The sequence below is a fragment of the Mesorhizobium sp. M1217 genome (genome assembly GCF_040318275.1).
Taxonomy (GTDB): Bacteria; Pseudomonadota; Alphaproteobacteria; order Rhizobiales; family Rhizobiaceae; genus Mesorhizobium.
On sequence record NZ_JAMYMA010000005.1, the window covers coordinates 334300 to 390724 of the forward strand.

Sequence of the window (56425 nt, forward strand, 5' to 3'; positions counted from 1 at the left end):
CGCCTATGCCAGAAATCCGTCGCTGTTCGGCGTGCAGACGGCGGGGCGGCGCTGGCGGGTCTAGGACACAAGCTGCGCCGCGACGAAGTTTCGCCGTCCCCGGCCATAGGCAAGCCGCCATTGGGGCGTTAAGAGGTTGCCGAATTGCAGCCCGGCCGAACCGAAACCACAAAGCGCTCCAACTTGACACTTCCAGCACCAACCAAAGGGAAAGTCCGTCCCAGCGAGATCGTGGCGGTGATCCGCCGCATCATCGCCGAGAACAGCCGCGACTATCGCTGGTACTATGCTCTTGCCGTGCTGTGCCTGGTGACGATCGCGGCGACGACCGCCTTCACAGCCTGGATCATGAAGGATGTCATCGATCAGATCTTCTACCAACAGCGCGGCGATCTTATCGCGCTGATCAGCGTGTCGATCCTGGCCGCCTTCATGCTGCGCGGGCTGGCCAGCTACGGCCAGGCAGTGACGCTGGCCAAAATCGGCAACAATCTGGTGGCGCGTTATCAGCGCCGCATCTTCGACCATCTGATGAAGCTCGGCGTCAGCTTCTTCAACGACACCCGCTCGGGCCGGCTCGCCGCGCAGATCAACGAGAACGTCAACGGCATCCGCGATCTCCTGTCGATGACGCTGACATCGCTGGCGCGCGATGCCGTGTCGCTTGTCGCGCTGGTCGGCGTCATGATCTGGCAGGACCCGATGCTCTCGGCGATGTCGCTGCTGATCGGCCCGCCTTTGATCTACAGTGTCACCTATCTGATGCGCCGGGTGCGTCGCATCACCCGTGAATCGGTGCAGATCAACTCGCGGCTGATCGGCGCGATGCAGGAAGCGACGCAAGGCATCGCTATCGTCAAGGCCTTCACTCTGGAAGACGAGCTGTCGCGCCGCATCGGCGGCCTCGTCGCGGGCGCCGAGCAGCGGGCAAACAAGATCGCCCGCGTCTCGGAACGGCTGACGCCGATCTCCGAAATGCTGGCCGGCTTCGCCGTCGCCGGCGTCATCGCCTATTCCGGCTACCGGGCGACTGTCGGCGGCCAACCGCCGGGCGCGGTGTTTGCCTTCATCACCGCCCTGCTGCTTGCCTATGACCCCGCCAGGCGGCTGGCGCGTATGCAGGTCGGCATGGAAAAGTCGCTGGTCAATGCGCGCATGATCTACGAGCTTCTCGACCTCGAGCCGCAGCAGGGTGACGTGCCGGGAGCCGCCGAGGCGAAATTCACCTCTGGCGAAGTGCGCTTCAACAATGTGTCCTTCCGCTATGTCGAAGAGGCGCCGGTCCTGCAGGATCTGAGCTTTGTCGCCGCTGCCGGCAAGGTGACTGCCATCGTCGGAGCTTCGGGCGCCGGCAAGACGACGCTGGTTGCGCTGCTGCAGCGCTTCTACGACGTCGAATCGGGCAGCATCGATATCGATGGCCAGGACATTTCAAAGGTCACCAAGCATTCGCTGCGCGGCTCGATCGCCTATGTTTCGCAGCAGCCTTATCTGTTCGAAGGCACCATCCGCGACAACATCCGCTACGGCAGGCTGAGCGCCACCGACGCCGAGATTGAACGCGCTGCCCAACAGGCCGCGGCCGACGATTTCATTCGCCAGCAGCCGCAAGGCTACGACACGCCCGTCGGCGAGAACGGCGTGACGCTGTCGGGCGGCCAGCGCCAGCGCGTATCGATTGCCCGCGCCATCGTTCGGCAGGCGCCGATCCTGCTGCTCGACGAAGCCACCTCGGCGCTCGACAACGAGGCCGAGGCCCGCGTCCAGGAAGCGCTGACCCATGTCATGGAAGGGCGCACCACCATTGTCATCGCGCACCGGCTGTCGACGGTGGTCAATGCCGACCATATCATCGTGCTGGAGCAGGGCCGGCTGGTCGAACAGGGCACGCACGCCTCGCTGATGGCCGACCCGCACAGCGTCTATGCGCGGTTTCACCGGGTGCAAGGCAGGAAAGGGCTGGGGCTTGTCGATGACGGCAAGCCAATCCAGAGTGCGGCGCAAAATGCCCGCGCGAAAAAGGTGGTCGGGAGACATTCATGAGTGACATGCCGACCGCGAGTGAAATGGGCCTGGTGGTGGTCGGCGCTGCCGGCCGCATGGGCCAGGCGCTGATCCGCGCCATCCACACCATACCGGGCGCGCGTGTCGCCGGCGCCATCGCGCCGGCCGGATCGCCCCATATCGGCAAGGATGCCGGCGAGCTGGCCGGCGTCGGCCGGCTCGGCGTGGCGATCGGGGACGATCCGCTGCCGGTCTTCGCCAAGGCCGACGGCGTACTCGATTTCACCACCCCGGAAGCGACCGTCGAATTCGCCGGCTACGCGGCGCAGGCGCGCATCGCCCACATCATCGGCACCACCGGCTGTTCGGCCGAAGACAACGCCAGGATCGCGGCCGCCGCGCGGCACGCGACGATCGTCAAGTCAGGCAATATGAGCCTCGGCGTCAATCTGCTGGCGGTGCTGGTGGAGCAGGCGGCGCGCGCGCTCGATGCCGACGATTTCGACATCGAGATCCTGGAAATGCATCACCGGCACAAGGTCGACGCGCCGTCGGGAACGGCGCTGCTGCTCGGCGAAGCCGCCGCTAATGGGCGCGGCATCGACCTTGACGGGAACAGCGTGCGGTCGCGCGACGGTCATACCGGCGTGCGCAAGGCAGGCTCGATCGGTTTCGCCAGCTTGCGCGGCGGCTCGGTCGTCGGCGACCACAGTGTGGTGCTGGCCGGTACCGGCGAGCGCATCACGCTCGCCCACCATGCCGAGGACCGGGCGATCTTTGCCCGCGGCGCAGTCAAGGCAGCCCTGTGGGCGCGCGGCCGCAAGCCGGGCCTCTATTCGATGCGGGACGTGCTCGGCCTGACCAGTTGATCCATAAAAATTTGAAGGAGCAAATATGTCGAGAACTCTCGTGCTCGTGCGCCACGGCCAGAGCGAGTGGAACCTGAAGAACCTTTTTACCGGCTGGCGCGACGTCGACCTGACCGAACTAGGCCATACCGAAGCCAAGGCGGCCGGCGCCAAGCTCAGGGCGCGCGGCATGAAATTCGACATCGCCTTCACGTCGTCGCTGATCCGGGCGCAGAAGACCTGTCAGCACATTCTAGACGCTGTCGGCCAGAGCGGGCTCGAGACCATCCGCGACCAGGCGCTGAACGAGCGCGACTATGGCGATCTCTCCGGCCTCAACAAGGATGATGCGCGCAAGAAATGGGGCGAGGAGCAGGTGCATGTCTGGCGCCGCTCCTATGACGTGCCGCCGCCCGGCGGGGAAAGCCTGAAGGATACCGGCGCGCGCGTCTGGCCCTATTACCTGCACGATCTGCAGCCGCATGTGCTGCGCGGCGGCACCGTGCTGGTGGCGGCGCACGGCAATTCGCTGCGCGCGCTGATCATGGCGCTGGACGGCAAGTCGGGCGAGGAGATCGTCAAGCTCGAGCTCGGCACCGGTGTGCCGATCATCTATACGCTCAACGCCGATTCCACGGTAGCGTCGAAGGAAGTGCTGGAGCATTGAGCCGGAGAAGGAACGCGGCTTTCAAAAAAGCGCGTTGACACTCATCCTTTGCCCGCTTAATGAGCGCGCACCAGCCCAGATGGCGGAATTGGTAGACGCGCACGGTTCAGGTCCGTGTTCCGCAAGGAGTGGAGGTTCGAGTCCTCTTCTGGGCACCATCAACCCTTTAAGTGGTTGATTTTCCGCAAGGTAGCGATTTCAAAGGGTTTTCTCCCCCACACTATCACACAGACTGTCACACAGGCGGTCCATCTTAGGGGTTGAAGACATGGCCATTCCAAAGCATCTGATTCTGATCCGAGACACCTATTACGCCAACGTCCGCGTGCCTTCCGAGATCGCCGAGAGCTACGGCAAGGAGAACGTCCGAAGGTCGCTAAAGACCAAGGATGAACGCGAGGCGGGGCGGCGGGTCCATGATAAGGTCGCCACAATCGAGCGCGAGTTCGAACAGCACCGCGCCACGATCAAGGCACAGGAGGTCGAGTTGGTGAAGCCTGCACATGTGCCGGCAACGCCACAATCCTTTGCCGATCTCGGCCGGCAATATGGCCGTGAGATTGCAGAACGCGAACTGACGATCCGCGCCGATCTGTACGAGGCAGCGATAGCGAAGCCGAAAGAGTTCTGGCGCGGCGCATCGCAGAAGTTTTCCGAGCCCGATCAATTCACATATATCGACAACCTCATGGCGGATGGCGATCTCGACAGGGTCGTCGGCTACATCATCCGCAAGCGGTCGGAAGATCGCATCGCCGATCTTAAGCGCATGGTCGACACTGGGGACATGGGCGAACTCTTAGCACTCGGCGAAGAGCGTTCGCCCGGCCTTGATCGCAAGGCCCATGTGGCGCTTGCGTTGACGCTGGCACGTGCTGAGATAGCGGCCCTGCAAAACAGTCTGTCCGGCGATCTGGAGGGGCACAGGATCACGCCAGCGCAGACTCCGGCATCTGCGCACATTCCTGCCTCAACCTCTCCTGCATTAGCTCCCGTGTCGCTGGACGCCTTATTCGACAAATGGAAGGCCGAGACGAATCCGAGTGCCAGCACCTTGTCGACGTGGCGCGGCATCATCAAATCATTGAAGGCCGCATCCCCCGACAAGGCGGATGACGCGGGATCGATCACGCCGGAAGACATGATCAAATGGAAAGACGGTCTGGTCGAGGCCGGACTGTCGCCAAAGACGATCAACGCCAGCTATCTCGCCTGTGTTCGCACGATCTTCGCCTATGGCGTGAACAACAAGATTGTGACGGTCAATCCCGGCAGCGGCGTCAAGTCGGCGGGAAGTAAGAAGGCCGGCACAATCATGCTGCCGTACAACAATGATGAAGTCGGAAGGTTGCTGGAACTGGCGCGGAAGGAAACCAGCCCGGCGAAGCGTTGGTTGCCATGGCTGGCGGCACAGACCGGCTCACGCATCAGCGAGGTCGCGCAGCTATGGGGCAGCTTTATCAAGGAAGAGAACGGCATCCATTATCTGGATATCAAGCCCGCACCGGACGCTGGCAGCATTAAGGAAGAGGTCTCGGAAAGGACCGTCCCGCTGCATCCGCAGTTGATCGAAGACGGCTTTCTTGATTTTGTGCGGGCGAAAGGTGAGGGGCCGCTATTTTATGGCAAGTCATCCGGTGATCCGACGAAGAAACATGCATCCAAGGGCGTCTCGAATCATCTCGGAACGTGGATACGTGAAAACGGATTCACGGACCCTCGCAAGGCTCCGAACCATGCCCTGCGGCACTGGTTCAAGACCGAGGCGTCAAGGGTTGGAATCGATTCCCGCGACGTGGACAAATTGCAAGGCCACGCGCCGCGAAATGAGGCGGATAAATACTACCATCCCGATCTGGCGATGAAGTTGGCGGCTTTGAAAAAGATCAAGCTGCCGCCTGTCAAAGCCGGAGGCGCCAAGGGCGATTCAGACGAACGGCCAACCGACTGACGAAAAAGAGGGTCGCGCCGGTGCGAGACGGCGCGGCCCAAAAGCTCCGGTTCAACGTGCAGCGCTACCCTCTTTTGTATTCCTTGATCATGATGTTTCCGGCGAAGATAAACCACCGCGCGGTTTCACCTTCGCGCACTAAATGCCCTTTCGAGGCCGGGTCGAATTCCGACGCATTGGCATGCATCCCGATCTCAACGAAGGCATCACCTTCAAGGGCTGTTACCAGCACGACATGACCGCCATGCCACTCAGCCAACTGGGCGGGTTCGACGGTGTCGCCGTCGATATGGATTGCTGGGGCGACGGGCTGTCGAAGGACGCTCCGGTCGTCGCGGAGTGAGCGCCATTGCTCGATACGTACTTGGATTGCCACGGTGTCTCTCCCGGCGCTCTGAGGCGCATGACGGTCTGATGATCTGTCGTCGGGAGTGGTGACGGTGCGCGGCACCGGAAGCTTACTAGTGGTGCCGCCAGTCTGCCAGGAGGGTATCGGCAGACTGGCGGCTACCTCGAAACGAGCCTGACATCGTTTTCGAGGATCGGTGATAGGTGCCTAGCCGACCCGGTGAGTTTGTCTGCTGTCGGAACTGGCTAGGCTAAACCTCAAAAACGGATATACGCTTTCGAGGGTTTTCGGTGATGCCCCAAGCCTGGAAAGGACAAATCAGGCTTGGGGCATCCGAGTAAAGCCGCGCGCATCAACGCGGGGTGTCGTAAATGCGCGCGGCCACTCGATAGGCGATCTACTTTTTAGTCTCGCGTTTGGTGCGAGGTGGACCGATCGTGGTCCGCGTCGGGTGCGGACATTCGATCAATCTGGGTAGGCGATGGACCATTGTCATTTAGGCTTTGACAAATGGAGCTAGGTTTCGGCGCGCAAGCTGAACGGACGCAAGATCGTTGAGTGAAGGATGCGGCGGCAGGGGGGTCTGAACAACGCGGATCATATCCGCAAGAGAGTTGCGACGCTCAGCGCTGAGCGCCGAAATCTTGTCGATATCGAATTCGGTCTGTGGGCCGATCTCTACAGGAGCGGCCGGCGCACGCTTGGCTTCGACAGGCACTTCCGGCTCGGCCTTCGTGCGGAAGATATCGCCGCCAAGGGCATCATAATTCTCGCGATCAACGGCAGAGGTAATCTGCTCTAGCGGCCGGCCGGCACGATAGGCCTTCTGGGCGGCGGTCTCTTCGATCGTGGCGGTTTCGGGCTCTTCCTTGGCCGGTTCGGCCTTCGCAGCTCCCATGTTGGCTATCTGCAACCGGTGTTCGGGCGGAGCGGAGCCGGAGGTGATTTGCTCTTCCGTCAATCCATAGGTGCGGAGGTAAGCTGTCTGTTGTTCGTTCATGTCGATGGTCCTTTGTTATCATCTTTCGAGATCGCGCTTTGGCGGTTCAAAGCCGCTACGATTGCTTGTCTCAGCCACGTCACGCGCTCCTCTCCCGCTGCCTTAGCCGCCGCATCGATGCGATCGACAACGACGGTATTCAGTGGGATCACGACCTTGCGTCGTTCAATCTGGTCGATATCCATTCAAGACTCCCTCTGACTGTTCCAGCACTTCGTTCAGGGACTTCTGGAGGTATTCGGCGCGCGTCAGTCCTGCTAACTCGGCTGCATCGTCCACACGGTCGAGGGTCCCTGCTACGGCCGGGAATCGTATCCATTCGACGGCCTGCGAATATCGGGTCATTGCGCAGCCTCTTGCTCTTCGAGAGCTTTGGTGATCACGGAGAGCAACCATTCCGGCCTCGATTTCAGGCCGGCCCGTTTTACGGCTTGGTGGATGCGGTAGCTTAGCTCCGGCTGGATTTTGACTGACAAAATCGGCCAGTCGAGTTTGTCTGCATAGGTCGACATTTCAGCACGCCGACTCGTTGGCGGCCAAATCGCGCTCGATAACCGACTGACGTTTTGCCCGGCGAAGTGCTGCGATACCTTGGCGAATGATCATGGACTCGGACGTATCGCCCCGGCGCGCTTCTTCGCGTACGAAGTCGGCTAGACCGTCATCAAGGCGCACTCGAAAAAGTTCAACATACCGCTGGGTCATGAGGCCGCCCCTGTGTTGCCCGATCGCATCGCGTCGGCGAATACGCGGCGCGCTTCAACGGACATGTTGCTGAAATTTTCCATCGAACAGGCCATCAACCAAGCGATCTGCTCAACCGGCAATCGCAATGTGATACTGCCATGCGGCGGCAGTGTGTGCGGTCGGCCACGCTTGAATGGAGTCTGGGCCATTTTTAAAGTCTCTTTGATCTGGTGATTGAGGTTTCCGGCGACGCGCTACCAGCGCATCAAGTAGCTATGATCCCAGCACGGCTACAAATGACCTCTGAAATCGCATTATGTGGCCTTTTATTAGGTCGCGCAAGAAATTATTAAAACGGCTCATTCTGTAAGACAAAACTCTGCAATCAACAGACCAATCTATACCCACGAGTCACCCAGCCGGCTCTGCTGCCAACCCATCCCTACCGCGCATTTGGTCGGCCGGATGCCGGCTAAATTGCTTGCGATCGGTTGCAAGTCTTTAAGGTTGAGAGAAGAGAAGGTTAGAGGGTTGAGAGAAGTTCGCAGACTAAATCTAAAGTCTAAAATGTAGTATTTAGTGGCTTGCGCCGTAAGGGTCGCAATATAAAGTCGGCAAAATACCCCCTTGGGACCCCGACCTCAGCACCTGGGAGGTGCACGTGCTGGAATACCGCGACGAAACAAAGACCCCCCGCCCCCGCCCCTATCGGGTCGCGTCGGGCGCTGCGCCTAGGTGCTGGCGATGTACTCGGCTCGATAGCCAAAACGAGAAAGGCCGGGGTGATGGTCCCGGCCTTTGCCCCATTGGTATTCGAGTGGTGAGCTATCCGATCTTAAAGAGCAGGAACAGGATGCAAACCCAAAACACGACAGCCGCCGCAGATGTTAGCAGCCGGATCATGCAGCAACGGCCACGGCCGTAGCCGCCTTGACCCGGTGGACCGTCCCGATGCTGGTGCTGCACGACGCCGCAACCTGCCGAACGCTTCCGCCAGCCGCCAGAGCCTCACGGATTGCGGTCGTCTTGCCATCGACCATCCTTGGTCTGCCAAGCCTCTTGCCCTTGGCGCGAGCCGTGGCGAGACCAGCGTTGACGCGAGCAACGATCATGGCGCGTTCGAACTCGGCGAAGACTCCAGACATCTGAAACATGGCCTTCCCCGCCGGGGTGGATGTGTCGAGTCCTTGCTGATGCAGGAACAGGTCCACGCCAGCGCCCTGCAACTCGCCAAGGAAGCCCACGAGATGCTGGAGGCTGCGGCCGAGGCGATCGACGGCCCACGCCATCACCATGTCGAAGCGCCGACGTGTGGCGTCCTTTAGCATACGATCGAAGGCCGGACGCTTGTCCCTGCCCTTGGCACCGCTGATACCGTGGTCGCAGTAGACTTCGACCACTTCCCAGCCCGCGCGTTCCGCGATCTGGCGAAGCTCACGCTCTTGGTTCTCGGTCGCCTGCCGATCGGTGGAAACACGGGTATAAATTGCAACTCGACGCATGGAAACACTCCCTCAACACATGGATTTTCCTAGCATATCGGTGTTCCAAAATCAAATGATTCCGCGACTCTGGAATTCAGAAATAATAGCATTGATTCTATAGTGTTTTCTGGGTCGGATTCCGAGGGGATTTTGGAACACCTGATTGTCCTCTGGAGGGCCGGCAGGGCATTTACCTTACAGGGCAAGATTAATGATAGCTAAGTGCAGATGTAATACTATTACGTCACCTGATCTGTCAGGTACAAATTTCGTCGTCTGGTCTGAGCTGTCGCCGCAGCCGGTGCTCGGCAGATCAGATTTCGCGCCGAAAAAACTGGAGAATTTTCTCGAAAAAGCGGCTCAATTTGACGGTTGCCTACGCCACCTTCGCCGGGCCGGTTGAGTTCCACCGGACGAACGGTGCTGGCTTACCAGTGACCTCCTCGACTGCCTTTAGCAGCGCCTGGTTCAACTTTACCGACGCGCGGTAATGATCGCTGCTCGGCGATATGAGCGGCCTTACGAGCGTCTTGTGCAACCGCTCAGCGTCGTTAACGAACCGTTCGATCTCGGCGGGTGAAAGCTGTTTGGATTTTTTGTGTCTAGTCATGGCGACCTCCGTTAAGGGAATCGCCGCACCGGGGAGATTATACTTCAATACCGATTTCTGAGTATTGGCAATCTGAGGTCGCATCGACAAGCTCATGGCGAGGAGTGACCCGCCATGACTACCTTTACACACCGCCTAGCCGAGGGCACCAACGGAGACTGGGTAATCGTCTTCGAACCCGACGAGCTGCACCTCTACATCGCATTTGTTGCACCCGGCGCGACGGCAGAGCCTGCGGACTCGATGACAATTGACGATTTCCTTGCCCGGCGTCCACAGGGTCCAACGCATAGGGTCGCGATCGACAAGCTGGTTGGGCTACTGGAAACGGCGCTCGGTCGGACATCTCCGCGCAACTTCATTTGAGACCAGATTAGGTGTATGTCGGGAATGGCAACTACCGGTGCGATGATTCGAATTTTGCCGCGTTAGTGGTCCGCACGAGGGGGGAAATAAATGACAGCGCAATTTGACGGCGTCTATTCGGTCATAGCCAGCGCGATCGGCGGTTCATCCATTGCAACGGTGAAGATCGAGAATGGGCATCTGATTGGCAACGATATATCGGGATCAAGATACGCTGCCGATCTGTCCGATACCGGCGACGGAAATGTCACATTCGACCTACAGGTGCAAATGCCGCCGAACGTCTTCGGCATCTGGGGAACGTCGCCGAGTGAAACCGTCCAAACGAGATCGATGGCAATTCCACTACCGGCTACAGTGTTTGAAGGAAAACCCTTCACGATCCCAAGCTATGATCTGCATCTTGTTTTTCGCCGAATATCTGACGATTTCGAAGGTTTGGCAGGACCGAACGGATTGCAGCAGATGATTGATCACCTGACCCAGGTTCAGCAGATTTGGAAAAACTCGGATGGCGGTTGAATAGCCGCGCCGATATGTAACGCCAATAGGTGACCTTGGTCAGATACTCGACAGGCCGACCCAGAGCGTGAGCTACCTTGCGAGCACGTGATGAGCGACGACAGCAATCGATTTGACTATCTACTCAATGAGGCCAACAAATTTTGCAGCTTTGTCGGGCTCTCGGACAGGCTGATCATTGACATTTTCAAGGCACCGTCCGACTGGGAGTTTATCCTCAAGGTCGACGCCCTTCTTGAAGCCGCTGCGAAGCACGCAGTGAAGGCGAGCATGCGCCTCAAAATCGGCCCTGATTTCATTCCAGTCGATGACTTCGTCGACACACTTCCTATCAACGGCCGTACCTCGCTGGTATCCTTGCTTCGTGTTTCAGGCATGGGTGACGAATTTTGCGATGCCATTCAATCCGTGCGGATGCTTAGAAATGCATTTGCGCATGATATCCGCCAAATCGACGAGTCCCTTGTCAGCGTTCTTCTAAAACGGAACGATGCCTTATCGCTCTTGCGCAAGCTGATGCCCATCGAGAAGTACGACAACGATGAGGTCCTCGAACACATCAAAAAGGACGGAAGTTACTTCAGATTCTGTATCCTCGATTTTGTGCTCCGCATTCTGCTCTTAGTCTATCACGTCACGTTGGTGCCAAAGCAGCCGGCAGACGAGAGCACAGCAACGTAGGGTCGACAATCTCGTTGCCTGCTGGAAACAGATTAGCTTCGGCAACGAAATCGTCATGCCGGCGTTGGGCGAGCGGCCTCTCTCTCTCTCTCTCTCTCTCTCTCTCTCTCTCTCTCACATGTCCCTGTCGAGGCCGGCGCATTGGTTTCGGAGTAATTTGATCTCGCGGTCTACAACGGCAAGTTCTTCTTCGGTGAGGACCAGATCACCGTTTGAACCAGCCTTATACCGTGCCTGATCACGCGCATTAGAGGCCTTGTTGAAGATCGCAGTGAACGCCTCAGGCACGTTTCCGAGCTTACCCCACCGATTGATTCCAGAGGCCACACTGGAGTGACCCTTCACGCCCTTTTTTATGCTTGCATGAATCTCCAGATGGACCCGTGACAACAATTCAGTCGCGCTAAATAGGTTGTCGAACGCAACCGCCGTATGCCCGCGACCGTTGGCTTCCTTTGAGGCTATGAAGAATTCTTCAGCGCGGTCGATCTTCTTCCGAGCGGTCGATCGTCCGTATAGAAAACTGAAACCGATACGAATTTTGCTGCCAATGCGCAGAAACGTAAAATGCCCGTGGTCCATCTCTTCGTCGATGAGGTCCATACGCTCCACTCCGTCGAGAGTGGATAGATTGCCCGATTCGGTGTCTGTCATTTGTGCGATGGGCATGCTCGTTCGAACTGCTATCCGGACCTCTTCATCCAACCTGACGATGGGCGTCCCACCTTCTGGGAACACGACCTGACCCATCGCGATATCGGCCGGCAGTGTGATCCTGCCCTCTGCAACTCGACGGTCGAGTTCAGGCTGAAAATACAGCTTGAAGAAGTTGTCGAATACGCGCCCGCCGAAATCGTCTTCGGAAAGTGGTTCCTCTGGTTCCCGTTCAAGTTCCATCGATGCACCGATACCGCAACGGTAGCCCTCCGGATAGATGCGGTGGTGTCCCGTCTTCTCTCAACCCGTGGCGCACTCTTCTCTCAACCCTCGGTGGGGGCAGTCCGCGCGGGCATTTCTGCGAACGTGCAACCTCTAGGTCGATCGCTCCAAGGATGGACGCAGACGGGAGGTCGCGGGAGGGTAAACGGGAGGTCAGAATCCAGCGTTTCCAAAGGTCCGGGAGGTCGGGAGGTCATTTTCCAACCCAATCCCCTGAATGAAAAAGAAATTGAATCAGACTCCCCGATTTCGTGGTTTAACCAGCCCTTTCATTATTATTTTCCGGACTGCCGGACTCGCGGTCGAAAATGACCTCCCGACCTCCCGAAACCGCACAACTGCTGGCTTCTGACCTCCCGTATGACCTCCCGTCTGACCTTACTCAAGCTCCCGGTCACTCGACCGGGACGAATTTCCACCTAGCTCGCTTGGTCGTCGGCTGTGGTCTTGCCTTGACGAACCGCATCATCTTTTCTGCCCCGTCCACTTTGAGGCGATAGGTCTTCAACGTCGTTCCTTTGCTAAGCCAGGTTTTGAGCGCCCCTTCCTTATCGGTCGCGAGCGCAGAAATCTTGAAACAGCCAAACTGAGCCTGATCACCCGGAAAACCGATGCCGTAGGCGACATCGCCAGTGAAGCCGGTTTCCAGAAGCTTGCGGTTCGACGCCTCGTCATACAACTTCTGCATGAACTCGGCAGCATCATCGGTGCTGTCGCTATCAGTCTGAGAGTCACGGAAGCGTTTCAGATTCGACAGGAACCCCGTACTGCCCGCAGCTTCGAGGATACCGCCCATGACGCGGCAATAGTTTTCAAACGTCGCCATAGAAACGGAACCAGGAGGTTGTCCTTTGGCGAACCAGTTCTGCACGATCGTCAGGCAAGCCCATACGAGATCGCCCCGATTTTCGAACATGTACCTATGAAGCTCGGGCTGCTTGAATTTCATCGCATCACGATCTTCGGGACGGTCAACTCCGGCATCCATGAAAATCGGAACGAAACGACGCCGCTCATCCTTGTCGAGTTCCAGCCCGTTGCCGGTGACAATCACCATGCATCGAATTTTGAGTTCCAGAATTTCTGATCGACCTAAACGTCTGCCGGAAAAGGCATCACCCGCTGTAATGAACGAAGACAAAGACGGCGACGAAATCTTGCCGGTCGCATTGTCTAGAAGAAAGATGGGGCGTCCCTCAATCAGCACGGAAACAATCCGCTTCTCCATTTCGTCTTCCTGATCTGGAATGACAAAAGGGGACGCACGACGACCTGTGCTGATTACAGAGACCGTATCGACCGCATATCCCGACCCTGTACCCGCCGCTGGCTTGTCGACCAGATATGCCGGTGTCGCCCCGCTATAGAGACCACGTATGAACGGCTGTAAGATCGCCGCGAGTGCGTTTGCTCGCGAACCTTTGCCTTCATCCTCGATCGGATTTTCCTTGTCATCGACCATCTCTCGGCCAAACGCGTCAGAAAACGGAAAATCGTGCAACACGTTTCCAAGGAGCAGGTCGAGTGCCTTCGTCATGTCTTCGTCAGTCGGTTTGTCCGGCACATCCGGCACGACAAGGTCGCCTAGATGAATGTAGAGACCTGTTTCATGGTCGTACCCATTTTCCTGCCGAAGGCTCCCGTTTCGAGAGTGTATAGGCGTCCGAACGATCCGGTCCAAAGGAAGCAAGTATGGAAATTCGGCAGCGCCATAAATGTGACTGCAAACGTCGTCCGGGAGGGATGCTTTTCTAGGCCTTTTCTTATCGTCGTCGCCACCTTCGTCGATGCAGATCGTCGATTCATTCATGGCATTTTTGAATTTTGTGAACGACAGTTCTTCCAGTGTCACATTGCCGTCCGAACCTTTTTTGAGACGCTTTGGAACACCATCGGTGTCGAAAAGATTTGGTTCCCGTTCGTTGGCGAGCTTCAATCCGGTTTCGACCGCCTGACATTGAACATCGAAGTCATCGCTCCGGTATATGACCGGCTTTTTTCCGCTTGACTGCTTGCGTTTTTCCTTGGCTTTTTCCCGACGTTTTGTTCTGGCTCCAGCTTCGACCGGTTTGTTGACAGTGTCGAAAGCGGCGGCGGATATCTTGCCAACTCCCTTTTCGGTCAGCTTCCCCCGGACATGGATGGTCAACGAAGCCCTACCGATATCGGCAAGCTCTTCGCAGATCGCTTCGAGCTTCTTCGGCTCCGCCACCTTGCGATAGTCGGCGACCAGAGCATCCATGTGCTCCTTATCAGCCTTCTCTTCCTCCTCCCTCGCTGCGACCCGATCTCGAATGAACTTGCGGGCGTTCTCAACCTCGGCTGAGAGGTACTCGTCCGACACGTAACGATCGATGTCACTCTGCGCTCGACCTGGACCTTTCACCGCCTTCTCAATTGCAGACCGAAGCCGTAGCACGATCGGACCAGCTTCCGCGTCCGGTCGCTCGTTCGACGGCGAGAAATAAGAACAGAGGACGCGGTAAATCGGGTCGTGGAATCCAAGCTGGTCCGGACCATCGCCGATCAAAGAGAGGAAGAATTCGACGCCGTTACCCTCGGCAACATACGCCTCGCCGTTGCTGTCATAGGCAAGCGTGACGCCTCCCTTCTTAGCGAGCTTGGCAATCGGGCGATCCTCGGGCAGCGCGACTTCAATCTTGTAGAGCGGTCCCAGGTGAAGCCGGGAGAAGTACGTCCCGCCTTCCGGGTGCCTTGGGCTGTTCATGAAGCGGGTCACGTCCCGTGCGTTGCGGTCGAGTTCCAAACCGTGCTTTTCGCAGAAGGCGTCCAGAGAGGAGCGCCAGACAGCAGCGGCGCGATTCTCGCGATCTCCGTATTGATCGGGAACGAAAGGCTTCTCGAAAGGCAGTATGACCCGGAGCTTGTGAACTCCCTCGGTCTTCAAATGGTTGTAGGACGAATACGCTCCGAAGGTGGCATTCAATGCCTCAAACCTGCCGAGAATTTCGTCGGTGGTCTGCCCGCCGTCGAAGTCGAACATGAAAGCCCCGTTCTTCTCGACATTGCGCTTCTTGCGACGTGGCTTCCCAGTTTCCTTGTCCTTCGCGAGGTGGCAAGCGGTGATGCCCGGTCCCTTCTTGTCGTCACTCACCTTATGTTCGGCGACATGGCGATAGAGACTGCGAACGTCTGCAAAAACGTTCTCCGCCTTCCAATCCGTCTGACTGTGCAGCTTCGAACCAACAAAGTGGTGTTCCAAAACGCCGGGCACAAACTCGCCCGTGATCTTTGCATCGAAGAACGGCTTCCCGGCAGCAATGGCGTCTTCGATTGAGGTGGTCACTCTGTCGGTTTGAGTCTCGTCTTCGCTCAACCCTCCAGTCGGATCATCGTTACCACCGTCTCCAAGGATGAACGCATTCAAGACCTCTTCGACGGTGTAGATTTCAAACGGCTCTCCAGCTTCAAGGATGGCTTCCGACATCGGGTGCAGCCGGTATTCGCCATACATCAGGGGGACATCGAGCGCGGCGTAAGCATCGGGATCATCGAGTTCGCCCAGATATCCGGTATCAAAGGCATTGCGGATATCGCCCAGTCCGTGATCGCCACGCGTGAGGTAAACGATGTGGATGGCTCCCTCGGGCCCGTTGATGGCATACGAAGGCAAGAGGTCGGCTGAATCCTTGCGGGCGTCAGCCTCGTAGCGGTAGGCAAAACGAATGCCGGTGATCTCGGCAAACACGTGGTTGTCGCCGGCCAAGTTGCGAGCCTCATGGATCGCGGCTGCAATGTCAGCGATGGGCCTGGTAACCAGACCGTCGCGCTTACCCTCATCGTTGTGATGAAAGAGCGTCGCAGTCGAAGCGTCCGGCAGCATCACGCTCAATTGCCGTGCGGCTTGCGAGGGCTCGAATGAATGGATGGAAGCGGATGGCTGGGTACTGGAGGCCGTGTTCTTGGCCGAAGGGGACTTGGTCATTATGTGGTCTTCCCAGATCGACAGACATGCGTCTGCATTGCCCGAGCGCTCATGCGCGCGGGTGGTTTCACTTTGAACCGACGATCTGGATTTTGCTTCCGGTCTAGATCGCGGCGACGGATTGCGTTTCGAAGCGAACCCCCGGCCCGCGAACTCTGGACGCTAACTGCTTGGTGGTTTAGTGCCGCCAGTCCCGAAAGACTGACGGCACGATCTAAACCAAGAAGCACCCACCATTAACCAAGTAATGGGCGCTCGTCAAGATACGGCTCACTTCGAGTTAGACACGCTTCCAACATTCCCAAGCTGCAATCGAAATATACAAAGCTTTCTGAGAGGCGTTGTTTTTAAATTTATTCTGCTCTCATTCTGAGAGGCGATGCAATTCTTCAATATCGTCCCGTCCTATACGGGGGCACTTTGCATTTCGCGGGGACGCTGGGAATTTAGCGATCCGATAAACGTTATCTTGAATGTAATCCGCGAATATATCGTCCGACCATAGAATTGAGAGGCGGGCAAATGGCAAAGGACGACACACAAACGTTCGGCACAAAAAGTCAACGCAGCAATGATATTGCCGATGTGCGATCGAGGTTGCGGACGGCGGTCGAGCCCGCCCATATTAAGGCCAAACGCGCGAAGACATGGAAGGACTACTTGTTCTACGGCTTCGTCGGCCTTCTGTTCCTGTCGGCTGTCGGCAACATCGGCAGAATCCTTGAGGACCCTGAGGTCCGCAACGCTCGTTTAGCGGCAGAGGCGCAAGCGGCCGCAGAGGCTAAAAGAACGGAGGCTGCTCAGAAAGCAATTGAGGATGCTAATCAGAGGAAGCTTGACGCTGCCGCCAAAGAAGCCGCTCGGATCGCGTCACTACCTAAGTTGAAGGTCGAATCCTGGCAGTGCACAAATGAATACGGCTTCGCGAAGGTGACCGGAGAAGTAACTAACCGGAGTAGCGAGCCGATCGAGAGCTTGATGGTCATCGGCATTTTCCGCACCAGCAACGATGAATTCGTGAAAAGCGCAGAGGCTATGGTTGACTATCAGCCGCTTATGCCCGGCCAGACCAGCCCATTCTCTGCGATGACGACAGACAATCCCATTATGAGAAACTGTAATGTGGCCTTCAAGACGATGTTCGGAGGCCTCGTCAGTTCCGGCCGCTAGGCCGATTGGAGTCGCACGGCACTCGGCCGACTGATAGGGAGTTCAACTATGTCAACCGACGAGTCGAGCGAAGCCGAAGATCAAGAGCCCACCAAGAGCGCACCTGCTCCCGGCGTAGCATTTGTCGTTCCTATCGAGACTTTCCGATTGAAGTCGGTGACGGCCTCGATCGATAATCTCAATGAGGTCGATATTCAGGGGACGCATACTCGGCTTGCAGCAGCAGCGACGGCTGCACGTGAGGTAGGTGATCCCGCCGCAGATGCCTTGCAGGTCCTTTCCGGTATCGCCTCATACCACTTCGTGCCGGAGAACCGCGTCGAGCCTTTCCAGCCCATGGCGACGTTCAGTGGTCGGCGTACGCTCATTCCCGGCGATCTCCTCGCAGAGCAAATAGAGGTGTTGGCAGCATTCTCGCCTGATATCCCGAGTCCGGCCCTGCGAGCCCGTGTGAGCGACGTTTGCCGGTTACGGGTGCCGAAGAACGCCAACGCTGGGATGCGCGCCGTTGGCGCCTACGTCGATTGCGTGGCGATGGTCCTTCGCGGCGAAGCCGAGTTCGCCTTTGAAAAAAAGAGCGCGGCATGCGTCACGGGATGCGAACTTCTGAGAAGGGCAACTATCATCGCGCGCCGCATGGGCTGGGATCGAGCCGAGTTCGATCCACTGCGCAACGTCATATCCGATGTTTCCCAGATGGCGGCAGGCTCGAATGACTCGTGGGGATTTGTCCATATCGCGCCCGTCAACCTCGACAATGGCATCTGGGAGCCGAAGGCCGTGGCGGACGCCGCCGAACAACTGGCAACGCACGACAAGATTGCAGGGGATCATTTCTGTCAGCGTGAGCTATGGCAACTCGCGGCCCGCGCATACCATCGGGCGAAGGATAACGAGAACGAGAGCCGTTGCTTGGTCGCTGCGGGCGAGACGTATGTCGGCAACGCCGATGCGCGTCCCGAGTCTGCCATGGTGCAGGTCAGTTTCCTCGACAGCGCGATTGAAGCGTTGCGTCCGATACCGGGCACCGCGCAACGCCGCCGTGAGCTACAGGATCGTCTCAACGCTATCCAACCGAACATCCGAGATGAGATGTCGAGCTTCTCGCATGAGCAGGATATCACCGAACTTGTCGGCGCGATCGAAACTGCTGTTAGTGGGAAGCCGCTCCCGGATGTGCTTAAGGCGCTCTTTACTTGCGAACGCTCGCCTGAGCCCGACGCACTCCGAAAGCAGGTTCTCGAAAACGGCTATGGCAGCATATCGGCTATGATGCCGATGACGCTGAGCGACCATCAAGGCCGGACACGGTTCAAGGCTCCCGGCCTAAGCTTCGCTGGCCCTCCTGATGAGGATCAAGTGCGCTTCCTGATCAACCAGCAGGAACAGTTTCGACGACAAATGGCCGTGGCTGGTAAGATCAACACCATCCGCCGTGTGATCATGAACGAGCATTACGTCTCCCTCGCCATGTTTATGCCGGTCATGCAGGCAAGCGCATTCGTGCCGCCTGACCATGAACTGATCTTCGCCAAGGGCGCGTTCCGGTTCCTCGCAGGCGATGACATCGAGGCTGCACACTTGGTCCTCCCGCAACTGGAGAACTCGTTAAGGCATATGCTCGCCTTGAACGGCATCGAGACGAACCGGATCAATCCTGACGGCACTCAGGAAGAGGCAATGCTGAGCCGCCTGCTAGAAGAGCACCGCGAGCCCCTGTTAACAATGATCCCGGCGGCGATGTTGCAAGAGGTCGATCTTCTCTTCAACTTTCGGGGCGGCGCATCGGTGCGCAATGAGCTTGCGCATGGGAAAATGGGGGATGGCGACTTCTGGAGCCCAGACGTGGTTTATGCGACATGGCTAGTCCTACGTATGGCGTGTGCGCCGGCATTTAGAGTGTGGCCAGACGTTGCCGCCGCGATAGCACGCATGGGCGGCTTGCAAAGCGGTCCAGTTTAACAGTCAGTCTTGCATTCGTCCGCGCGGGGGCACAGGGGAGCCTTCGCCCATTGCCCGGGACATCTCGCACGCGCTGCGCACCCCTAGGAGCCCGCATGGAGTTCCGCTACTACGGGAGGCGACGGCGTCGGGGAAGTTTGGAGGGCCTATGTCGATATTCCAACCTGTGCTGGAAGACGTTGCCGAAGTCGATGTTGCGGAACTTGTTGCGGACGCCCAACACGAGGGGCTTAGCCTCGAATTCAAACGAGACATGTACGGAAACTCGGACGCCGACCGAAAAGAATTTTTGAAGGACCTGTCGTCTTTCGCTAACTCCGCTGGCGGATATCTTGTGATCGGTATCGATGAAGACCAAGGAGCGGCCATCGCAACAACGCCGATTGCAGGCGATTCTGATGCCGCGCTTCAACGGCTGGAGCAGATCGCCAGAACTGGAATAGAACCCCGCATCGTTGGCATTCGAATGCGCGCTGTGCCGATGGCCGCAGGCGGGTTCGTTTACGTCATTCGAACTCCCAAAAGTTGGAATCCCCCCCATCGCGTCTCGTATCAGAACTCCAATCGCTTCTATCTCCGGTCGTCAGCCGGTGCCCATGAAGCCAGCGTTGAAGAGCTACGAGCAACATTCGCAAACGGAGCGGCCATGCATGACCGGATGAGTGAGTATGTTCGTAACCGTATCCAAAGGATTGCCGACAACGAGGGGATTGTTCCGCTTGCACGTGAGGACGGAACAGAGGGGCGGCTAATCATTCACATCTTGCCCTTTGCAGCGTTCAGCGGCGGCTCACAGATCGATGTTGCGGCTGCCCGAGAAGTTGCGAATCTGCTCCAGCCGCTTGGCGCAACCGGACGCTCTCGGATTAACTTTGAAGGCTTCATGGTGGTGCGGACGGCCGAAGTGGCGCGTGGCTACACTCAGGTTTTCCGCAATGGCGTGATCGAGGCAACCAAGGTACGAGTGATCTCCTTGCATCAACAACAGGTCAATCAACAGGTCTTAAGAGTACCGACGCGTGCGTTTGTAGAGCCAATCTATGCCCGACTGCCGTCATACATGCGCGCTTTGCAGGCATTGGGTGTACCACCGCCCTTCGGAATATCCATATCGCTTATCGAGGTGGCGAACGCGTTTCTGGGAATAGGCAACTTTTGGGATGAGGAAAATCAACAGCCGATCGACAGGCCGAACCTAGTCCTGCCTATGCAGATCATTGCCGACTTCGGCGACGATGCATCATATCGGAGCGCCGTGACGCCAGCACTGGATGCACTATGGAACGCGGTTGGACTTCCGAGTGCTGCCCCTTTCGTGGCGAACTTCAACGAACGCGGCGAGTGGATCGGGCGAAACTAACCCTTGGACTTTTCCAGAATGAGAAAAAAGACTTGCCAACTATCACACAGGCTGTCACACATAGGGGGTAATCGGGAAGGAAATAACCTAATAAAATCAATACCTAGGGCTCGGTAAAGCGCGAGTCCTCTTCTGGGCACCAAATTCCCGTTTCGAACTTTTGATAAGGTTCAGGAACCCCAAGAAAAAGCCCCGGTTTTGCCGGGCCTTTTTCTTGGCCGGATGTCCTCTGTCGCCCATGGTACCCCATAAGTATCCAATAATTATCCGTCCGGGTTAGGCAGCGATCTGTCGTTGCGGCAGCGCACCAGCGGAAGGATTTCGCCGGAGATCACTCTGGTGATCTTTTGCTGCTTGGCGTTGGTTACGACGTTCATGCACGCGCATCCGTAGCCGTGGCCGGAACCAGGCACATTGGTCTCGACGAATTGCCGCTCATCAAAGGCCGGCACATTGTCGATGCCTTTGGGATCCGGTCGCCCCTGCATCTGCATCCACCAATCCCCGTCACTGTCGGTCAGGACGAGGTTGCCGGGTGTCGGGCTGGAGTACCAGCCACAACGGCGCTCGGCGTAGGCGGCGGCAGGCAAGGACATGATGGCCAGGCAGAAACAGGTAGCGAATAATGGGCGCATGAGAACCTTTACCTCCTTAAGTAAAGCAGGTCATGCCGCCGATAATCTGCGTTGACGCAGGTAACGACGCGGCATGATTTTGTAGGCCTTATGGCCTCAACTTCGTGTCCACATTTTCTTCGATCAATCCGCAATGAAGCGTCACAGGCTTCCTTTGGACATCGCTTAGTGGACCGTCGATGAAATCGCAGCTGAGCAGATTGTCCGGACTGCTCTTGCGTGCGGATGCAACGTTGACGTTGACCTCGGGAGGGCCGGCGAGCCAGTCGAGACGCTTCGTGTCGACCTTTGTGCCGCTGATGTGGGCGTGGCCCGCTGTGCCCGCTATCTCGACCTCTTCGTCCTGCGGCGTGAGATCGATCTGGCCGACTTCGTTGGCGTGCTTCTCGGCGCTCCGCTTCGGGTCACCGTAATAGGAAGCGAGGACAACGATCCCTTCCTTTTTAGCCGCGAGCCTGGCGGCTGCCTTTTTGGACAGCGGGACGTTGACGTCGAAGCCGAGGTCGCCATGGGCTGTTGCCGACGCAACACATGCCAACAGCGCAGATGCTGCAATCGTCACTGCGGGCAGTGATCTATAGCGTTTCACAATCCACCTCCTTTAAGGCCCCTCACGCAATGCCGATACCCCCGCATCCTTTCGTGTCTGGCGCCGGCATCGCGCTCGCCGCCGGCTTCACCGTGAAACAACATTCAGACCAACGCGCGACAGTTGAGGATCTGCTGGAGGCAGATTCAAACGCTTCAATCTGTCGGCGGTTTCCTGCTCTATGTGCATCCCCCAATCGGAGAAGAACCGGGTCAGGTCCTGATTTGCGACCGTACTGGCACGCAGGATGAAGGTTCGTACCTTGACCGCATCTTGCTTATTGGCATCGTCCAGTGGATGCTCGCGGTAATATCGGTGAAGCTTCGGATAGAAGTCCTCGCCGAGACCCCGGCGCAATTGATCGAACATGACCAGCCGCACCCAAAGCTCATCGTCGTCATCCGCGCTGGCACGTATTTGTTTTTCATTGTCGAAATCGCGCGTCTTCCGCGCCAGATATCGCGCCGCCAGATCCAGCGGCGTCTTGCCGGTAGAGTCATCGCGCTCTTTCAAGCGGGACGGATGGCCAAAATGTGCCTGGGCATTGAGGGAATAGATATTGACCGTAGTTTCTACGATCTCGCCCCAGGTCCAATCCTCCTGCTGGTACATATGGCCGGTTTCATGCCAGATCGACCACGCTTGCCGCAGCTTATTCACGTCCAGCAAATCACCCATGTTGCTGCCGGGGACACCCATAAAATAGTTGCCTGCGTACATGTATATGCCGTCGTCGAAGACCTTCGCCGGTGTCACCGTGTCCTGCTGATAGTGCATGCGCAAACGGGATGCCCGATGAAGTTTGGGGGAACCGTCGAGACCGGATAGTGCATCGTACCAGCCTAGAATTTGCTCGAGGGTGTCGAGAATTTCCGCAGGGTCGCCCTGAGGCGCCCTCATATAGACTTTGCGGGTCGCGGTAATGGCAACACGCTCGCTTATCATCTCGACGAATGGCGCACCGGGCATGTCGGTGAGCATTTTACGCCAGTCTTCGAAGCTTGTTTTTCCCTTGACGTAGAGGGGGATCGAACTGCCGCCGCGCACGATTGCCACGTCGATCGGAGGCAGAGCCGCACTGAAGCCGCTGTAGGCGTAGCGGAAATGGATCAGCCCGTCGCGCTTCGCCGTGAAGTCGGTGCGCCCTTCCTTGGCAATGACCAATTGCGGGTCATCCTGGGGTCTTTCGTCATAGAAGCTGTTCATCGGGCCGATCATGATCATCAAGCCGTCGGGGGAAGGCGGCAGGCCTTCGGCCGTAACCGATACTGCCTCTCCCTTTCTCACGAACACACCGCTTGGCTGATCGTCCATCAGCTTCGTGCGTCTCAGCCTATTGGCCTCGGGTGTGGCTGCAGGCATCGGAGCGAGGCGATAGCGCTTGTTCAGATTGTCGAATTCCGACACCGCTGCCGACGCCGCTGCCGGTCGGTCGCCATTGCCGGCCGGATAAAGCAACCACTGGGCGTTATCGTCCAGGCTGGCGTCATAGACGATGATCTGAGCGTCGTCCGCACGTTCATCGGCCCTGACGTTGAGCGTCGTGCCGCTGTCATCCAGCTCGATGCCATAGCTGTTCAGATGCGGCTTGAAGCGCCATGCCTGCCCCTCAGCGGACTGCTCGTCCTTGAGGACGACACTCGTATTCCCGTTTTCGTCTTCGTCGCCCCCAGCAAGATACGTTCCGTATCGTCGAGACCGGATCTGATAGGTTGCGCCGTTCGTTTCCCCGGTCGCCCTGGTGATGGTCCACAGCTGCGCGGGACCATCCTTGGGTTTGCGAGCGGACTGACCAAGCACGATCTCGCCATGCCTGCCTTCAAAGGCGGTGAGCGCTTTGTAGGAATGCTTCGCGACGATGTAATAGTCCCCTTCGGGGATCTCAGCGGCACTTGCGACCGTAACAACTGCCGCCAGCAACAGCCCAGCTATCAAGTGCACTGCAGATACGATGAAGGTCTTCATCCCGGCACCGAGGTGTCAATTCGCGGCCGGAACGGGACAACTCATCGGATCGCCCTGCTTGCCGCATTTCAGGTAACCCTCGAAGGCTTTGACCCGGGATTGCGCCAGGCTGTCCATGCACTGCGCGGTGAGCATCGGCATTACGCTTCCTCCGGCCGCTCCTGAAGTCTGGAAACTGCACTCGGCGTCGCGAAATTTGTCCCAATCCCGTTGAGCTTGGACAAGAAGCTTCCTGGTATCCGCATCGTCCTTCAGGCGGGCTTCGATCTGCTTGTAAAGCTCATTGAGCTTCTTGTCGGATTTCTTGAACGCCGCATCGGCGCACGCATTCAGCGAGGCCTGATCCTTGGCGGCGGCGTAGCACTTGTCCTGGGCAAAGGTGAACGTCGGCATGGCCAGAACCATGGCAGCAGTCAGAATTGCGGTTTTCATCGATTTCCCTTTCCTATTATCTGGTTTTCATTGGATCCGCTTTGCCACCTTCGGCGACCGTGACGCTGCCGACCTTTCCCGAACCGGTTAGCCTGCCGCCTTCCTTGACCGTGACTTTGCCGGAGACTTCCCCGTCAACGGCAAGGAGTCCCGAGACGGAAACGTCGCCGGTCAAGGACCCGGTCACGCGCAACTGCGCCCCTGACGCGACTTCCGTCACGCCTGAATAGGTGTTCTTGCCGCTCAGCGTCAGCTTGCCGCCGGCGACAACGAGGCCGCCGCTCATGCCGCCGGCGTCATCAAAGTCCGCTATGGTTCCATCAAATTGCCCGTTGGCTTCTGTCACGATCAGTCTGCCCGCACCCAGATAGACCTCGCCTTTTCCGTTCAGGTTGCGAATGGCCGTATCGTTCAGGGAGTGCGCCACTCCCCAGGACTTCAGGTGGTTTCCTTTCTGGTCGAGGTTGAGCACACCGTCGACCGTGACGCGCGAGGAATGCTCGACGCTGCCCGGCCCGGCCAGAGTAAGGTACCCATCGGCCGCGACATGGGTTGTGCCGGTGTAGGTATTGCCCCCGGTCATGCGCACGTCCGCGTCCTTCTCGATCGTGAAGTCGCCGGTGCCGGAGACGATGCCGGCCAGTCCGAGCCATCCTTTGCTTCCAGCATCGCTGGTCGCGCGATTCAGCTGAACTTGATCCTTGGCAGCCGCGTCAGTCGTAAAGTTGCCAGCGCTGACAAAATAGGGTGAATATGCGGTCGTCTTGTTTTCCAGATCATACATTACGGAATTGGACTGAAAGAAGGGTAAGCCGATAGTAATTCCATTGCCGTCAACCTCATCACTTTGGCGATCGATAACGACATCGCTGTATTCCTTGTTGTTAAAGCTATCGTCAAATCCAAAAAACTTTAAGTCCATTATATCAGAACTATATTCCTTGAGTTGAAATCCTCTCGATCGAAGCTTATTTAAAACACCCTCTGAGGTTATGGAGACAAAAGTCGCCGTTCCTGTATCCAACAACACGGGCCCATTGAAATCAACCGAACGTTTCTTTCCCATATAGTCAAAAGAAATTGTATAACGGTAAGAGCCTTCGTTCACATTGGATGCGTTCGCGCCTGTTTGCGGGAATCTCTTCTGGTAATGTTCGTAAAGCTGAGAACCCAGTTCGCCCCAAGGCATCAGGGCCGTAAACTGGGATCTCAAACTGGGGGACAAATTCAGCGCCAGGCAGGGACCGCAACCCGGTGTGGTCTTCTTTTTTCCAAGATTTGCATTGGCAGAGACCACATAGCCGCTTTGGGTTTGACTGCCGGGGGCAGTGGTCTGATCTCCCGCAAAGATAAAATCGGCGGCTCCAAAGACGCCGTAAAACGTCGTCGAATCACCGGGTTCGCCGTTCTGCATGCTCTTGCGCGCATTAAGATCCGCATAGACCGGCGTATCGCCGTGGTGGCCCACGGGCTTTTGCGTCAATTTCACATCCTCGAGGTCGCCGAAACCCTTTGTGTAGACGTAATCCACCACCCGACCAGCGGCGAAGTCGCCATCGAGGGTTACGACAGGCTTTGAGCGATCATCCGGATCGTAATAGGACAGGCTGTCGAAACGGACCTGTTGTACCCAATCTCCATAGGTGCCGTCTCCATACGGGTACATTTCAGGCTTGCTGCCGGGCACCGGCTTTATGCCGGGGACACTCGAATCGATCTCCGCGTTGAACTCATCCGACCCGGTGTCGAATTCGTACAAACGAGGCTTGGCACCATTGATGCCCACCACGATCCCGAGTTTGTGATAGATGACTTCATCACTGTCGAGTCCGTATTCCCTGACATGTTGCAATGGAATGGATATCGGGCCGGTAGCCTGGGCAAGGCCGGTCCGGCCGTTCTCATCGGCCACAGGGGATACGGCAGGTGATGTGTTCGCTGCCGGAACGCGGCAGCTCGGATCGCCTTCCTGGCACTTCAGGTAACCCTCGAAGTCCTTGACCCGGGATTGCGTCAGGCTGTCCATGCACTGCGCGATGAGCATTGGCGTCATGCTTCCTTCGACCGATCCTGCGGTCTGGAAACTGCACTCCGCGTCGCGAAATTTGACCCAACCCCGCTGTGCTTGAACAAGAAGCGTCTTGGTATCCGCATCGTCGTTCAGGCGGGCTTCGATCTGCTTGTAAAGCTCGTTCAGCTTCTTGTCGGATTCCTTGAATGCAGCGTCGGCGCATTCGTTCGTGGTGGCCTGGTTCTTGGCGGCGTCATAGCACTTGTCCTGGGCAAATACGGACGCTGGCGTGGCCAAGATCATGGCAGAGGTCAGGATCGAGGTTTTCATCGACTGTGCTCTGTTTAGAACCGCAGGCCCGGACGACCGCTAGTTGGAATCGTCATCGTCCGATCCATTACTGTCGTCGCTACTGTCATCCGACGCATCGCCATCCGTGCTGTCATCGTCGGTGTCAGTGCTGTTTTGGTCATCGTCACCGCCCGCTGAGTCTTCATCGTCGTTCTGATCGCCAGAATTGTCCTGGTCATCGGAACTATTGTTGTCGGTATTGTCATCCGAGCTATCGTCGTCGGTGTTGTCGTCATCACTATCGTCCGACTGCTGTTCATCGTCATTCTGATCGCTTGAATCGTCCTGATCATTGGAACTGTCATCGGTGCTCTCGTCCGAGGTATCGCCATCGGTGTCTGCGCTGCTATCGTTGGAATCGTCGTCAGCATCGGCAGAAGTCGCGTTAGCGTCTGGACTGGCGTCGCCGGGCAGGGAGTCGTCTTCGCGATAGCTTGTGTCTTCGAGGCTTGTCTCCATCTCGTCGTCGTACTGATCGACGATCTGCGTCCACTCCTCATGGTTATCGACGCTCGTCCATTGCGAGATATTGTTGACCGAGATGTCGGTATTGAAGTTGTTGACGGTGATGTTGGTATTGACCTCGACGACATCTGCGACTTCTGTTCCGCGGTTCACGCCAAACAGAAAACTGGTAGCGCTCACGGCAAGAGCGGCCCATACGAGTCGGTCGACATCGGTCGGCGTCGAAATCGGTTGATGCCGCACTGTGGCAAGCACGTCACCCGGCCGGATGCCTTGCCGCGCGGCAACGCCATGGGGTGCAACGGCCAAGACATACACCCCGCGAAGCTTGGGCGGGATCTGGTAGCGGTGCCGAGAGGCGTGGTTGATGGGTATCAAAACCGCGTTAAGAGCCCGGGAAACATAGGGTTTCGGCAGATCATATTTGCTGGCATACGCAACATTGATCGTGTGCGGGACGGCTACACTCACAACAGCCGTCATTTTCACTGAAGTTGCCAATGCACGGGCGAACTGCATTATCAGTCTGGACTTTCGAACAGTTTGCATTTTGCACATCCTGCAGCTGATCATTGGAACCGATCTCAGAGGCCCGGCGCCCCGGAGCGCTCACCAATCATTCTCCCCCTGCACCAACGGTCAGCGGCAATTTCCAGCGATCATCACCGTCATTCCGTAACTTCCTCGGCAAAACACTTTGCCAGATCTTGCGGCGCTCCGAGCTTCTTCGCCCAGGATACCAGTTCAGGTTTTTCCGACGGGTCGGCATAGCCGCCCCACACGTCGCGAAATTGCTTTTTTCCGTCGACCGTCTGGAAGAACATCACGCCGTCGTCGCTCACCGGCGTGGAGACGTAGGCGGCGCTCCAGTTGCCGTTCTCCATGATCGTGATGAACTTCACCCGAGCAGGCTTGACCTTGTTGTCCAACGCCGAGGCAACGAGGGGGGCATATTCCTGCTTGCGCGCCTTCGTCACATCGACCTTTACGCCGTCGCAGGCACCATTCGCGGCGAAAGCGAAGGTCAGCGTCATTCCCAACCCCATGAGACCGATCATCACGATTTTGGCACATCGCAGGATAAGACCGTTGGATTCAAACATGAGGGCATCCTCTTCGTTCGTATTGGAGGGTCCACTAATCGGAATCGTCGTCGTCCGATGAGTTGTCATCGTCCGGTGTATCGACCTCGCAGCCGATGCCGCGGCAGCCTTGGTAGTTGCCTTGCGTATCGAAGTTCGGATTGCCTTCCTTGTCGTACTGCGGCCTGTCGTCGATGCTTTGATCCCCGTCATCAGGATCGTCGACTTTACATCCGAGCCCATGGCAGCCGATGTAACGGCCCCTGGTATCGAAGTTGGGATTGCCGTTCCTGTCGAACTGCGGCCGGTCGTCTATCTTCCGGCTCCCTTTATGGGACCGATCAACCAGGCAGCCCTTTCCGCGACAACCATCGTAGTCGTCGGTGGTACAACCGGAGATCGCCATCAAAGCAGTGGCCAAGGCCGCATAGATTACGAATTTCATGATTCATTCCTCCGACTGGCTGGCGGCTCGGATCGTCCGCATCGGAAGGCTATCGCAGGCGGCGATCCCCGCTTTTGTCGCGAAGTCTGGCGCCAATCGGAGGAGGGCAAAGCTTCGCCGGCCATCGAACGAGAGCCCGGCTGTGGACGATGCATTCGACGAGTTAGCCGACGGTTGCGGTAATCTCTTACGTGGGAGGGAACGCTCCCGGCGGGGGCCGCCGCATTAGAGAATGTCAATATTCCTCTCCATGCTTAGTGCCCCGTCCGCCCAAGCATGTTTCAACGATCCGCTGACGCGGCTGTGCTTCTAAAAAGTTGCATCCGATTCGGCCTGCGGCAAGGAAAAACCACAATATTGCGGCGATGAATTTTGCAAATGCTTAATAATTCGGAACCAGCGCCGGCTATCTTAGCAGATGCTGAAATATGATCGGAAGCAAGTTTGCGGAATACGCTTTTAGCTTCATTCTCTTTATCTCGCGTTATTGCAAGTAGTTTCATATGTTATTGTGAATTCTCGCCCAGCCTTGTAAAATGGCGCGACGGCATCGCTTCTTATATGATCGCTATAATCCGAATCTATTGTGGTATTTTTTTCGAATCCAGCCAAGCCGTTGCGCAGGCCGAAAGAAACGCCGCTCAATCATTCGACTTTTTCAACGCTGCGGCGGGCCGCATAGAGGCGCAGTGGGGGCGCCGCGGCCGCGTTGTGAGCATCTTCCCAGTCGGATTGTCATCGGGTAGCGTGCAGGGGCGGCACGTGAAGGCGCTCTCTTTGGCGAACGCACTGCCGCACCTTCAGCAGTTGCCCGTCAGACATGGGGCTGGTGTCACAATCCGGTGCTTGCCGCGACAGATTGTTCCCGTCCCGGTTCATTTCAGTACCGAAGCGAGGGGGAAGAGATGCACAACCGATTTCGGCAGTGCCTGCGGAAAGTATCGCTGGCGGCATTGACGATGCTGGCGCTAAACATCCCGGTCCACGCGGCTGATCTCGTCATTGCAATGCCGAACTGGCCGTCCGGCCAGGCGACGGCAAATATCCTCAAGGTCAGCCTGAAGGAAAATTTCGGGCTCGATGCCGATGTGCGCGAGATGGGGACGCTTATTGCCTTTGCCGGCCTCAATTCTGGTGAGGTGGATATTCATCCCGAAATCTGGCTGTCCAATCTGGATAATCTAGTGAAGAAGTATGTGGACGGGGCCGGCACGGTGGCCATCAGCCCCATTGGAGTGCCGGCCTGGCAAGGCATATGCGCGACGCGTGAAGCAGCCGACAAATTTGGAATTCACGACGTTTCGGATCTCAGCGACCCGAAGAAAACCGCCGCGCTGGATACCGACGGTGACGGGCGTGGCGAACTCCGGATAGGCGCTGAGGGTTGGTCCTCAACCGCTATCGAGCGCGTCCGCGCCAACAGCTATGGCTATGCCAAGACAATGACCTTGCTGGAGACGCCCGAGGATGCCGGAATGGCGGCTGTCGATGCCGCGGTCGCCACGGATCATCCAATGGTGTTTGCCTGCTACGCGCCGCACTACGTCTTTGAGCTGCACGACATTGTCCGGCTTACCGAGCCGCCCTTCGATCCGGCAAGGTGGAAGATCGTACTGCCGTCAGAGGACCCGCTCTGGGTCTCGAAGTCCAGTGCGCCGGTGTCATGGGATACCGCCCATTTCCATATCGCCTACGCCACCTCGCTGCGCAAAAAATATCCGAAGGTGGTGGCGTTCCTGGAACGGGTCGAGCTGAAGCCCGAGGAAATCACCAAGATGAGTTATGCGCTCCAGGTGGAGCGTCAGGATCCTTACGAATACGCCAAACAATGGGTTGCCGCACAAGGCGCCCGGGTGCAGGGGTGGGCAAATCCATGACCCGAAATCTGATGACCGTGGGGCGCGCCACTCTCCAGCGGAGCTCCCTTGCAACAATTGTCGCGGTAGCGTTCGGTCTTGTCGCCGTGGCGGCGGTGGCTGCGGGAACACAGGTTTTTGACCCGAAAACCCACAAATGGGTGGACTACGATCGCACCAAGGCGCGCAAATACTATGCCGCGCATAATGAAGTGCCCGAGGCATTTCGTCCGCAGATGGTCAAGTTCCGCACCGCGGAAGTGCCGGGCACGATCATCATCGATGGCAACCAGCACTTTCTCTACCTTGTGCAGCCGGGTCAGCAGGCCATGCGCTATGGTATCGGCGTGGGCCGGGAGGGGTTTGGCTGGGCCGGCATCGTGCGCGTCGGCCGCATGGCGGAGTGGCCGACCTGGACGCCTCCGGCCGAAATGGTCGCTCGCGATCCAAAGGCGGTGAAATATGCCGGAGGCATGAAGGGGGGGCCGGACAACCCGCTCGGCGCAAGGGCGCTCTACCTCTATGAGCGCGACCAGGACACGATCTACCGGATACACGGCACCCGGAGCCCTGGACGATCGGGCTCGACGTGTCGTCGGGATGTATCCGGATGAGGAACGACGACATCGTCGATCTTGCATCGCGCGTCAAGGTTGGGGCCAAGGTCATCGTCCTCATGCAGGGGGCGGCACTTTACAAAGGTGTGTGAGCGGCATTCGGAGAGGGACAAGCAATGTCGGCAAAAAATGCAGTGAGAACTTCGATTCGGGCGACAGCAATTGGATTGCTGGCTGGAGCCCTTGGCGCTTGCGTCAGCGCGCCATCGCCGCCGCCGCAGGACCAGATGTCCAGGACCAAGGTCGAAACGGCGCCGGCGGACCTTCAGCTGCTTTGCGCCAATGCGGTCGCCAAGGCCAGCGGCGTCGACAGCACCAAGATACTTCCGGTTTCATCAAGCAAGCTCGATTCCAAGACCTATCAGGTCGAACTCGATGCCAGCGGCAAGAAGACAAGCTGCCTCGTGGATACCGACGGCAATGTCAAATCCGTTGAGCCCGTCTGATCCGCTCCGGTCGACGAATTTTGCGACCGATCTGACCATTGGCGCCTTGGGCTGCGGACATGACGATGTTGGGGGCGGCCAGCCGCGATGAGCGGTTTAGAGAACCCGGGCTAACCGCGCCTGCTTCACCTCAGCCCGATCCGCTTGGCGCCTTGCCGGAACAGCGCCTCGGCGTCCGGCTCGAAGCGGAAGGTGCCGATGAAATCATCGGCGCAGTAGTTCGGCAGCGTCTTGCGCAACGCGGCGGCGAAACCTTGAGCCTCGTCCAGCCGTCCCGCCAGCGCAAGGCAATGCGCGGCGATTGCCAGGATGATGGCATGGGCGTTGGGACGCGCGGCTGCTTTCAGCGCCCATTCGGCGGCTTCGTCAAACTGGCCGAGCCGGACATGCGACATCGCCCTGGCGCCCAGCATGCCGAACAGCAGCGGATCGAAGGGGCTCAGATGCCTGGAATGGTCGGATGAGCCGATCGCGGCCTTCGGGTCGCCGGACTGCGAGTGGACGAAAGACAGGGCATAGTGGCCAAGCGCGAAATTAGGGCTGAGGTCGACGGCGCGTTCCAGCTCGATGAGGGAGCCGTCCTGCTCGCCGCGCAGCCACAGCGCCCGCCCCATGGCCCAATGCGCGGCCGGATTGTGATCGTCGACGAGAAGGCTCTGGCCGGCTGCCTCGAAGGCCATGGCGCTCTCCTGATCGCGGTCGCCCCAGCGCTGGAAGGCATTTTGCCAATGAGTGAAGGAGAGCCCGGCATAAGCGCGGGCGAAGGTAGGATCGAGCTTCAAGGCCAGGTCGAAGAAATGCCGGGCCTGCTCGTTTTCCGCGCGGGTGAAGCGGTACATGTGCCACAGGCCGCGGTGATAGGCCTCCCAGGCGTTCAGCGAATTGGGCGCCTTCAGCATGGCGCGGTTGCGCTCGACCGTCTCGATCTCGGCCGAGATCGACGAGACGATGCTGTTGCCGATATCATCGAGCACGGCAAAGATGTCGTCCGGCTTGCGCTCGAACGTCTCGGCCCAGACTATCCTGGCGGTGCGCACTTCGACCAGCTCGACCGCAACGGTGACGCGGCCCACCTGGCAGCGCACCATGCCCGTGGCGACATAGTCGACGTTGAGCCGCCGCCCGGCATCTTCGGGCGCGATGTTTTTCTCCGCCAAGGCAAACACCGAGCCGCGCGCGATGACGAAGAAATCCCTGAGCTTGGCCAGGCGGGTGATGATGTCGTGGGTCAGGCCGTCGGCAATCCCTCCGCGAGGGCCACCAGGAACGCCGCCGATGCCGGCCTGTTCAATAAACGGCATCACCGCAAGCGAAGCCTTGCGCGACGTTCCGGCGTTGGGATCGGCAAGCATGATAGGAGGTACCGAGAGCGGAACGGCCGGCTGCACCCATGATGACGCGCCGTGCTGACAGCGGATTGTCCGCCATGCGTCGCGAACGGGTCCGAAATCCAGATCTTCGGACTGGAAGTGCCGTGCGGCGGCCGCAATATGCTCCTCGGCCGCGCCGAACTGGCCGCGCTGGGCGAGCCTCGTCAGCAAGGCCAGATGCACACGGCCGTCGAACGGAGCGAGCTCCAGCCATTTTTCGAGGTGCGCGGACACGTCATCGGAATCGCTGGGGAGACGCTCGACAAGCTGTTGCAGCACCGCCGCGTGGCATGAGCTGAAGCGGCGGCGCTGAGCGGTCAACCAGCTGTTGAAATGCGGGCTGCGGTCGATCTCCAGCCCGTCGAGGAAATCGCCGGGGAACAGCCGGGAAAGCGCCAGCAGGCGTTCGAGCTCGAGCGTCTCTATTCCCTTCGTCGCGGCGGAGGCAATCTCCACGGCATCCACGGATACACCGTTCAGGTCGACCGCAACCGTGTCACCTTGCGTCTCAATCCGGGGCCGATCGGGTTCATCGAGCATGCCTCTAAGCTTGCTGAGACACCAGCGAAGCTCGCCGCGCGGGTCGTTCGGCACATCCCACAAAAGCTCGCAGAGGCGGCTGCGCCCGACAGGATGCGGCGCCAGCGCCAGATAGGCGAACAGCGCGCGCAGCTTGCGCGACTTCGGAAGCGCGATGATGGTACCATTGCGTGCGATGGTCAGCGGGCCGAGCAGGCGCACGGAAAGGCCGGTCACCTCGCCGTCGAGGCTCGATCGGGTGGATTCCACGTGCGTTTCCACGCCTGCTCCCACGCTGGCCAGTCGGCCTTTGTTTTATCACCAAACGCGACACGGTGCATCCGGCGGCGAATTTCCGCGCCGGATGCCGCCATGGCCACATTGCCGGGAGGCAAATGTAGCGCGGCAAGGTCTCGAAACCTCGCCGCCCAAGCCACCGGTCTGTAACCGGCCCGTGACGACAAGAGACAACGAGGAAGCGAGGAGATCGACATGTTGCATCAACAGAAAATCAGAACCACGGCCGGGCGCGGCCGCCTGTTCGACAGCATTCTCGACACGGTCGGCGATACGCCGGTGATCCGCATCAACAATCTCGGGCCGGATCATGCGACGATCTATGTGAAGGCCGAGTTCTTCAATCCCGCCGCCTCGGTGAAGGACCGGCTGGCGCTCAACATCATCGAGGAAGGCGAGCGCAGCGGCGCCCTGAAGCCGGGCCAGACCGTAGTCGAGGCGACCAGCGGCAACACCGGAATCGGCCTTGCCATGGTCTGCGCCCAGAAGGGTTATCCGCTGGTGGTGACGATGGCCGACAGTTTTTCCATCGAACGCCGCAAGCTGATGCGCATGCTGGGCGCCAAGGTGGTGCTGACGCCACGCGCCCAGAAGGGTTTTGGCATGTACAAGAAGGCGGTGGAGCTGGCCGAAGCCAATGGCTGGTTTTTGGCCCGCCAGTTCGAAACCAAGGCCAACGCCGCCATTCACGAGGCGACGACGGCGCGCGAGATCATCAACGATTTCGCCGGCTCGCGGCTCGACTGCTTCGTCACCGGCTATGGCACGGGCGGCACCGTCGTCGGCGTCGGGCGCGTGCTGCGGCAGGAGCGTCCGGAGACCCGGATCGTGCTCGCCGAACCGGCCAACGCGCAGCTGATCGGCAGCGGCAAGCCGCAGCAGCGCGGCGCCGGTGGCGCGCCTGCCGCCAGCCATCCGGCCTTCGAGCCGCATCCGATCCAGGGCTGGACGCCCGACTTCATTCCGGACGTGCTGCAAGAGGCGATCGACGCCAGCCTCTATGACGAGGTGGTGCCGATTGCCGGGCCCGAGGGCATGAAATGGGCCAAGGCGCTGGCGCAGAAGGAAGGGATTTTCACCGGCATCTCCGGCGGAGCGACCTTCGCTGTGGCGCGGCAGATCGCGGAAAAGGCGGCGCCCGGCTCGGTGATCCTGTGCATGCTGCCCGATACTGGCGAACGCTACATGACGACACCGCTGTTCGACGGCATCGAAGCCGAGATGGACGCCGAGGAGACTGCGCTTTCGCAGTCGACGCCCGGCTGCCAGTTTCCGGCGTGACGGCGGCACATCGGGAGCGGCCTGTATGGACACGAGGCCTGGATTGGCCATCACGGCCACCGAGGAAACGCTTGACCCCTCGAACTGGGCCGACGTGCAGGTCCTGTCGCATCGGATCGTCGACGATGCCGTCGCTTACCTGCGCGATGTCAGAGAGCGTCCGGTGTGGCAGGAGATGCCGGTTGATGTGAGGACTTTCTTCACGGCGCCGCTGCCGCGTTCGCCGGCTCCGCTGGCCGAAATCTACGGCGACGTCACAGGGAAGCTGATGCCCTATCCGATGGGCAACATCCATCCGCGCTTCTGGTCCTGGTATATGGGCTCTAGCAATTTCACCGGCGCGCTCGGCGATTTCCTGGCGGCGATCCAGGGCTCCAATCTCGGCGGCGGCAACCATGCCGCCGCGTTGATGGACAACCAGGTCGTCGACTGGTGCAAGGAAATGATGGGCTTTCCGCAATCGGCCAGCGGCACGCTGGTCAGCGGCGGCTCGATGGCCAACATCATCGGGCTGACCGTGGCGCGCAACGCCAAGGCGGGCATCGACATACGCGAGCACGGGGTTGCCGGCATCGACAAGCCACTGCGTTTCTATGGCTCCGACCAGCTTCACTCCTGCCATCGCAAGGCGATGGAGGCGCTCGGCCTCGGCAACCGGGCACTGCGTCGCATCCCGAGCGATGCGGGGCTGCGCATCGACATCGCTGCGTTGCGGGCGGCGATTGTCGAGGACCGTAACGCGGGCTTCAAGCCGGCCTGCGTGATCGGCACGGCCGGCACGGTGAACACCGGCGCGATCGACGATCTGCAAGCGCTGGCAGACCTGGCGTCACAAGAGGATCTGTGGTTCCATGTCGACGGGTGCATCGGCGCCCTGCTTGCGATTGCGCCGGACAATTCGCATCGCGTTGCCGGCATTGAACGCGCCCACTCAATCGCGCTCGATCCGCACAAATGGCTGCACGCGCCATTCGAGGTCGGCTGCGCGCTGATCAGGGATGCCTCCGCGCATCGCGGCACGTTCGCGGTGACGCCGGAATATCTGGAATCGACCCCGCGCGGACTCGCCTCCGGCCACTGGCTGCACGATTTCGGCTTGCAGACGTCACGCGGTTTCCGCGCGCTGAAGGTGTGGATGGCGCTGAGAGAGCACGGCATCGAAAAGTTCGGCCGGCTGATCGATCAGAACATTGCGCAGGGACATCATCTCAGCGCGCTGATCGAGGCGGAACCGGCTCTCGAACTGGTGGCACCGGTGAACATTAACATCGTTTGTTTTCGCCACCGCGGCGACGGGCAGACGGGAGAGAGGCAGAAGGCGCTCAACACCGAGATCATGCTGAGGCTGCAGGAAGAAGGCATCGCCGCCATTTCCGACACGACAGTGCATGGCCAGCATTGCCTCAGGGTGGCGATCAACAACCACCGCACCCGTCGCGACGATCTTGACCTGCTGATCCGGGAAACGGTGCGGCTCGGGCAGGAGATTTCAGCGACGGGCGCGACGGGCTAACGCCGGCCTTTCTTTCGAGCGGCGAGACTAGGCATCGAGCCAGACCTTCTCGAAATGCTGCTCGAGCGACTGGTGCTGCTCGCAGCCATGGACGCCCTTGCGGTAGGTGCGGTAAACCGAGCGCCAGTAGGGCTGGATGATAACGCCGGAATCGCGCAGATTCTGTTCGATCTTGGCCATGAGCTCCTTGCGGGCGCCGGGATCAGGCATCGCTAGGGCCTTGTCGAGCAGAGTGTCGAACTCCGGATTGGCATAGGCGCTCTCGTTCCACGCGGCGCCAGACTTATAAGCGAGCGCCAGCACCTGGACGCCGAGCGGCCGGCCGAGCCATTCCGTGCAGGAGAAGGGATATTTGCTCCAATCGTTCCAGAACGTCGCGGCCGGCAGCACAGTGCGCTTGATCTTCAGCCCGGCCTCGCGCATCTGCGCGGCGATGGCGTCGCCGGTGCTCTTCTGCCAGTCGACGTCGACCGAGATGAGTTCATATTCGTGGTCGGCCTTGCCGGCCTCGGCGAGCAGGGCCTTGGCTTGATCGGTGTTGCGGACGGCCGGGCCGATATCGGCATATTCGGGATGCATCGGCCCGACGTGATGGTTCTCGGCAGGCTTACCGCGATTGTCCATGCCGATCTTCAGCACGGCGGCGTTGTCGACCGCGAGCTGGGCGGCGCGGCGCACCTTGATGTCGTCATAGGGCGGATTGCCGATGTTGAAACGCGCGACGATGGTCGAGCCGGTGGCGATTTCCGAATTGCTCAGGCCCATGGAGTCGGTCTGCGCAACCGTGTCGGAGGCGGTTTCATGGTCGGTGTCGATCTCGCCCGATTCGAAGGCCGACAGCATGGCGTTGGGATCGGAGCCGTAGTCGACCCATTTGATGCCGTCGAGGTAGAAGTCGCCCTTCCACCATGGCTTGTCCTTACGGCGGACTTCGGCGCCGACCTCGGCGTCCCATGCGACGAGTTCGCAAGGCCCGGTAGTGATCGCCAATGCCTTCAGCGGATCGCCGTCGCCTTCATAGCTGCGGTGCATGATCAGCGCCGGATAGTCGGCCATGCCGGCGATCAGCGAAATGTCGGGCTTGGGCAGATTGAGCCGGACGATGAAATCGTCGACGCGCTCGATGCCGCCGTCGACGGCCTTCTTGGTATCGGCGTTGACCAGTGCGCCCATGCGCGCGGCGACCGAATTGCCGGCGACGGACGCATCGCACCAGCGCGTCAGATTGTGGATCACGTCGTCGGCGTTGAAGGTGTCGCCGTTCGACCAAGTGATGCCCTTGCGGACATGCAGCGTCAGCACGCGGGCGTCGTCGCTGGTTTCCCAGCTCTCGAGCAGCCATGGCTCGAAGGTGAAGTCGCGCTTCCAGCGCACCAGATATTCGTTGCACTGGCGGGCGACGTTGGACATCTCGACGCCGTCGAAAGTGCGCGGATCCTTCCAGCCCTTGACGTTCATGGCGACACGCAAGATGCCGCCGCGCTTCGGTTCCTCGGCCCTGGCCGGTGACGGCGCAAGCCCGCCCAGCGCCAGCGCGCCGGCAGCGCTGACGCCGAGCGCAGCCATGGTGGCGAGATATTCGCGCCGGTTCATCTGGCCTTTCTTGAAGCCATCGGCGACGGGCTCCGCCTGCGGATGCAATTTCCGGTCGGTCAGCATGAACTTCATCGTAAATCCTCCCTGTCGGGCCGGCGCATCGCGGATGCGGGCTCCTTACGTGGCGTGATGATAGGGCTGGCCTGACCGAAGCAGTGTTCGGGTTTCCGCAGTTGTTGTGCGCTGTTCCGCGACAGTGGAGATTGGAGGACGGTCCGCGTCACTCAGGCCAATCACCTCCGCCCAGCGCGGCTATTGCCGCGATTATGCGCTCAAACGCCTGGCCGGCGCGCGGTACGGTTTTGCGGGCGCGCAGGAAGCTGTGCACCAGCCGCGGCTCTTCGCGCCACCATGCCTTGCCGCCGGCGGCAAGGATGCGATCGCGATAGGCCTTGCCGTCAGCCGACAGCGGGTCGCATTCGGCAGTGATGACGACGGTCGGCGGCAGGCCAGAGAAGTCCGTATCGCCGAGCGGCGAAAATGTCGGGTCTTCCGGCGACTGCCCCTTCCCTGCCCGGATATGCCGATAGAATTCGACGTCGCGCAATGTCAGCAGTGGCGCCTCTGCGTGCTCGACATAGGAGCCGGCGCGCGCTTTGCCGTCCAGCTCGGGGCCGTCTAGCTCGTCACCGCCGAGCTCGGGATAAATCAGCACCTGGCCGATCGCATGGCGAGGATGGCGGCGTGTCGCCTGCGCCACTGCGGCAGCCAGGTTGCCTCCGGCGCTTTCGCCGCAGAGCACGATCGGCAGGCCGGTCGTCGCCGCAGCCCATTCGAATACGGCCAGCGCATCCTCGAAGGCCGCCGGATGCAGATGCTCGGGCGCCAGCCGGTAGTCTGCGGACAGAACGGGAAAGCCAGTGCCGGCGCAAATCTCGGCGCAGATGTCGTCATGGCTGTCGAGCCCGCCAAGGACGAAGCCGCCGCCGTGATAATAGACGACCATCGCTTGTGGCGCCGTGCCCGCCATCTGGTAACGCCGGACCGGGATCGCATGGTCAATGGCAGGAACCGCGCTGTCGCTGGCCTTGACACCGGACGGATAGGGCTCGCGGAACGCCCGGCACATGGCGTCATAGACCGCCCGCTGCCTGTCGATCGGCATGTAGACGATCTCGGGCGGATACGACTCATTGACCCGGTCGATATAGGCCCACAGCTCCGGATCGAGCAGCGTTTGGTATTTTCCGCGCTCTGTCGTTTCTGGTCGATCGGCCTCGGTGATCATCGCGGCGCGGTCCCGCTCAGAGCTCGGCGTAGAGGCGGGCGGCGTTTTCGTAGCTGAAGCGCAATGGCACCGAGCCCTCGACCTGCCAGGCTTCGACCGTCTCGCCGGCCAGCAGCCGACAGGCGCCGTCGGTGGTGGTGACGGCGCCGCCATAGAGCCGGTTGGCGAGATTGAGAATGGCCGTCTGATGCATCGCCGTGCTGCCGCTGCCGCAGGCATCCTTGACCAGCAGCACGCGAAACCCGAGCGCCACCGCGTCCTTTACGGTGGCATCGATGCAGGCCTCGGTCCAGACGCCGGCAACGACCAGCCACTCGACGCCATCGGCCTTCAGCCGCTCGGCGGCAGGCCCCGCGCGGAAGGCGCTGGCATCGGTCTTGACCAGCATCGTCTCGCCTGTCGCCGGGCCCACTTCCGGACAGATCGCCGTCAGTGGATCGTCCTTGTCGGAAAACGCCGACTTGCCGTTGGCCTCGACCGGGTGGAACGGCCGTGCCGTGGCGAGATCGACGATATAGGCCCAGTGGTACAGGGGCACATTGTTGGCCCGAGCCGCCTGCTGCAGCCGCTGGACGTTGGCGAGAATGTCGCCATAGCCTTCGACCAGATAGCGCTTGTCCCGCCGATGCTCCTCCTGGAGATCGATGAACACCGCCGCCGCCTTGCCGCGCTTGATCGAGATCGGGCTTTTCATGCGAAACTGCCTGTCAGCACTCAAACGTGCCTGTCAAGGAAATCGTCCTCATAGGGAAAGCGCGACAGGAGTTCGGTGCCGGTCTCGGTGATCAGGATCTCGTCCTCCAGCTTGACGCCCTCGCGGCCGCCCTTTTCGCCGATATAGCTTTCGACGCTGACCACCATGCCGGGCACGATGACACCGTCGCGGCCATAGGTCTCGTAATCCATGGCATGCGCGATGAACGGCGTCTCGCCATGCATGCCGACGCCGTGCATGACCGAGGTATAGCGCTGGTCGACGAAGCGGTCCGGGATCTTCCAGGCCTTTTCGGCAATCTCGCGAAACGCCATGCCCGGCTTGACGACCCCGATGTTGTGCTGAACCTGATCGTGCGCCATGCGGTAGAGCGATCTCTGATAATCGGTCGGCTTGCCCGGGCCGCAGCGGAAGGTGCGCGAAAAGTCCGAATAATAGCCGTAGCAGCCGATCGTGTCGGTATCGAGCGCCAGAAGTTCGCCCGGCCTGATCTTGCGGCCGCTCGCCTCATTGAACCATGGGTTGGTGCGCTGGCCCGAGGTCAGCAAACGGGTTTCGATGAATTCGCCGCCCTGGCGGATCACCTCGCCATACATGATGGCGAACAGCTCGTTTTCGGATACGCCGGGCTTGATCGCCTCGCGCACCGCATAGACCGCAGCCTCGGCGCCAGCCATCGACACCTGCAGGCATTTTACTTCCTCTGGCGTCTTGACCGCGCGCACCGCCAAAATCTCGCCCTGGCAATCGCGGACGTCGCAGCCGCGCTTTTCCAACGCCAGTGCCTGCAGATGGCTGCAGCGGTCGAGCCCGAGCTTCATCGAGCCGCCGCCATGCGCCTTGAGCAATTCGGCGATCTCATCGGCGAACGGACCGGCGGTTTCGTCATCACGGCCCGACACCGAAGACCAGACCAGCTTGGAAGGACGCGCCTCGTCGATCGTGTCGAGCACCATCGAGACATGGTAGCTCTGCGGATATTCGAACAGCACGATCGGCCCTTCGGTCGGGATGAAGAAGTAGCGCGTCGAGTTGCGCAGGAAATAGCCGAACATGTTGCGCGAGCCGGTGGCGTAGCGCTGGTTGTAGGGGTCGAACAGCACGACGCCGCCATAGCCGGCCTCGCGCATCCACGCGCGCAGCTTGGCCAGTCGCCCCTTGCGCAGCGCGTCGGCATCGATGAAGGACGGCTCGGTATCCGACAACCACATGCCGCCGGCCGGATCGGCCGCAGCCGGATGCCGCATGCGGTCCTTGAAGTCAACGTCCTCGGTGCTGTCGGGGTCGAAAACGACGATGCTCATGGGTGCCTCCTGGAAGCGAGACCATGGAGCAAAGGACGTGCGGGCGTTGTGCGGAAAACCGCAAATGTTGTGCTGGATGCCGTAGACAGGCTGGCGGGACAGCACCCCCCTCTGGCCTGCCGGCCATCTCCCCCGCAAGGGGGGAGATTGGATGTCGCGTCAGCCTTCGCCTATGACCAACGCAGCAGGATATGCGGCGGGACCAAAGCTGCTGATCTCCCCCCTTGAGGGGGAGATGGCCGGCAGGCCAGAGGGGGGTGGGCGGGAACTCAGCGTGGAGCGATTAACGCCGCTAGTGCCTCCTCATCACCTTCGGCGCGTGGCCATGCTCCTCCCGGAACGCGCGGGCAAAGCTCGACATCGACGCAAAGCCGCAGGCCAGCGCCACGTCACGCACCATCAGCGTCGAATGTGCGAGGAGATCAGCGGCGCGCTTCAGCCGCAGGCGGCGGTAGTAGCCGTTGGGCGAGATGCTGAGCTCGGAGCGGAAATTGCGTTCAAGCTTGTCGGAGGAGACGCCGAGCCGCCCCGCCAGCTCCGCCATGCCGAGCCGCTCCTCCACCGCATCCTCCATGATGGCGATGGCCGACAGCACCAGTTCGTTCTGGACGCCGGTGCGTAAGCGCAGCGGCATCAGCTTGCGGTCGACGCTGGAGCGCAGCGGGCTGTGCACGAACCATTCGGCGACGCCGGCCGCCAGCTCGGCGCCATAATCGTTGGTGATGATCTCCAGCATCATGTCGAGGCTGCCGACGCCACCGGCCGAAGTGAAGCGCTTGCGGTCGATGACATAGAGATCGCGCCTCAGCTCGATATCCGGAAACGCTTCGGTGAAGGCTGCCTGGCTGGTCCAGTGCAAGGTGCAGGCATGGCCGTCGAGCAGGCCCGCGCGGGCGAGGAAGAACGCCGCATCCGCCACCGCACCGATATGGGCGCCGCCGCGCAGGCTCTTGCGGATCCAGCTCACGGCATCGTGCGCGACGAGATGATCGGCATCGCCGCCCGAGCAGACGACGATGCGATCGACCTTCGGCGCGTCATGGGCGGCAAAGCCGGGCTGGATGACGACGCCGTTCGAGGCCTCGACCGGGCCTTCGGCGGCGCCGACGATGATCCAGCGATAGCAGTCCCGCTTGGCCAGCACGTTCGCCGCGCGCAACGGCTCGATGACGGAGCTGAACGCCATCATCGGAAAACCGGGGAAGACCAGGATGGCGAAGGTGAGGGGGGCTTCGCTTGCCGTCGGTTGGTTGCGTTGTCGGTTGTTCATAGCTTCCGGAGCCGGGAGGATCGGGTCGCTACAATTCAGGCAGAATTGGCCTGGGTCAACGGAATAGCGTGCGGGGGCGCGACACAGAACAATTGTCGCTTGTCGGTGATCCTTCACGCCCCCCTCTGTCCTGCCGGACATCTCCCCCACAAGGGGGAGATCGGCCGTCACCGCCGTTTTCGTCAATCTTCCAACATTGTAAATGTGTGCGGAGCGCTGAAGCTGCTAATCTCCCCCCTCGTGGGGGAGATGCCCGGCAGGGCAGAGGGGGGCGCTGTCCCGCCGACATCTCGCAAGGTTTCTTGTTACCGGGCTCAACTCGCCAGCGCCTGATCCAGATCCGCAATCAGATCATCACCATCCTCTATCCCGGCCGACAAGCGCACCAGCGAATCGGATATCCCGATCTCCGCGCGTTTTTTCGCCGGGATCGAGCCGTGCGTCATCAGTGCGGGGTGCTCGATCAGGCTTTCGACGCCGCCGAGGCTTTCGGCCAGCGTGAACAGTTGCGTGTGCTCGAGGAAGCGCTTGGTGCCGGCGAGGTCGCGGTCGAGCTCGATGGTGATCATGCCGCCGAAGGCGTGCATCTGCCGCCTGGCGATGGCGTGCTGCGGATGGCTGGGCAGGCCGGGATAGATAACACGGCGGATGTCGGGGCGGCTTTCCAGCCAGTGCGCGATCTTCTGGCCGTTCGACGAATGACGCTCCATCCTCAGCGCCAGCGTCTTCAGGCCGCGCAGCGCCAGGAAACTGTCGAATGGCCCGGAAATGGCGCCGATGGCGTTCTGCAGGAACTTCAGCCGATCGGCGAGATCCTTGTTGTCGCCGACCACGGCGACGCCGCCGACCATGTCGGAATGGCCGTTGAGGTATTTCGTCGTCGAGTGAACAACGATATCGATGCCGAGCTCCAGCGGCCGCTGCAGATAGGGGCTGCAGAAAGTGTTGTCGGCGACCGACAGCACGCCTTTGCGCCTGGCCAATGCCGCGACGCCTTCGAGATCGACGACACGCAGCAGTGGATTGGTCGGCGTCTCGACCCAGAGCAGCTTGGTTTCCGGGCGGATCGCCGCTTCGACCGCGGCAAGATCAGTGAAGTCAACGAAGTCGACCTGGAGGTTGGCCGAGCGCTTGCGCACCCGCTCAAGCAGCCGAAACGTGCCGCCATAGATGTCGTCGGTGGCGACGATGTGGGCGCCGGAATCGAGCAGTTCGAAAATAGTGGCGATCGCCGCCAGCCCCGAAGCGAAGGCGAAGGCGGCTGTGCCGCTTTCGAGGTCGGCCACAGCGCGCTCGAAGGCAAAGCGGGTCGGGTTCTGGCTGCGGGCATATTCAAAGCCCTTGTGCACGCCGGGGCTCTGCTGGCCGTAGGTCGAAGTCGCATAGATCGGCACCATCACCGCGCCCGTCGTCGGGTCGTGACTCTGGCCGCCATGGATGGTGCGCGTCGAGAAGGCGAGGCGATTCCTGCCCGATACGGTGGCTTTGACGGTCATCGGGCGCGCCTCAGATGGTTGATCAGGTCGATACGGGTTATCAGGCCAATGAATTCGTCGCCATCGAAGACGATGGCGACTTCGTTGCGGTCGAACACCGGCAGCAGCGCATCCAGCGTCTGGCTGGCCTGCAGCGTGTGCAGGGTAGAGGTCATGGCCGTACTGACCGGGGCCTTGAAGCGGTCCCAGCGGCTGTCATAGGGGCCTTCGACCTTGGCGAGGATATCGCTTTCGTCGATGATGCCGACGAGCTTGCCCTCGTCCAGCACCGGTAGTTGCGAGACATCCGAGCGGCGCATCCGGCCATAGGCGTTGAGCAGGCTTTCGTCCGGACCGACATACACGGTGTCGCCGGTGCGGTGCGAACGCATCACCAGATCACGCAGGTCGCCATGCTGCTCTTGCTCGGCAAGGCCCTGTTCGGCCAGCCAGAAGTCGTCGAACACTTTCGACAGATACTTGTTGCCGCTGTCGCAGACGAAGGTGACGACGCGCTTCGGCACGGTCTGCTCGCGGCAATAGCGGAGCGCCGTCGAAAGCAGCGTGCCGGACGACGAGCCGGCGAGGATGCCTTCCTTCGAAAGCAGGTCGCGCACCGCCAGCATGCTCTGCTTGTCGGGGATGGAATAGGCCTTCCTGACCAGCGACAGATCGGCATTGGGCGGGACGAAATCCTCGCCGATGCCTTCCACGGTCCAGCTTCCGGCCTCTACCATCTTGCCGGTCTTGATCAAAGGCGCCAGCACCGAGCCCACCGGATCGGCCAAAATCATCTCGGTCTTCGGCGAGACTTTCGCGAAATAGCGGCCGAGCCCGGTCAGCGTGCCACCGGAGCCGACACCGACGACAACCGCATCGACGTCGCCTTCGAGCTGTTGGAAGATTTCCGGCCCGGTCGTGGTTTCGTGCGCGTGCGGATTTGCCGGGTTGGCGAACTGGTTGGCATAAAAGGCGCCGGGCAGCTCGGCGGCGATCTTTTCGGCCATGTCCTGGTAATATTCGGCATGGCCCTTGCCGACATCGGAGCGCGTCATGCGCACTTCGGCGCCGAGCGCGCGCAGATGCTGGATCTTTTCGCGGGACATCTTGTCGGGCACGACGAGGATGATGCGGTAGCCCTTGGGGATGCCGACCTGGGCGAGGCCGAGACCGGTGTTGCCGGCGGTCGCCTCGACGATGGTGCCGCCGGGCTTCAGTCTGCCCTGTTTTTCGGCGGCGGCAATCATCGACAGCGCGATGCGGTCCTTGATCGAGCCGCCGGGATTCTGGCTTTCGAGCTTGATGAACAGCCGGCACTTGCCGATGTCGAATTTGGTCAGCTCGACGACCGGGGTCTGCCCGATCAGGTCGAGAACCGAGGCATAGGGCGGGCGCAGGCGGGACGATGCATCGTCCGGTGCTACGATCTTGTGCTTGCTCATGTCAGATGCTCCGTTGCCAGAATGAGCAACCGCCCTGGAAGACGGCAACCTACCGTCTTTTCCAGCCGTTTGCAGTTGGAAAGAAGATAGATCGTGCCAATCCGGCCGCCAGCAGGGGAATGGAATTTCGCGAAAGCTTCGCCGGCCTCCAGGCAGGGCAAAAGATTTGCAGAACCTGTTTAGGGCTCAGGCGATCGCGGCCTGGGCTTCGATCTCGATCAGAAAATCCGGATTACCGAGGCCGGCGACGCGCAGCACTTTGATGATCGGCGGCACGCCGCGGTTTGCCCAGAAGGCCATCCAGGCGCCGAAGGCCGGCCCTATGTCCAGGTCGCCGGCGGTATAGACCGAGAGGCTGACGAGGTCTTCAGGCTTTGCCCCACCGGCTTCGAGCACCTTTGCCAGGTTGGAGAGCGCCTAAGCGGTCTGCGCAGCGAGATCGTCCCTGGCGACGATCCGGCCTTGCGCGTCGACCCCATTCTGGCCGCCGACCAGCACGATGCGCGCGGATGCCGGCAGCGACACGCCTTGCGAATAGGTCGGGTTGCTGTGCATGCCCTCGGGGTTCAGCCTTTCGATGGTCACTGCACTTTTCCTCCTCAGCGAAAACTATACCGCGGCCGCCTGGCCGTCCGTAGGGTCGCACGGCACAGAACGGCAATCGTGCGGCCGTTTCAACGCACCATCTCGTTCGTTGCCGCCGCTGATTCCGCCATGCTACCCGGCGCTGGTCGAACAGCAATGCAAGGAATGGCCGATGAAGATTCTTGCCTATGACAATTTCAAGCCCGGCGTCACGCTCGACGACCTGCGGCCTTATTTGCGCGACGAAGTGTCGAACGTCTGGCGGCTCTGGAAGGCGGGGATCGTGCGCGAGAATTATGCGCGCGGCGATATTGGCGGCGTCATCATCGTCTTCGAGCTCGACAGCGTCGCGGAAGCGCGGCGCTACACCGAGGACTTCCCGCTGTCCAAGGCCGGGCTGCTGGAATGGCACTTCATCGCCTTCGACGCGCCATTGCCGCTGGAATTCCTGTTCGACCCGACCGTCGACATCGCCAAGCCGTGGGACCGGACGGCGGCATGATCCGGTCGCGCGACGGGATCGAAATCCCGGCCAGCCTGGCTGAGTGGTGCGATCCGCGCCGCACGGCGCTGGTGGTCTACGACATGCAGGTCGGCATCTGCCGCCAGGTGGCCGGCGCCGCCACCATCGTCGAGCGCACCGGCACGGTGCTGGAAGCGGCGCGCGTGGCCGGAATGCGGGTGGCGTTCACGCGCCATCTGTCGCTGCCGCGCAAATGGATGGGCGCGACGCAGCTGCGCACCGCCATGGCCTGGCAGCGGCGCGACAGCCCCGACACAGTTGAGCCGTGGTTCCCGCGCGACGCCGAAGCGACGCGGATCGTGCCCGAGCTGGAACCCCGCGATGACGAGGCGGTGTTCGACAAGCTCACGATGTCGGCCTTCGATTCCACCGCGCTCGGCTTTGCCTTGCGCGATTGCGGCGTGCGCACGATAGCGCTCGCAGGCATCGCCATGGAGATCGGCATCGAGCCAACCGTTCGCCAGGCGACCGACAATGGCTTTGTCGCCGTGGTCATCGAGGATGCCTGTGGCTTCGGCAACCGCGAGGCGCGCGACCGCTCGATGGCGACGCTACGCTTCCTCGGCGAAGCCGTTGTCACCGATGTCGCCAGCTTCTGCAGCGCGCTTGCCGGACCGGGTTGAGGACAGTCGGCTTGCTAGAGCGATCCACCCTTTCACGCAAACGTCGAACCGCTCCATCGCTTTGTCTCGCAATTGCGGACAGAAAACCGCTCCGCGCTTCCCGGAATTGATCTAGGTGGCTGCGCTATCGGTGCGAAAACGCACGCCCTCGGCGCGGCCATGCACGCTTCCCCAGTCGTAGAGCGCCTGGAGCGCGGCGGCGAGATCTTCACCGCGCCCGGTCAAGGCGTAGCGCCCCTTGCCGTCGGGCGACATCTCGAGCGTGACGAAGCCGATCTCGACAAGCTCGGCCAGGCGCTGCGTCAGCATCTTGTCCGAGAGCGAGGGGATCAGCCGGCGCAAGTCGGAATAGCGCATCGGCTGTTCCTTGACGTGCGCCAGGATCACCGTCTTCCATTTGCCGCCGAGCGCGTCGAGCGCGAACTCGACCGGGCAGCCGTAGAGTCTTCCGCGTTGGGTCATGCGCCATGGTAGGCAAGGCATGGTGACGACGGAAGCAGAATTCGCCCGGTCATCTGGCCAGGGGTCGCGGCTCACGGCCTCGCCGGCCACAAAATCCAGGGAGGAGAACGAAGATGAGCGTACGCGACGCCAATCCGGTCAACGCGCAACAGCCGAAACGTGTGGCGATCGTCATCGCCAACCCGGCTGTCTCGACCACCACGGGCTGGCCGGTCGGCTTCTGGCGGAGCTAGCTCCCGCACCCCTGGTTCGCCTTCACCGCGAGGTTATGCGGTCGAGATCTTTTCACCCAACGGCGGCGGTCTTGCATCCGAAATTGCGTCAAGACAAAGGGGGCCTTATCCGAGCAATCGCTTGCTTAGCCGCGCACACTGCACGCGAATATCGGGAATGGCGTCGATCTCGAAGAAGGTGCCGCGCGTCAGCGGCCCGACCGCCAAAATCTTGGCCGATACTGTGCCATCGCCGGCGATGACCTCGCAGTCCGCGGTCACATCGAGGCCGAGCCGCAGCGGATCCGGCCGTGCCAGCCCACGGTCGACCAGCGACCGCACCACGCTGTTCGAGGTGGTCGAGATATCCCTGGCGATGCCGGTGCAATCATAGATGCGGGCGACATCGAACCTTTCGAGGCGCTGCGTGTGGCGGGACTGGACCTCTACGGTGTAGCCTGCGGCGATGTCGACGATGCGGCCGGCGACAAGCCGGATGCGGCCGGCCTGCACCGCCTCCGTAACGCGGGCGTAGACTTGCGGCGCCATGCGATGGCGGTGGATGTCCCACCACGCCTTGGTGTGCTCGACAAAGCGGCGCTTGGCCGAGGACGGCCAGTTCTGCCAGATCTTCTGGTTGAAGGGCCTCAGACCGTCGACGACGTCGCGCCAGTCGATGCCGGCCTTCTGGTTTTCCCGGATCAGGTCGCGGAACCAGCCGACGAAATAGGAAAGCTGGGTGCCGAGCGGGATATCGGCAACGTCGAGCTTGATGGGATTGCCCTTGCGATGCGGCGAAGGCAGCAGGCCGCGCCGCGACACCGCGACGATCGCGCCGCGATGACCGCGCTGCTCGAGCGACAGAAAGGCATCGACCATGCTCAACCCCGTGCCCAGCACCAGGACTCGGGCTTCGGGGTCGAGCGCGCTGTCGGCCTCGGATCCCATCCTGATCGCGTGGCCCTGCCCCGCCCCCGGCTCCTCGTCATGGCCGGTCGCCAGCACGGCAAGATGCGCAACCACGCTGGTGCCGTTGGCCAGCGCCACCTCGACGCCGGACGCGGTCGGCGAGATCGACAGGCTCTCCTCGCGGATCAGGCGCAGCCGGCCCGTCTGCTGCTCACGCGCCTCGAGTTCGTCGAGCAGCTCCTTGAGATAGCGGGCGTAGACGCTGCGCGGCGCATAGACCGGTGCCTGTTCCGGCGTTGCCAGGCCGCGTTCAAGTAGCCAGCGCGAGAAATTGCCGGGATCGTCGGCATAGGCGCTCATGCCCAACGCGCTGACATTCAGCACATGGGCTGAGAGCAGCGTTGAATAGGCCATGCCTTGCCCAAAATGCGGGCGTTTTTCGACCAGGCTGACGCGGAGATCGGGATTGGGCGACTTCAGCAGATGCGCGGCAAGCACGACGCCGCTGGCGCCGCCACCGACAATGATGATCGAAGTTGGAATGATCGAATTTGCGCGTCCGGTCATGCGCGCACCAATTGTCTTGGGAGCCATTGGTTCCGGAATTCTCGGGTCAGGCTTTGTTGATTCAGGCCTGGATTTTCAACGGCACCGAAAGGTCTTCGTCGCCGGCGATGTCGCGCATCTCGGCGAGGCTGCGCTGGTCCAGCACCTCGGCGATGGCCTGCCGGACCTCCAGCATCAGATGTCGGACTTGGCATGTCGCCTCGTTGCAATCTTCGCAGCGCTGATACTGGGTGCGGCTGGCGCAAGGAATGGGGGCAAGTGGCCCGTCGAGCACGCGCACGACGTGCCCGACCTTGATCTCGTCCGCTGGGCGCGCCAGGCGATAACCGCCCTCCTTGCCCTTGCGGCTCTGGACGAAACCGGCATTGCGCAATTCGCCAAGGATGGCATCGAGGAACTTTTTCGGAATATTGTTTGCGCGGGCGATGTCGTTGACGAAGGCGAGCTGTCCAACCGGCAGGCGCGCCAGATGAACGAGCGCCTTGAGGCCGTACTTACCTTTTTTCGTGAGCATAACCCGAACGTTTCTCTGTCATGCGATGACCCAAGGCCATCGGTTGCGAAACGCCTGGCGTGCCTCCCCGCCGCGTCCAAGCTGTCACTACAGATAAATTCTAGTGACATGATATACAAGCCAAGAAACGTTGATTTTGTTTCGTTTTCAAGCCGCAATGGCCATTTTGGCCGGGGCTTGTGGCCCTACGAGCACAGGAGCCGCCGCCAATGGGACACCGGCAAACTGGCCGGCGACAGGAATGTCCCGACCGGCCGACAGCAGCTTCTGTCCCTGAATTTGAAGGCCAAAGCATGCCGCGCGCGGCAACAAGGAGGGTGGCGTCGCTCATCGTCCTCTCCAATCCTTCAATGTCCATAAGAATACTAGACTTAACCCCGAGCACAGGAAATTCACTTTCAATTGTTCGGCCGTTCGCAGCATGGATTTGCCGGTGACCGGGCCAAAACGGAAAATTCTTGTTTGCGGCTGATGGCGCAATCACCGGTCGCTCCAACGGACAGCGAAGCCAGAGGCGAGGTGGAGCCAAGAAGGCAATTGAGGTGCTGCGCCATTGTTCAAAGCAGCGACGCAGCGGAGACCCGAGGATCGATGCCGCTATACTGACCAATGAATGCAGATCCAATAGTGCGCGCCATTCCGTCTCTGTTTCGGCTGACCTGACCGTCAACAGACCTTAGGCCGAGGCCCGCTGCAGCCGCCATATCCGCCTTCGCGCCGCGCCACTGACGGCTTTTTTCTAACAAGACGGCAATGGTTGGAAGGATTTAACTCTACAAGCCTTATAGACTTAGCTGACTATGAGGGAGCGATCCGATTTTTCTCTTTTCAAGGAGCCTTTCATGTCCACTATTTCGCGACGCGTCGTTCTCCTGTCCTCGGCGGCTCTGGCTGGTGCCGGCTTTCTCGGCCCAGCCCATGCGAAGGACCTCAAGATCACTATCGGCTACCAGACGGTCGTCGAACCCTCGAAGGTGCCGCAGGCCGACGGCGCCTATGAGAGCGCGACCAAGGCGGCAATCGACTGGCGGAAATTTGATTCCGGCGCCGACGTGATCGCCGCCGTCGCTTCCGGTTCGGTCGACATCGGTTATGTCGGCTCGAGCCCGCTGGCGGCGGCGGCGAGCCGCGAGCTTCCCATCCAGACCATCTTCATTGTCGGGCTGATCGGCGAATCCGAGGCCCTTGTCGCCCGCAACGGCGCCGGCATCGAGAAGGTCGCCGACCTTGCCGGCAAGAAGGTGGCGGTACCCTTCGTCTCGACGACGCATTACAGCCTGCTTGCGGCGCTGAAGCATGAGGGTGTCGAGCCGAAGTCGGTCGATATTCTCAATCTGCGGCCACCGGAGATCGCGGCGGCATGGGCGCGCGGCGACATCGACGCCGCCTATGTCTGGGATCCGGCACTCGGCCAGATCAAGACGTCGGGCAAGGTCGTGCTGGATTCCTCGCAGGTCGCCGCCTGGGGCGCGCCGACTTTCGACGCCTGGATCGTGCGCACCGACTTCGCCGAAAGGAACCCGGAGGCGGTGCGCGACTTCGTCAAAGTGACGGGCGCTGCCTATGCCGAATTCCTGGCCAAGCCGGATCAATGGTCGGTGTCCTCGCCGCAAGCGGCCAAGATCGCCAGGATCACCGGGGCCAAGCTCGAAGACGTGCCGCAACTGCTGAGGGGCTATGTCTTCCCGACGCTCGAGGAGCAGGCCTCGGACAAGTTCCTCGGTGGCGGCACGGTCAAGGCAGTCGAGGCGACGTCGGCCTTCCTCAAGGAGCAGGGCAAGATCGACGCCGTGCTGCCGGATTATTCGAAATACGTGTCGTCGAAATATGTCGGCGAGGCGCTTGCCTCGAATTAGCGACCGCTCAATGCGCGCGTCCTCCCTTCCCTGACGCGCGCGTTGCCTGCAGATTCAGAATATCGGCGACGCCACATGACGCATCTCCTGCTCGACAAAGTCTCGATTCATTATGAAGGCCAGCCGGCGCCGGCCGTCGAACGCGTGTCGATTGACGTCGCCAAGGATGACTTCGTTGTCCTGGTCGGCCGCTCCGGCTGCGGCAAGACCTCGCTGCTCAATGTCGCTGCGGGCCTGGTCGAGCCTGTGCGCGGCAGCGCCACGGTAGGCGGCAGGCCGATCACGGCGCCAGGCTCGGACCGCGCCGTCGTGTTCCAGAACGACGCGCTGTTTCCGTGGCTGACCGCGCGGGAAAATGTCGCCTTTGCGCTCAGGCTGCGCGGCGTCGGGCCAAGTGAACGGGCGCGGCGCGCCGATGCGCTGCTGGCGCTGGTGAAGCTCGACGGTGCCGGCGACAAGCGCATCTGGGAGCTTTCCGGGGGCATGCGCCAGCGCGTCGGCCTGGCCCGGGCGCTGGCGGCCGAGCCGCAATTCCTGCTGCTCGACGAGCCGCTGGGCGCGCTCGATGCGCTGACACGGGAACGCATGCAGACAACGCTGCTCGATCTGTGGACGGCAAGCAATGTCGGCGTGCTGATGGTGACGCACGGCATCGAGGAAGCGCTGGTGCTCGCAACCCGCATCATTGTGCTGGCTCCCGACCCTGGGCGGGTGGTGCGGAGTTTCGAAACCGGCTTCAGCCGGCGCTATGCAGCCGGCGAGGCCATTCGCAGCATCAAGGCCGATCCCGCCTTCGCCGCGGCGCGCGGCGAGCTGACCGATGCGATCTTCGAAGGAGAGGCAGCATGACCGTTACCTCCTATACCGAGCGGCCGCAGCGCTCCAAGGCCGACGACGGAGCCGACGCGCTGTCCGTGCCATGGTCGCGGTCGCGGCCGAGACGCAGCCGCGTTTCGGCCCGCATGGTCAGCGCGATCACTGTTCTGGTGGTGCTGGCGGCGTGGGCACTGTCGGCCCGCCTGCAATTGGTGTCGCCGGTTTTCCTGCCGTCGCCCGTGGCAGTCTGGAACAAATTTGTCGTCGTCGCCCGTGACGGCTTTGTCGACGCGACGCTGCTCCAGCATATCGCCGCCAGTCTGTGGCGGGTATTTGCAGCGCTGATCGCGGCCGTTTTCGTCGGCGTTCCCATCGGGCTGGCTATCGGCATCAGCATCATAGGGCGCGGCATCTTCGATCCGCTGCTCGAATTGCTGCGGCCGATCCCGCCGCTGGCCTATCTGCCACTAATCATTATCTGGTTCGGCATTGGCGAGCCGTCCAAGATCCTGGTGATTGCCATCGCCATGCTGGCGCCGGTCGCGCTGTCGACGGCATCGGGTGTTCGCGGCGTCTCGCAGGAACGCATCAATGCGGCACGCGCGCTTGGCGCGACCCGCACGCAGCTTGTCCGGCACGTGATCCTACCCAGCGCACTGCCCTCGATCCTGACCGGCCTGCGCATCGCGCTTGGCGCCGGCTGGTCGACGCTGGTTGCCGCCGAGCTGGTGGCGGCGACGCGCGGGCTCGGCTTCATGATCCAGTCCGCCGCCCAGTTCCTCGTCACCGACGTGGTGGTGATGGGCATACTGGTGATCGCGGCCATTGCCTTCGTGCTCGAATTCATCATCCGCAGGATCGAGCGGGTGCTCGTCCCGTGGGCGGGGCGGGAGTGACCGGATCGGAGACGTGACGATGCCCCATTCCACCGCTGTGCTGCTTGCGCGTTTCGGCCATTGGCTCCGCCTGATCAAGGCCGGAGACAAACAGCCGCCTGACGGCGAACGCAAAACGCCGACGCCGGTGCATCTCGATGCGGAGCGCAACCGCCTGCCGCCACGCGACGAAAGTTTCTACTGGGGCTGGCAGTACTGGTCGCGGTGACCGGCCGCCACGAGTCCGCTGTGCGCTGCTCTGGCGGGAGCCTGAGGATCGACGCCTGCTCAAACGCGCGAACGGTTCGCCCAGGCCAGGCCGGCCAAGCCAACCAGCGCGGTGACGATGCCGACATAGAGCCATTGCGACTGGCCGGTCATGAAGCTGCCGCCGATAAGGCCGATGCCTTGCAATGACCACAGCACGCCGATGGCGAGCACAATCAACGCCAGCAGATTTTTGATCAATCTCATTGCTAAAACTCCTTTCCAAGTCGATCATCTGCCGCGCTCCTGCCGGAATGGAACAGCGAAAGAAGCGGCGCGGTCAGGCCAACTTCTACTTAGATGCAAATCTCTGATCTTGTGCAAGACGTGCTGAGGTCGATGCAAAGATCATCAAAGAAGCTGTGCCGTGCTGCGGAAACTCTCTGACAAATTGTTTCGTACCGACTCCAAACGTGTAACATTGTCATGGAACCGACAGATCATTGCCGCATTTGCTGCCTCATTCGCCTCTAACCGCTGCGGGTCTGTCAACGGAGCCAGTCCCCAACACATGAACAAAAGCAACCAGACCGCGCTTGCCGCAGCCATGATCGCGGCTGGCCTGATGGTCGGCGCATCCACTGCCAGCGCCGCCGCTCAGTGCGGCCGTGCCTCCTGGTACTCACTGCATTCCAGAACCGCTTCCGGCGAACGCATGAACCCGTCGGCGCTGACCGCAGCGCATCGCAGCCTGCCGTTCGGCACCAAGCTGAAGGTGACCAACCGCAACAATGGCCGCAGCGTCGTCGTGCGGATCAACGATCGCGGCCCGTTTATCAGGGGCCGCGTGCTCGATCTGTCGAAGGGCGCCGCCAGCCAGCTCGGCTTCATCAGCTCGGGCCATACCGCCGTCTGCATGGCACGCGTCTAACAGTCAGAGCGCCAGGCCGGACACCTCCTCCGACGATCGCACCGATAGGCGTACCCTTGGCTACGCCTTCGCAGGTGCACATTGAGCCGGCTGTTGCCGTTGAAGGCGGATTCCCAACATCTTGGACGAAAGAATGAGCATAAATCACGCAAGTTGACGTATTGCATCGCAGCAAATTGTTGCTAACCTCCCGCAAGACAAGGCTCGGCGCTGCTCGTCGGCCCTTCGATCGCAGTCGGCAGCGGGGTTCTCGATGTTCTACCAGCTTTACGAACTGAACCATGCCGCCTTGCAGCCGGCCCGCCTCTATGCCGATGCGGTGCGCCTGTTCTACTCCAATCCGCTCAATCCGGTTTCACACACGTCCTGGGGCCGCTCGGTCGCGGCAACGGCCGAATTGTTCGAACGCACGACACGCCGCTACGGCAAGCCGCAATTCGGCCTGACCAAGACCGTGGTCGACTGGAAAACCGTCGAGGTCAGCGAACGCACCGTCTGGTCGCGGCCGTTCTGCAATCTGGTCCGTTTCGAGCGGGCTGTCCCGGCCGGGCGCCGGCCGGATCCGAAGCTGTTAATCGTCGCACCGATGTCGGGCCACTATGCGACGCTGTTGCGCGGCACGGCCGAGGCGATGCTGCCCTATGCGGACGTGCATATCACCGACTGGGTCGACGCCCGGATGGTGCCGCTTGCCGACGGCAGCTTCGACCTCGACGACTATGTCGACTACATTGTCGACATGCTGCATGCGCTGGGACCCGACACCCACGTGATGGCGGTGTGCCAGCCGTCGGTGCCGGTGCTGGCGGCGGTGGCGCTGATGGAAGCCAAGGGCGATCCTTTCGTGCCCTCGACGATGACGCTGATGGGCGGCCCGATCGACACGCGCCGCAACCCGACGGCGGTCAATTTGCTGGCCCAGGAAAAGGGCATCGACTGGTTCCGCGACAACGTCATCATGCGCGCGCCCTGGCCGGTGCCGGGCTTCGGCCGCGAGGTCTATCCCGGTTTCCTGCAGCTTTCGGGTTTCATGAGCATGAACCTGGATCGCCACATCATCGCCCACAAAGACTTCTTCATGCACCTGGTGAAGCATGACGGCGACAATGCCGAGAAGCACCGCGAATTCTATGACGAATACCTGGCGGTGATGGATCTGACGGCGGAATTCTACCTGCAGACCGTCGATACCGTCTTCGTCCGCCAGGCCTTGCCCAAGGGCGAAATGACGCATCGCGGTGTGGCGGTCGACCCTTCGGCGATCCGCAATGTCGCCCTGTTCACCGTCGAGGGCGAGAACGACGACATCTCCGGCCTTGGCCAGACCAAGGCGGCGCACGACCTCTGCATCAACATTCCGGCCGACAGGCACGCCCATTACATGCAGCCGGCGGTCGGCCATTACGGTGTGTTCAACGGCTCGCGCTTCCGCTCCGAAATCGTGCCGCGCATCGTCGATTTCATTACCAGCTACGGCCGCCAGAACCGTGTTGCGGTGAAGCCCAAGCTGGTCAGGACCGGCAAGAAATAGGCGACCAGCGATGATGCCCGTCAATCCGCATCAGGTCGGTCAATGCCAAAATCATCGGTTGGCGGGGCCGTGCGGCCGGTCGACCTGTTGCACAATAGTCGCGTTGGGGCCACGCAGGTAACCATGCCGCAAAAATCAATCCATCCTCATAATTGACACCGACTGTAAATACCCCTTAACGTTTCGTTAACAACAAGGGACAAGCGGGGACAATGATTTCCTCACCAATGGCGAGAACGCTACGCCTGTGCGCGCTGGCTGGACTTACTGTGGCGGCAGGTTGGGCCAGTTCGGCCTCGGCAGCCAGCCCGATGATAACAGGTGGTCCGACGTCGCAGCCGATCGGCCATTATGATTTCTGCAA

Annotated in this window: 56 protein-coding genes, 1 tRNA gene and 1 pseudogene (2 of these 58 running past the window's edge); 26 read left to right on the plus strand and 32 right to left on the minus strand. The window is 60.5% G+C overall.

Annotated elements, in window-relative coordinates:
• The 6 genes from NKH37_RS11235 to NKH37_RS11260 form a co-directional block, all read left to right on the plus strand.
• Window positions 1-64, plus strand: partial view of a glucokinase gene (locus NKH37_RS11235; protein WP_023718823.1) — the end only. Its footprint begins 962 nt before the window's first position; only the last 64 of its 1026 coding nucleotides appear in the window; its start codon lies off the left edge, out of view; the stop codon is at window positions 62-64.
• Between the two features lie 119 nt (window positions 65-183).
• Window positions 184-2043, plus strand: a complete 1860-nt coding sequence (locus NKH37_RS11240; RefSeq protein ID WP_352640385.1) for an ABC transporter ATP-binding protein — start codon at window positions 184-186, stop codon at window positions 2041-2043.
• A 5-nt stretch (window positions 2044-2048) separates the two neighbouring features.
• A complete protein-coding gene (gene dapB, locus NKH37_RS11245; RefSeq protein ID WP_036244690.1) occupies window positions 2049-2873 on the plus strand; it encodes a 4-hydroxy-tetrahydrodipicolinate reductase in 825 nt (274 codons plus the stop codon).
• Between the two features lie 25 nt (window positions 2874-2898).
• Window positions 2899-3519, plus strand: coding sequence for a 2,3-bisphosphoglycerate-dependent phosphoglycerate mutase (locus NKH37_RS11250; RefSeq protein WP_023718820.1), 621 nt, complete (start codon window positions 2899-2901; stop codon window positions 3517-3519).
• A 73-nt stretch (window positions 3520-3592) separates the two neighbouring features.
• A tRNA-Leu gene (locus NKH37_RS11255) sits at window positions 3593-3677 on the plus strand.
• 110 nt (window positions 3678-3787) lie between these two features.
• Window positions 3788-5470 (plus strand): DUF6538 domain-containing protein, encoded by a 1683-nt coding sequence (locus NKH37_RS11260; RefSeq protein ID WP_353041005.1) that lies wholly within the window; start codon window positions 3788-3790, stop codon window positions 5468-5470.
• A gap of 64 nt (window positions 5471-5534) precedes the next feature.
• On the opposite strand, the gene NKH37_RS11265 is transcribed toward NKH37_RS11260, so the two are convergent.
• The 8 genes from NKH37_RS11265 to NKH37_RS11300 form a co-directional block, all read right to left on the minus strand.
• On the minus strand, window positions 5535-5846 hold the full coding sequence (locus NKH37_RS11265; RefSeq protein ID WP_353041007.1) for a hypothetical protein: 312 nt from the start codon (window positions 5844-5846) through the stop codon (window positions 5535-5537).
• Between the two features lie 469 nt (window positions 5847-6315).
• A complete protein-coding gene (locus NKH37_RS11270; protein WP_353041009.1) occupies window positions 6316-6819 on the minus strand; it encodes a hypothetical protein in 504 nt (167 codons plus the stop codon).
• The gene (locus NKH37_RS11275; RefSeq protein WP_353041011.1) at window positions 6816-7004 is read right to left on the minus strand and encodes a hypothetical protein; all 189 of its coding nucleotides are present in this window, start codon (window positions 7002-7004) and stop codon (window positions 6816-6818) included. Before NKH37_RS11275 ends, NKH37_RS11270 begins: the two co-directional genes overlap by 4 nt.
• 156 nt (window positions 7005-7160) lie before the next feature.
• Entirely contained in the window at window positions 7161-7331 is a 171-nt protein-coding gene (locus tag NKH37_RS11280; RefSeq protein WP_353041013.1) for a hypothetical protein, read from the minus strand.
• Window position 7332: 1 nt separating this feature from the next.
• Window positions 7333-7524 (minus strand): hypothetical protein, encoded by a 192-nt coding sequence (locus NKH37_RS11285; RefSeq protein WP_353041015.1) that lies wholly within the window; start codon window positions 7522-7524, stop codon window positions 7333-7335.
• Entirely contained in the window at window positions 7521-7715 is a 195-nt protein-coding gene (locus tag NKH37_RS11290) for a hypothetical protein (RefSeq protein WP_353041017.1), read from the minus strand. Before NKH37_RS11290 ends, NKH37_RS11285 begins: the two co-directional genes overlap by 4 nt.
• Before the next feature lie 690 nt (window positions 7716-8405).
• The gene (locus NKH37_RS11295) at window positions 8406-9008 is read right to left on the minus strand and encodes a recombinase family protein (RefSeq protein ID WP_353041019.1); all 603 of its coding nucleotides are present in this window, start codon (window positions 9006-9008) and stop codon (window positions 8406-8408) included.
• 358 nt (window positions 9009-9366) lie between these two features.
• Window positions 9367-9600, minus strand: a complete 234-nt coding sequence (locus tag NKH37_RS11300; RefSeq protein WP_353041021.1) for a hypothetical protein — start codon at window positions 9598-9600, stop codon at window positions 9367-9369.
• A gap of 114 nt (window positions 9601-9714) precedes the next feature.
• Between NKH37_RS11300 and NKH37_RS11305 the strand changes: the two genes are divergently transcribed.
• The 3 genes from NKH37_RS11305 to NKH37_RS11315 all read left to right on the plus strand — a co-directional run bounded on the left by NKH37_RS11305 (window position 9715) and on the right by NKH37_RS11315 (window position 11169).
• The gene (locus tag NKH37_RS11305) at window positions 9715-9966 is read left to right on the plus strand and encodes a hypothetical protein (protein WP_353041023.1); all 252 of its coding nucleotides are present in this window, start codon (window positions 9715-9717) and stop codon (window positions 9964-9966) included.
• Window positions 9967-10056: 90 nt separating this feature from the next.
• A complete protein-coding gene (locus NKH37_RS11310) occupies window positions 10057-10488 on the plus strand; it encodes a hypothetical protein (RefSeq protein ID WP_353041025.1) in 432 nt (143 codons plus the stop codon).
• A gap of 90 nt (window positions 10489-10578) precedes the next feature.
• Window positions 10579-11169, plus strand: coding sequence for a hypothetical protein (locus tag NKH37_RS11315; RefSeq protein ID WP_353041027.1), 591 nt, complete (start codon window positions 10579-10581; stop codon window positions 11167-11169).
• Window positions 11170-11283: 114 nt separating this feature from the next.
• On the opposite strand, the gene NKH37_RS11320 is transcribed toward NKH37_RS11315, so the two are convergent.
• Both NKH37_RS11320 and NKH37_RS11325 read right to left on the minus strand, forming a co-directional pair.
• Entirely contained in the window at window positions 11284-12066 is a 783-nt protein-coding gene (locus tag NKH37_RS11320) for a hypothetical protein (RefSeq protein WP_353041029.1), read from the minus strand.
• 436 nt (window positions 12067-12502) lie between these two features.
• Window positions 12503-16054 carry a hypothetical protein gene (locus NKH37_RS11325; protein ID WP_353041031.1) on the minus strand — a complete coding sequence of 1184 codons (3552 nt, stop codon included), beginning with the start codon at window positions 16052-16054 and terminating at the stop codon, window positions 12503-12505.
• A 522-nt stretch (window positions 16055-16576) separates the two neighbouring features.
• On the opposite strand from NKH37_RS11325, the gene NKH37_RS11330 reads away from it, so the two are divergent.
• The 3 genes from NKH37_RS11330 to NKH37_RS11340 all read left to right on the plus strand — a co-directional run bounded on the left by NKH37_RS11330 (window position 16577) and on the right by NKH37_RS11340 (window position 20546).
• Window positions 16577-17224, plus strand: coding sequence for an FxLYD domain-containing protein (locus NKH37_RS11330; protein WP_353041033.1), 648 nt, complete (start codon window positions 16577-16579; stop codon window positions 17222-17224).
• A 48-nt stretch (window positions 17225-17272) separates the two neighbouring features.
• The gene (locus NKH37_RS11335; RefSeq protein WP_353041035.1) at window positions 17273-19186 is read left to right on the plus strand and encodes a DUF7380 domain-containing protein; all 1914 of its coding nucleotides are present in this window, start codon (window positions 17273-17275) and stop codon (window positions 19184-19186) included.
• Window positions 19187-19334: 148 nt separating this feature from the next.
• Window positions 19335-20546, plus strand: a complete 1212-nt coding sequence (locus NKH37_RS11340) for an AlbA family DNA-binding domain-containing protein (RefSeq protein WP_353041037.1) — start codon at window positions 19335-19337, stop codon at window positions 20544-20546.
• 263 nt (window positions 20547-20809) lie between these two features.
• Here the strand turns inward: NKH37_RS11340 and NKH37_RS11345 are convergent, their stop codons facing one another.
• From NKH37_RS11345 to NKH37_RS11380, 8 genes are all read right to left on the minus strand, one after another.
• A complete protein-coding gene (locus tag NKH37_RS11345; protein ID WP_352640386.1) occupies window positions 20810-21181 on the minus strand; it encodes a DUF4087 domain-containing protein in 372 nt (123 codons plus the stop codon).
• Between the two features lie 88 nt (window positions 21182-21269).
• Window positions 21270-21770, minus strand: a complete 501-nt coding sequence (locus NKH37_RS11350) for a hypothetical protein (RefSeq protein WP_353041039.1) — start codon at window positions 21768-21770, stop codon at window positions 21270-21272.
• 87 nt (window positions 21771-21857) lie between these two features.
• On the minus strand, window positions 21858-23735 hold the full coding sequence (locus tag NKH37_RS11355) for a M60 family metallopeptidase (RefSeq protein ID WP_352640388.1): 1878 nt from the start codon (window positions 23733-23735) through the stop codon (window positions 21858-21860).
• A 15-nt stretch (window positions 23736-23750) separates the two neighbouring features.
• A complete protein-coding gene (locus NKH37_RS11360) occupies window positions 23751-24167 on the minus strand; it encodes a lysozyme inhibitor LprI family protein (RefSeq protein ID WP_352717238.1) in 417 nt (138 codons plus the stop codon).
• Window positions 24168-24183: 16 nt separating this feature from the next.
• Window positions 24184-26508 carry a lysozyme inhibitor LprI family protein gene (locus tag NKH37_RS11365; protein WP_353006057.1) on the minus strand — a complete coding sequence of 775 codons (2325 nt, stop codon included), beginning with the start codon at window positions 26506-26508 and terminating at the stop codon, window positions 24184-24186.
• A gap of 39 nt (window positions 26509-26547) precedes the next feature.
• Window positions 26548-27543 carry a PDZ domain-containing protein gene (locus NKH37_RS11370; RefSeq protein WP_352918718.1) on the minus strand — a complete coding sequence of 332 codons (996 nt, stop codon included), beginning with the start codon at window positions 27541-27543 and terminating at the stop codon, window positions 26548-26550.
• Window positions 27544-27662: 119 nt separating this feature from the next.
• A complete protein-coding gene (locus NKH37_RS11375) occupies window positions 27663-28097 on the minus strand; it encodes a hypothetical protein (protein ID WP_352640392.1) in 435 nt (144 codons plus the stop codon).
• 34 nt (window positions 28098-28131) lie between these two features.
• On the minus strand, window positions 28132-28521 hold the full coding sequence (locus NKH37_RS11380) for a hypothetical protein (protein WP_352717243.1): 390 nt from the start codon (window positions 28519-28521) through the stop codon (window positions 28132-28134).
• Window positions 28522-29426: 905 nt separating this feature from the next.
• Between NKH37_RS11380 and NKH37_RS11385 the strand changes: the two genes are divergently transcribed.
• From NKH37_RS11385 to NKH37_RS11395, 3 genes and pseudogenes are all read left to right on the plus strand, one after another.
• Window positions 29427-30398 (plus strand): ABC transporter substrate-binding protein, encoded by a 972-nt coding sequence (locus NKH37_RS11385; protein ID WP_352918723.1) that lies wholly within the window; start codon window positions 29427-29429, stop codon window positions 30396-30398.
• A gap of 11 nt (window positions 30399-30409) precedes the next feature.
• Window positions 30410-31086: pseudogene (locus tag NKH37_RS11390) on the plus strand (L,D-transpeptidase).
• A 135-nt stretch (window positions 31087-31221) separates the two neighbouring features.
• On the plus strand, window positions 31222-31440 hold the full coding sequence (locus NKH37_RS11395; protein WP_031212349.1) for a hypothetical protein: 219 nt from the start codon (window positions 31222-31224) through the stop codon (window positions 31438-31440).
• Window positions 31441-31565: 125 nt separating this feature from the next.
• Here NKH37_RS11395 and NKH37_RS11400 read toward each other — a convergent pair whose 3' ends face one another.
• Window positions 31566-33599 carry a transcriptional regulator gene (locus NKH37_RS11400; protein WP_353006056.1) on the minus strand — a complete coding sequence of 678 codons (2034 nt, stop codon included), beginning with the start codon at window positions 33597-33599 and terminating at the stop codon, window positions 31566-31568.
• Window positions 33600-33821: 222 nt separating this feature from the next.
• Here NKH37_RS11400 and NKH37_RS11405 point away from each other — a divergent pair, with 222 nt between their 5' ends.
• The gene (locus NKH37_RS11405) at window positions 33822-34907 is read left to right on the plus strand and encodes a PLP-dependent cysteine synthase family protein (RefSeq protein ID WP_352918727.1); all 1086 of its coding nucleotides are present in this window, start codon (window positions 33822-33824) and stop codon (window positions 34905-34907) included.
• A 25-nt stretch (window positions 34908-34932) separates the two neighbouring features.
• Complete coding sequence (locus tag NKH37_RS11410) at window positions 34933-36420, plus strand: pyridoxal phosphate-dependent decarboxylase family protein (RefSeq protein ID WP_352481350.1); 1488 nt, start codon at window positions 34933-34935, stop codon at window positions 36418-36420.
• Between the two features lie 27 nt (window positions 36421-36447).
• On the opposite strand, the gene NKH37_RS11415 is transcribed toward NKH37_RS11410, so the two are convergent.
• From NKH37_RS11415 to NKH37_RS11455, 9 genes are all read right to left on the minus strand, one after another.
• A complete protein-coding gene (locus NKH37_RS11415; RefSeq protein ID WP_023718789.1) occupies window positions 36448-38088 on the minus strand; it encodes an ABC transporter substrate-binding protein in 1641 nt (546 codons plus the stop codon).
• Between the two features lie 148 nt (window positions 38089-38236).
• Window positions 38237-39244, minus strand: coding sequence for an alpha/beta hydrolase (locus NKH37_RS11420; RefSeq protein ID WP_352918729.1), 1008 nt, complete (start codon window positions 39242-39244; stop codon window positions 38237-38239).
• Window positions 39245-39260: 16 nt separating this feature from the next.
• Window positions 39261-39938, minus strand: coding sequence for an isochorismatase family protein (locus NKH37_RS11425; RefSeq protein WP_352481348.1), 678 nt, complete (start codon window positions 39936-39938; stop codon window positions 39261-39263).
• 20 nt (window positions 39939-39958) lie between these two features.
• Window positions 39959-41263 carry a M24 family metallopeptidase gene (locus tag NKH37_RS11430; protein WP_352640399.1) on the minus strand — a complete coding sequence of 435 codons (1305 nt, stop codon included), beginning with the start codon at window positions 41261-41263 and terminating at the stop codon, window positions 39959-39961.
• Window positions 41264-41555: 292 nt separating this feature from the next.
• Window positions 41556-42533 carry a GlxA family transcriptional regulator gene (locus NKH37_RS11435; protein WP_352845450.1) on the minus strand — a complete coding sequence of 326 codons (978 nt, stop codon included), beginning with the start codon at window positions 42531-42533 and terminating at the stop codon, window positions 41556-41558.
• Between the two features lie 314 nt (window positions 42534-42847).
• Entirely contained in the window at window positions 42848-44029 is a 1182-nt protein-coding gene (locus NKH37_RS11440; protein ID WP_352481346.1) for a cystathionine gamma-synthase, read from the minus strand.
• Window positions 44026-45450: a pyridoxal-phosphate dependent enzyme gene (locus tag NKH37_RS11445; RefSeq protein WP_353006052.1), complete on the minus strand. Its 1425-nt coding sequence runs from the start codon at window positions 45448-45450 to the stop codon at window positions 44026-44028. Before NKH37_RS11445 ends, NKH37_RS11440 begins: the two co-directional genes overlap by 4 nt.
• 186 nt (window positions 45451-45636) lie before the next feature.
• Window positions 45637-45855, minus strand: a complete 219-nt coding sequence (locus tag NKH37_RS11450) for a RidA family protein (RefSeq protein ID WP_353006086.1) — start codon at window positions 45853-45855, stop codon at window positions 45637-45639.
• A 12-nt stretch (window positions 45856-45867) separates the two neighbouring features.
• A complete protein-coding gene (locus tag NKH37_RS11455; RefSeq protein ID WP_245278579.1) occupies window positions 45868-46035 on the minus strand; it encodes a hypothetical protein in 168 nt (55 codons plus the stop codon).
• Window positions 46036-46207: 172 nt separating this feature from the next.
• On the opposite strand from NKH37_RS11455, the gene NKH37_RS11460 reads away from it, so the two are divergent.
• Together NKH37_RS11460 and NKH37_RS11465 are read left to right on the plus strand one after the other, a co-directional pair.
• Complete coding sequence (locus NKH37_RS11460; RefSeq protein ID WP_023718782.1) at window positions 46208-46537, plus strand: hypothetical protein; 330 nt, start codon at window positions 46208-46210, stop codon at window positions 46535-46537.
• Window positions 46534-47181 (plus strand): cysteine hydrolase family protein, encoded by a 648-nt coding sequence (locus tag NKH37_RS11465; RefSeq protein WP_352481343.1) that lies wholly within the window; start codon window positions 46534-46536, stop codon window positions 47179-47181. Before NKH37_RS11460 ends, NKH37_RS11465 begins: the two co-directional genes overlap by 4 nt.
• 111 nt (window positions 47182-47292) lie before the next feature.
• On the opposite strand, the gene NKH37_RS11470 is transcribed toward NKH37_RS11465, so the two are convergent.
• The 3 genes from NKH37_RS11470 to NKH37_RS11480 form a co-directional block, all read right to left on the minus strand.
• On the minus strand, window positions 47293-47643 hold the full coding sequence (locus tag NKH37_RS11470) for a winged helix-turn-helix transcriptional regulator (RefSeq protein ID WP_352481342.1): 351 nt from the start codon (window positions 47641-47643) through the stop codon (window positions 47293-47295).
• A 338-nt stretch (window positions 47644-47981) separates the two neighbouring features.
• Entirely contained in the window at window positions 47982-49331 is a 1350-nt protein-coding gene (locus tag NKH37_RS11475) for an FAD/NAD(P)-binding protein (RefSeq protein WP_352481341.1), read from the minus strand.
• Between the two features lie 61 nt (window positions 49332-49392).
• A complete protein-coding gene (locus tag NKH37_RS11480) occupies window positions 49393-49845 on the minus strand; it encodes an RrF2 family transcriptional regulator (RefSeq protein WP_352592220.1) in 453 nt (150 codons plus the stop codon).
• Between the two features lie 842 nt (window positions 49846-50687).
• Here NKH37_RS11480 and tauA point away from each other — a divergent pair.
• From tauA to NKH37_RS11500, 4 genes are all read left to right on the plus strand, one after another.
• Window positions 50688-51701 carry a taurine ABC transporter substrate-binding protein gene (gene tauA / locus NKH37_RS11485; protein ID WP_352481339.1) on the plus strand — a complete coding sequence of 338 codons (1014 nt, stop codon included), beginning with the start codon at window positions 50688-50690 and terminating at the stop codon, window positions 51699-51701.
• A 75-nt stretch (window positions 51702-51776) separates the two neighbouring features.
• Window positions 51777-52550, plus strand: coding sequence for a taurine ABC transporter ATP-binding protein (locus tag NKH37_RS11490; RefSeq protein ID WP_352481338.1), 774 nt, complete (start codon window positions 51777-51779; stop codon window positions 52548-52550).
• The gene (locus NKH37_RS11495) at window positions 52547-53413 is read left to right on the plus strand and encodes an ABC transporter permease subunit (RefSeq protein ID WP_352481337.1); all 867 of its coding nucleotides are present in this window, start codon (window positions 52547-52549) and stop codon (window positions 53411-53413) included. Before NKH37_RS11490 ends, NKH37_RS11495 begins: the two co-directional genes overlap by 4 nt.
• 19 nt (window positions 53414-53432) lie before the next feature.
• Window positions 53433-53621, plus strand: coding sequence for a hypothetical protein (locus NKH37_RS11500; protein WP_353006051.1), 189 nt, complete (start codon window positions 53433-53435; stop codon window positions 53619-53621).
• 59 nt (window positions 53622-53680) lie between these two features.
• Here the strand turns inward: NKH37_RS11500 and NKH37_RS11505 are convergent, their stop codons facing one another.
• A complete protein-coding gene (locus tag NKH37_RS11505; protein WP_023718772.1) occupies window positions 53681-53866 on the minus strand; it encodes a hypothetical protein in 186 nt (61 codons plus the stop codon).
• A 304-nt stretch (window positions 53867-54170) separates the two neighbouring features.
• Here NKH37_RS11505 and NKH37_RS11510 point away from each other — a divergent pair, with 304 nt between their 5' ends.
• The 3 genes from NKH37_RS11510 to NKH37_RS11520 all read left to right on the plus strand — a co-directional run.
• On the plus strand, window positions 54171-54530 hold the full coding sequence (locus NKH37_RS11510; RefSeq protein ID WP_352481336.1) for a septal ring lytic transglycosylase RlpA family protein: 360 nt from the start codon (window positions 54171-54173) through the stop codon (window positions 54528-54530).
• Window positions 54531-54783: 253 nt separating this feature from the next.
• Window positions 54784-56061, plus strand: a complete 1278-nt coding sequence (locus NKH37_RS11515; protein ID WP_352481335.1) for a polyhydroxyalkanoate depolymerase — start codon at window positions 54784-54786, stop codon at window positions 56059-56061.
• A gap of 212 nt (window positions 56062-56273) precedes the next feature.
• Window positions 56274-56425, plus strand: the 5' end (the start) of a protein-coding gene (locus tag NKH37_RS11520) for a transglutaminase-like cysteine peptidase (protein WP_023718769.1). It continues 466 nt past the right edge of the window; only the first 152 of its 618 coding nucleotides appear in the window; its start codon is at window positions 56274-56276; the stop codon falls past the right edge of the window.

Coding starts and splice junctions, on each gene's coding strand:
- NKH37_RS11300 (WP_353041021.1), bottom strand. CDS start 9,600: ATGACTAGACACAAAAAATCCAAACAGCTTTCACCCGCCGAGATCGAA.
- NKH37_RS11375 (WP_352640392.1), bottom strand. CDS start 28,097: ATGTTTGAATCCAACGGTCTTATCCTGCGATGTGCCAAAATCGTGATG.
- NKH37_RS11505 (WP_023718772.1), bottom strand. CDS start 53,866: ATGAGATTGATCAAAAATCTGCTGGCGTTGATTGTGCTCGCCATCGGC.
- NKH37_RS11320 (WP_353041029.1), bottom strand. CDS start 12,066: ATGGAACTTGAACGGGAACCAGAGGAACCACTTTCCGAAGACGATTTC.
- dapB (WP_036244690.1), top strand. CDS start 2,049: ATGCCGACCGCGAGTGAAATGGGCCTGGTGGTGGTCGGCGCTGCCGGC.
- NKH37_RS11510 (WP_352481336.1), top strand. CDS start 54,171: ATGAACAAAAGCAACCAGACCGCGCTTGCCGCAGCCATGATCGCGGCT.
- NKH37_RS11290 (WP_353041017.1), bottom strand. CDS start 7,715: ATGGCCCAGACTCCATTCAAGCGTGGCCGACCGCACACACTGCCGCCG.
- NKH37_RS11370 (WP_352918718.1), bottom strand. CDS start 27,543: ATGCAAACTGTTCGAAAGTCCAGACTGATAATGCAGTTCGCCCGTGCA.
- NKH37_RS11490 (WP_352481338.1), top strand. CDS start 51,777: ATGACGCATCTCCTGCTCGACAAAGTCTCGATTCATTATGAAGGCCAG.
- NKH37_RS11270 (WP_353041009.1), bottom strand. CDS start 6,819: ATGAACGAACAACAGACAGCTTACCTCCGCACCTATGGATTGACGGAA.
- NKH37_RS11430 (WP_352640399.1), bottom strand. CDS start 41,263: ATGAGCATCGTCGTTTTCGACCCCGACAGCACCGAGGACGTTGACTTC.
- NKH37_RS11310 (WP_353041025.1), top strand. CDS start 10,057: ATGACAGCGCAATTTGACGGCGTCTATTCGGTCATAGCCAGCGCGATC.
- NKH37_RS11415 (WP_023718789.1), bottom strand. CDS start 38,088: ATGAAGTTCATGCTGACCGACCGGAAATTGCATCCGCAGGCGGAGCCC.
- NKH37_RS11435 (WP_352845450.1), bottom strand. CDS start 42,533: ATGAACAACCGACAACGCAACCAACCGACGGCAAGCGAAGCCCCCCTC.
- NKH37_RS11380 (WP_352717243.1), bottom strand. CDS start 28,521: ATGAAATTCGTAATCTATGCGGCCTTGGCCACTGCTTTGATGGCGATC.
- tauA (WP_352481339.1), top strand. CDS start 50,688: ATGTCCACTATTTCGCGACGCGTCGTTCTCCTGTCCTCGGCGGCTCTG.
- NKH37_RS11445 (WP_353006052.1), bottom strand. CDS start 45,450: ATGAGCAAGCACAAGATCGTAGCACCGGACGATGCATCGTCCCGCCTG.
- NKH37_RS11285 (WP_353041015.1), bottom strand. CDS start 7,524: ATGACCCAGCGGTATGTTGAACTTTTTCGAGTGCGCCTTGATGACGGT.
- NKH37_RS11365 (WP_353006057.1), bottom strand. CDS start 26,508: ATGAAAACCTCGATCCTGACCTCTGCCATGATCTTGGCCACGCCAGCG.
- NKH37_RS11325 (WP_353041031.1), bottom strand. CDS start 16,054: ATGACCAAGTCCCCTTCGGCCAAGAACACGGCCTCCAGTACCCAGCCA.
- NKH37_RS11410 (WP_352481350.1), top strand. CDS start 34,933: ATGGACACGAGGCCTGGATTGGCCATCACGGCCACCGAGGAAACGCTT.
- NKH37_RS11405 (WP_352918727.1), top strand. CDS start 33,822: ATGTTGCATCAACAGAAAATCAGAACCACGGCCGGGCGCGGCCGCCTG.
- NKH37_RS11330 (WP_353041033.1), top strand. CDS start 16,577: ATGGCAAAGGACGACACACAAACGTTCGGCACAAAAAGTCAACGCAGC.
- NKH37_RS11335 (WP_353041035.1), top strand. CDS start 17,273: ATGTCAACCGACGAGTCGAGCGAAGCCGAAGATCAAGAGCCCACCAAG.
- NKH37_RS11440 (WP_352481346.1), bottom strand. CDS start 44,029: ATGACCGTCAAAGCCACCGTATCGGGCAGGAATCGCCTCGCCTTCTCG.
- NKH37_RS11395 (WP_031212349.1), top strand. CDS start 31,222: ATGTCCAGGACCAAGGTCGAAACGGCGCCGGCGGACCTTCAGCTGCTT.
- NKH37_RS11360 (WP_352717238.1), bottom strand. CDS start 24,167: ATGAAAACCGCAATTCTGACTGCTGCCATGGTTCTGGCCATGCCGACG.
- NKH37_RS11275 (WP_353041011.1), bottom strand. CDS start 7,004: ATGGATATCGACCAGATTGAACGACGCAAGGTCGTGATCCCACTGAAT.
- NKH37_RS11425 (WP_352481348.1), bottom strand. CDS start 39,938: ATGAAAAGCCCGATCTCGATCAAGCGCGGCAAGGCGGCGGCGGTGTTC.
- NKH37_RS11515 (WP_352481335.1), top strand. CDS start 54,784: ATGTTCTACCAGCTTTACGAACTGAACCATGCCGCCTTGCAGCCGGCC.
- NKH37_RS11345 (WP_352640386.1), bottom strand. CDS start 21,181: ATGCGCCCATTATTCGCTACCTGTTTCTGCCTGGCCATCATGTCCTTG.
- NKH37_RS11355 (WP_352640388.1), bottom strand. CDS start 23,735: ATGAAGACCTTCATCGTATCTGCAGTGCACTTGATAGCTGGGCTGTTG.
- NKH37_RS11465 (WP_352481343.1), top strand. CDS start 46,534: ATGATCCGGTCGCGCGACGGGATCGAAATCCCGGCCAGCCTGGCTGAG.
- NKH37_RS11295 (WP_353041019.1), bottom strand. CDS start 9,008: ATGCGTCGAGTTGCAATTTATACCCGTGTTTCCACCGATCGGCAGGCG.
- NKH37_RS11305 (WP_353041023.1), top strand. CDS start 9,715: ATGACTACCTTTACACACCGCCTAGCCGAGGGCACCAACGGAGACTGG.
- NKH37_RS11460 (WP_023718782.1), top strand. CDS start 46,208: ATGAAGATTCTTGCCTATGACAATTTCAAGCCCGGCGTCACGCTCGAC.
- NKH37_RS11315 (WP_353041027.1), top strand. CDS start 10,579: ATGAGCGACGACAGCAATCGATTTGACTATCTACTCAATGAGGCCAAC.
- NKH37_RS11260 (WP_353041005.1), top strand. CDS start 3,788: ATGGCCATTCCAAAGCATCTGATTCTGATCCGAGACACCTATTACGCC.
- NKH37_RS11280 (WP_353041013.1), bottom strand. CDS start 7,331: ATGTCGACCTATGCAGACAAACTCGACTGGCCGATTTTGTCAGTCAAA.
- NKH37_RS11420 (WP_352918729.1), bottom strand. CDS start 39,244: ATGATCACCGAGGCCGATCGACCAGAAACGACAGAGCGCGGAAAATAC.
- NKH37_RS11340 (WP_353041037.1), top strand. CDS start 19,335: ATGTCGATATTCCAACCTGTGCTGGAAGACGTTGCCGAAGTCGATGTT.
- NKH37_RS11475 (WP_352481341.1), bottom strand. CDS start 49,331: ATGACCGGACGCGCAAATTCGATCATTCCAACTTCGATCATCATTGTC.
- NKH37_RS11250 (WP_023718820.1), top strand. CDS start 2,899: ATGTCGAGAACTCTCGTGCTCGTGCGCCACGGCCAGAGCGAGTGGAAC.
- NKH37_RS11385 (WP_352918723.1), top strand. CDS start 29,427: ATGCACAACCGATTTCGGCAGTGCCTGCGGAAAGTATCGCTGGCGGCA.
- NKH37_RS11480 (WP_352592220.1), bottom strand. CDS start 49,845: ATGCTCACGAAAAAAGGTAAGTACGGCCTCAAGGCGCTCGTTCATCTG.
- NKH37_RS11470 (WP_352481342.1), bottom strand. CDS start 47,643: ATGACCCAACGCGGAAGACTCTACGGCTGCCCGGTCGAGTTCGCGCTC.
- NKH37_RS11495 (WP_352481337.1), top strand. CDS start 52,547: ATGACCGTTACCTCCTATACCGAGCGGCCGCAGCGCTCCAAGGCCGAC.
- NKH37_RS11500 (WP_353006051.1), top strand. CDS start 53,433: ATGCCCCATTCCACCGCTGTGCTGCTTGCGCGTTTCGGCCATTGGCTC.